Genomic DNA, 57,671 nt, shown 5'->3' with positions numbered 1-57,671 from the left:
AGCACAACCATCCCACGCAGGCCCTGCTCGACCTGTACACCATCTGGGAGCACAAGGGTGACTTCCACGGTCTGAAGGTCGCTGTCGTCGGCGATATCGCGCACTCCCGTGTCTGCGGCTCGCTGATTCCCGCCCTTAAGATCATGGGCTGCGAGACCTACGCCGTCGCCCCCGGCACGCTGTTGCCGCCGGCGCCCGAGGTCCTGGGCTGCGACCACGTGACGAGCGACCTCGATTCCGTCCTGCCCGAGCTGGACGTCGTCTACATGCTGCGCGTGCAGCAGGAGCGCCTCGAGGGTGCCCCGTTCCCGACCATTCGTGAGTACCACAAGCTCTTCGGTCTGACCAAGGACCGCGAGAAGCTCATGAAGCCCGATGCGATCATCTGCCACCCGGGCCCCATCAACCGCGGCGTCGAGTTCGACTCCTATATGGCCGACCACCCGCAACGCTCCGTCATCCTGGAGCAGGTCTACGCCGGTATCTGCGTGCGTATGGCTATCCTGTATCTGTTGCTTGGAGGTGCCGATAATGGCCTTGCTTCTTAAGAATGCCCACGTCGTCGACCCGTCCGTCGAGCTTGACGGTGTCGTTGACGTCCTGATTGACGGCGACAAGATCGCCGAGGTCGGCGAGAATCTCGCCGTCGAGGGAGCCGAGGTCCGCGACCTTTCCGGCAAGTACCTCGTCCCTGGCCTGGTGGATATGCACGTTCACCTTCGCGAGCCCGGCTACGAGGTCAAAGAGGACATCGAGAGCGGCACCCGCGCAGCTGCCAAGGGCGGCTTTACCGGCGTGTGCGCCATGCCCAACACCGATCCCGTCACCGATAACGGCACCGTCGTGGAGTTCGTCAAGTCCCGCGCTGCCGAGGTCGGTCACTGCCGCGTCTATCCGTCGGGCGCCATGACCCGCGGTCTTAAGGGCGAGGCCATGTCCGAGATGGGCGATATGGTCGCCCACGGCGCCGTCGCCTTCACCGACGACGGTCGCGGCGTGCAGGGCGCGGGTATGCTCCGTCGCTGCATGGACTACAGCAAGATGTTCGGCAAGGTCTTTATGAGCCATTGCCAGGACGAGGACCTGGTCGGCCACGGCCAGATCAACGAGGGCAAGGTCTCGACCCGTCTGGCTCTCGAGGGCTGGCCGGCTGCCGGCGAGGAGCTCCAGATCGCCCGCGACATCGAGATCGCCAAGCTGACCGGTGCCAAGCTGCACATCCAGCACATCTCCACCGCTCACGGTCTCGAGCTCGTGCGTGCCGGTAAGGCCGCTGGCGTCCAGGTGACCTGCGAGGCCACCCCGCACCACATGTTTCTGACCGAGAACGACTTGGACGAGACCTACAACACCTCGCTCAAGGTCAATCCGCCGCTGCGCACCGAGGAGGATGCCGAGGCCATCCGTCAGGGCGTCATCGACGGCACCGTCGACGTTATCGTCACCGATCACGCTCCTCACACCCCGTGGGAGAAGGCCCGTGAGTTCGAGCTTGCGCCCTTTGGTATGATCGGCCTCGAGACCTCGCTGTCGCTCGTACTCACCGAGCTGGTCAACACGGGCAAGATGAGCATGGGCCGCATGGTCGAGCTCATGGCCATCAAGCCGCGTGAGATCCTGGGTCTCGACCAGGTTCAGGTCAAGGCGGGCTCCGTTGCCGACCTGACCGTGTTCGACGCGTCCGCCACCTGGACGGTTGGCGAGGACGGTTACGAGTCGCGCGCCGAGAACTCCGGTTTTGCCGGCCGCACGCTCACCGGTCGTGCCACCGATGTGTTTGTCGGCGGTAAGCAGACGCTTGCCGACGGCTGCATCTGCTAGCATAGCCTTATCGCTTTTGTGCGCGGCGCCCTTGCGGTGCCGCGCTTTCTGTTCGTTTGGACCATGCAACCGCATGGGGGATTGGAGCGTCTATGCCCACACCTTCCACTGCACGCATGCACGACTTCGAGGTCGTCTCGAACCGGGAGATTGCCGACGGCATCTTCTCGCTCGTCATCTCGGCCCCCAAGCTTGCAAGTGCGCTCAAGCCCGGTCAGTTTGTGAACATCGCCGTACCCGGCGATGCGTCCTCGCTGCTTCGCGTGCCCCTGAGCTACTACCGCGCCGACGCCGAGGCTGGCACCGTCGAGCTGTGGTACGCCGTCGTGGGCGACGATACCCGTCGTTTGTCCCAGATGGGCCCTGGCTCCACCTCTAACCTGCTGGGCCCCGGTGGCCGTGGCTGGATGGTACCCGAGGGCACCAGGAAGGCCCTGCTCGTCGCCGGTGGCATCGGTGTTCCGCCCGTGCTGTGCCTTGCCGACAAGCTTGCCGAGCAGGGTGTAGCCGTCGACGTGTGCCTGGGCTTTGGCACCGCGTCCAAGGCCGTGGGCGTCGATGAGTTCCGCGCGCTGTGCGATACGGTTAACGTGTGCACCGATGATGGCACGCTGGGCACGCACGGTTTTTGCACCGACCCGGCATCCGAGCTGCTCGGCGAGGGCGGCTACGACTATGTGGCCAGCTGCGGCCCCGCCGTCATGATGAAGAAGGTCGCCGCCGCTGCCGCCGAGGCCGGCGCGTACTGCGAGGTGTCGCTCGAGCGCATGATGAGCTGCGGCTTTGGCGCCTGCAACACCTGCAATGTCGAGACGGTCGACGGTATGAAGGGCGCCTGCATGTGCGGCCCCGTGTTCGATGCTTCCAAGGTGGTGGTCTTCTAGTGGGTACCGTGAACATGGCCGTCGATTTCGGCGGCGTCAAGATGCAAAACCCCATCAACACCGCAGCCGGTACCTTTGGCTACGGCTGGCAGTTCCAGAACTTCTTTGATGTCTCCCAGCTGGGTGCCATCACCACCAAGGGTTGCGCTGCCGAGCCCTGGCCCGGCAATCCCGCGCCCCGCATGGCCGAGATTCCCGGCGGTATGATCAACTCCGTGGGCCTTCAGAACCCCGGCGTGGCCGCCTTTGCCCGCGAGTCCGGTCCGTGGCTCGAACAGCTGTCCAAGGACGGCTGCCAGGTCATCTGTCAGGTTGCCGGCCACTCCGTTGACGAGTTTGTCCGCGCACTCGAGATGTATGTCGAGCTGTGCCCCTGGGCTGCCGGCTACGAGATCAACGTGAGCTGCCCTAATATCGCCGCCGGCGGTGCCGCCATGGGCTCCACGCCCGAGGGCGCCTCTTCCGTTATGGCTGCCTGCCGCAAGGTGACCGATAAGCCGCTGTTCGTGAAGATGGCTCCGGTCAACGTCGCCGAGATCGCCAAGGCCCTCGAGGCTGCCGGCGCCGACGGCCTTTCAGTCATCAACTCCATCCAGGGCATGGCCATCGACGTCCATACCCGCAAGTCCCGCGTGGCCAAGCCCAAGGGCGGCCTTTCGGGCCCGCTGTGCCACCACATCGCCGTGCGCATGGTCTGGGAGGTTGCCCAGGCCGTCGATATCCCCATCAACGGTGTCGGCGGTGTCATGACCGGCGAGGATGCGGCTGAGTTTATCCTGGCCGGCGCCACCTGCGTGTCGGTCGGCATGGCCAACTTCGTCGATCCGTGCGCTTCGCTCAAGATCGCGCACGAGCTCGAGGCCTGGGCTGAGTCCCAAGGCGTGAAGGACATCAACGAACTGGTAGGTGCTTTCGAATGCTAGAGACCGATGCCCGCGACCGCGTAATCGTCGCTCTCGACTGCGACCGCGAGCGTGCGCTCGAGCTTGCCCACGAGCTTTCGGGCCATGCCGCCTGGCTTAAGGTTGGTATGACGCTCTATTACGCTGAGGGCCCCGAGATCGTCAAGACCTTTAAGGACCTGGGCTTTAAGGTCTTCCTTGACCTTAAGTTCCATGATATTCCGCATCAGGTTCGCGGTGCCGCCCGTTCGGCCTCGCTTGCCGGTGCCGACCTGCTCTCGGTTCACGGCTTGGGTTCGGGCGCCATGCTCGCTGCCTGCCGCGAGGGTGCCGAGGAGGCGCGCGAGGACCGCGCCAAGCTCGTCGCCATCACCGTGCTCACGAGCATGAATCAGGATGCCTTGAGCGAGATTGGCGTCGAGTCGCCGGTGGCCGAGGAGGCCGCCCGCCTGGCAAAGCTCGCTCAGGCCAACGGCATCGATGGCATCGTGTGCTCGCCGATGGAGGCTCACGACATGCGTGAGCTGCTGGGTCCTGATGCCCTGATCGTGACTCCGGGTGTGCGTCCGGTGGGTGCCGCCTTAGGCGACCAGTCCCGCGTGGCGACGCCTTCCCAGGCTATCGAGCGTGGCGCAAGCCACATTGTGGTGGGCCGTCCCATCACCGGCGCCGACGATCCGGTTGCCGCCTTTGACGCCATTGTCGCCGAGCTGGTCGAAAACATCGCGTAAAAGATTCCCCTAAGTCACCACTTTTGGGTCTCATTAGCACAAAATAGCCCCTGTGCCTGCGTAAACTTTCCCATCCTTTGTGTGGAATCGCAGGTCAGGGGCTTAACTTTGGGCGCAGTATATTGCACTTTTTGCGGGTATCGTCTAACCTATGGAGCCGCGATTGGGCATTTTGTACGTTCTACGTGCTAAAATGCCAATTATTGAATCAGATATAACCCAACTATTTGGAGGTACGAATGGCACTCCCTCAGCTTACCGATGAGCAGCGTAAGCAGGCTCTTGAGAAGGCTGCTGCCGCACGTCACGCCCGCGCTGAGCTTCGCGAGCAGATCAAGAAGGGCGAGAAGTCCCTCGAGTCCGTGCTCAACTCCGATGACCCCATCGCTTCCCGCATGAAGGTTTCCACCCTCATCGAGTCTCTTCCTGGTTATGGCAAGGCCAAGGCCGCCAAGATCATGGAGGAGCTTGGTATCTCCGCTACCCGTCGCGTCCAGGGCCTCGGCGTCCGTCAGCGCGAGCAGCTCCTCGAGCAGCTGACCAAATAAGTGAGCGCTCAGGATTCCAAGCTCTTTGTGATTTCTGGACCGTCAGGCGCAGGGAAGGGTACGCTCGTCACTCGTGTGCGCGAGCGCCGCTCGAACCTGGGCCTGACGGTTTCGGCTACCACGCGAGCACCACGCAAAGGTGAGGTCGACGGCGTCAACTACTTTTTTCTGACGCGCGAGGAGTTCGACCGCCGCGTGGCAAACGGTGAGTTTGTTGAGTGGGCCGAGGTCCACGGTAACTGCTACGGCACGTTGGTGAGCGAGGTCACATCCAAGCTCGCCTCTGGCGCATCTCTGATTTTGGAGATCGATGTCCAGGGCGCCCTGCAGGTGAAGGAGCGTTTCCCCGAGGCCGTGTTGATCTTTATCAAGCCGCCTTCGCTTGAGGTACTCCGCGAGCGCCTGGTCGGTCGCGGTACCGAGACGCCCGAGACGATTGAGCTGCGTATGGCAAACGCCGCCGATGAGCTTGCCCTTGCCGACCGCTACGACGACGTCGTGGTTAATGACGATCTCGACCGCGCGACCGATGAGCTCGTTCGCGTTCTCGATATGCATGAAAGGATCTGAGGTCCGTGTCCGTTGTAAAGCCTTGCATTGACGATCTTCTGGAGAAGACCGATCACAACCGCTTCCTGCTCGCTTCGCTTGCCTCCAAGCGCGCCTGCGACATTAACAGCATGCTGCGTGGCCAGCACAACCGCGTGCTTGCCGTCCAGGATGTCGATGACATCACCATCGGGCTTTCCGGTGCCGATACCATTTCGATGGCTATGGACGAGATTGTCGACGGCGACATCTCTTACGACGAGGCCCGTTACGAGAAGGCGCTCGGCCACAAGGTTGCTGAAGCCTAAATGGCGGCTCGCGTCTGCCTGGTCCACTATCACGAGGTTGGACTGAAGGGTAAGAACCGCGCACATTTTGAGCATATCCTCATGGATAACATCAAGGCGGCCTTGGCCGCCTTTTCCGTGAATGCCGTGTCTCGAATTTCCGGTTATATTCTCGTGACCTTTAACGAGCATCAGGCCGATGAGGCGGCGCGTGTCATTCGCACCGTTCCCGGCGTTGCTCGTGTGTCTTTGGCGTATCACACCAACCGCGACCCGCAAGAGTACTGCGCCGCCGCCGTGAAGGCACTGCGCGAGTTTGGTCCTTTCGATTCGTTTAAGGTGCACGCCAAGCGCTCCAATACTGACTATGAGCTCACCTCGATTGATATCAATCGTCAGGTGGGCGAGGTACTGTGCGAGGCCTTCCCCGATAAAAAGGTTCAAATGCGCGACCCCGATGCGATGGTGCACGTACTGGTGGTCCAGGGTAGCGTCTACGTGTATGCGCGCTCCGAGCGTGGCGTGGGCGGTCTGCCGGTGGGTTCTGCCGGCAAGGTCGTGACGCTGTTGTCGTCGGGTATCGATTCTCCGGTGGCGACCTGGATGCTCGCGCGTCGCGGCGCGGTGTGCGTGCCGGTACATTTCTCCGGTCGTCCGCAGACGTCCGATACGAGCGAGTATTTGGTGCAGGACATCATCCGTGCGCTTGAGCCAGGTGTCCAGATCGGCCGCCTGTACGTGGTGCCGTTTGGCGACTGCCAGCGTGAGATTTCGGTCACCTGTCCCAGCAACCTGCGCGTGATTATGTATCGCCGCATTATGTATTCGGTTGCCGAGCGCATTGCACACATCGAGGGTGCCAAGGCCATCGTTACGGGTGAATCGCTTGGGCAGGTTGCCTCCCAAACGCTTGAGAACATCATGGCCGTCAACGAGGCCGTGAAGATCCCCGTGTTCCGCCCTCTCATCGGTTCGGACAAGCAGGAGATCATCGCGCGTGCCGAGGAGATCGGTACGTTCGATATTTCGACTGAGGCCGCTCCCGACTGCTGCACGCTGTTTATGCCGCGTCGTCCCGAGACGCACGCTAAACTCGATGCCGTGCATGAGGCCTGGGAGTTGTTCGATCATGAGGAGATGATCGAGCACCTGCTCAAGCAGACCGAGTACATTGACTTCGAGAGCAACACGTATAAGGCCCCTAAGACCTTAAAACGCAAACATTCGGAGCTTGCTACGCGTGAGATTTACCAAGATCACGAGTAATTTTGTGCATAGACCGACGATGCGTCTGCATCGTCGGTCTTTTGCTATCTGGGCATTTTGCGGCTAAGTGTTCATTTGCTGACGTGTGCCTGAATAAATGGACAGTATTTCGCAAGGTTTTGGTCGGCTTTTGGTTTGACCGCGAAAACCGGTTTTGGAGAATGGCTGTTGCAGGACTCTTTTCCTGACACGATGTTGTTGGGAGGTTTTGCTATGGCGCAGCGCGAACAACACGAACGGGTCAAACGGATGGACCGCTTGGCGGACAAGCTGCTCGGTCATAAGGCAGTGGTGATGGCGATACTGGTCGTCATTGCGATGGCGAGCGGCTTGGCGATGGCGAACCTTGGCGGCGGTACTGGCGGCGTGTCGTTTGAGCGCACTGATGGTTCGGGCTCGTTAGTGGAGCCGGGATCCGGCGATGCCTCGAGCGGAAAGACATCCGAAGGCTCTTCGTCTAAGGCGTCTGCCGCGGCAGAGGTTTATGTCGATGTTGATGGTGCCGTTGTGTCGCCCGGTGTATATCGCGTCAAGGACGGCGCGCGGGTGGCTCAGGCGATAGATGCCGCCGGCGGGCTGGCGCCCGAGGCAGACGTTACGGGGCTCAATCGGGCATCCAAGGTCGTCGATGGGCAGAAGATTCACGTTCCAACGGTGGGGGAGCAGCAGGCGTCCATTGCGGAAGCCGGTGTTGATGGTGGGGCTTCCGCATCATTGGGCGTGAGTGGCGCAACGGGCCTAGTCAACATCAATACGGCAAGCGCGGCAGAGCTGCAGACGCTCTCGGGCATCGGTCCCTCCGTGGCACAGTCGATTATCGATGAGCGTACAAAGAACGGTGCTTTTGCCTCGGTTGACGATCTGATGCGTGTGTCGGGAATCGGCGAGAAGAAGCTTGCCAAAATCAAAGATTGCATCTGCGTATGAGTGCGACCGAGCGCGAACATGTGATGCCTCCGCGGCCCCTGATGCCGTGGACGATGGCCCTGTGTGCCGGCATGTGCATGAGCTGCGCCTTGGTGCTCAACGTGGCCGCTGATGCGCTGCTGAGGGAGCAGGCGCCGGCGGTCGGGCTGCTATGGGCCATTCCCGTTGCGGCGACGGTATTCGTTGTGCTGGCTCAATCTTGTGCGCGGCTTGCCCCTTGGAAGCGGTGGCTGTATGCCGCGTCCGTCGGTCTCGTGGCGGGAGCGGTCGTCTCGGCGTGGTGGGCTGCGGGCGCGCTCAACGCCTCGAAGGCGCTCGACGGTCGAGCGGCAAGCAGTCTCGAGTTTGTCGTGCAGGGTGACCCATCCATAAATGACGACGTGTATTCCTATACCTGCGAGGCGCGCTCGGACGGTAAGAACTTGGCAACGGTTCGCCTATCGTGTGACCGTGAGTTCAAGGTCGGGGCGCACGTGCGTGTTATCGGTCGCGTGTCACGTTTTGAGAACGATGCGTATGGACGATCGCGCGTGCTTCGAGGCGAGGTACGCAAGGTTAAAGCCGTTCGGATTGTGTCGGTCGATGAGGGTTCTCCGAGGCCGCTGCTTCGGCTGCGAAATGGGCTGCTTGCGTCCATCGCGCCTGCGACCGACCCGGCGCGTGCGCTCATAGCCGGTGTCGTCTGTGGTCGTTCGGCCGAGCTGCGCGCCCAGCCGGCGGGCGACTGGTTTTCGGTGACGGGAACGGCGCATCTTATCGCCGTCTCGGGCAGCCATTTGGCTATCGTGGGGTTTGTAATCGAGGGTGTATTGCAAAAGACTCGGTGCTCACGTGGTCTTCAGCGGGCGATATTGGCGATAACGCTTGTGGGCTACGCTGCCTTTACGGGCGCGTCTCCCTCGGCCGTGCGCGCGTGCTGCATGGTGTTCGTGACGCTTGTCGTAAACGGCGCGGGGCGTCGTCGGCACGGCCTTTCGGCACTCTTCGTAACCATGTCCATCTTTGTGCTACTGCGGCCGACGGTGCTGTTCGAGATGGGCTTTCAGCTTTCATGCGCCAGCGTCTTAGCCATTCTGTGCTTTTGTCCCTATGCGACCTACGCTTTGGGTGAGCTAGGTGTGCCATCGGGCGTTGCCAGCGTGCTTTCCGTCACGCTGTGCTCGCAACTGGCGACACTTCCCATTACCATTCCTGCCTTCGGTACATTCTCGCTCATTGCTCCGTTGGCAAATGCGGTCATCGGTCCGGTGGTGAGCGTTCTGCTCGCTGTGTCGATCGTGCTGGCTCCCTTTTCGCTCGTGGGACCGTTGCGGACTTGGGCGCTCGTTGTGCCCATGATTGCCGCCCGTTGCGCGCTGTTTTTCGAGCAGCTGTTTGCCGCCGTGCCGGGTGCATCCGTGAGCGTGCCGCCCGATAGCATGTGGATTTACCTAGTGCCATGTTTTCTGACGGTTCTGCTGGTCTGGTGGCCGCGTCCCCGTGCACGTCCTATGGCGGTGGGGCTTGCATGCCTGATGCTCTTGGCTGCGATTCCGTACGTCTATTGGGATCGATTCGCTCCGCCTTCGGTGACGGTGCTCGATGTGGGCCAGGCCGATGCGATTCTTATCCGCCAAGGCGGCGCAGTAGCTCTCGTCGACTGCGGGCTCGACGAGCGTGTGGTTGCGGCGTTGGTTCGCAACAACGTGCACCATATCGATGCCGTCTTTGTGACGCATTGGGATGAGGACCACTGGGGTGGTTTGCCTGCCGTGCTCGAACAGTTTTCGGTTGGAACCATTGCGGTCGCGGCCGATGCGCTGGACAGCGCGCCTGCCGAGGTCCTGAATCGCCCGGGTGCAACGTATCGGCAGGTGGCTTGCGGGGACACAGTCGATATCGGCGCATTTCGGGCTCGCGTGATGTGGCCATTTGACACCGTGGATGGCGAGGGCAATGAGGATTCGCTTGTCTTGCTGCTCTCCTATGCCCAAGAAGGCAAGAGATTGCGCATGCTGCTCACGGGGGACGCCGAGCTCGATCAGGAGCGCGAGTTTGTACAGGAGGTGGGCGATATCGATGTGCTCAAGCTGGGGCATCACGGCTCAAAAGTTTCCGTCGATACAGAGCTGCTGGAAACGCTTAAACCCGAGCTCTCAATTGCGAGTGCGGGTGAGGGCAACCGCTACGGTCATCCATCCGATACCTGTATCGATGCCGTTCGCGATGCGGGCGGCGCGTTCGCATGTACCATCGAACAAGGAGACATTACCGTTTCGCCGACTGCAGCCGGTTTTGCCATGCGATGCCAGCGACCGTGATGCTGTCGTTGGCGCGGGACCAACCCCTGGGCTAGAATGGCACGGTACAAACACGAGAGCCTGCGGGAGGGGAGCGCGATGTCCGAAACCGGTCTGTTGCCGGCATATCTGATCGTCGGTACCGACGGAGTCAAACGCGACCATGCCGTCTCGCGTATGAAGGCGCGTCTGGAAAAGACGGGCATGGTCGAGTTCAACCTCGACGAGCGCGATATGACCAAAGACCCCGATATCGAGTCGATTATCGGATCGCTCAACACCTTTCCCATGGGCAGTGAGTTTCGCCTGGTAATCCTTGACGGCTGCTCAAAACTCGCCAAAGCGATCTCCGAGCCGCTTGTCGAGTATCTGGCGAGTCCCAGCCCGACGACGGTTTGCCTTGTCATAGCCGATTCACTCGCCAAGAACACGCGCCTCTACAAGGCGATCGCCAAGATTGACAAGAAGGCCGTGATCGACTGTTCGGGCACCAAGCGCTGGGAGCTCCCGCGCCGCGTGCAGCAGATGGCGACGCAGCATGGAAAGTCCATCTCGACGGCCGCCGCCGAGGAGCTCGTTTCGCGCTCGGGCGAGAACACCCGCATGATCGATAACGACTTGGCCAAGCTTGCCCAGATGGTCGAGGCTCCCCAAATTGAGCTTGCCGATGTGGAGCGCTGGATCGTGCGCACGGCCGAAGTCCAGCCCTGGGACTTTCTCAATGCGGTCTCGGCCCGTGACATGCGACGCTCGCTCGAGCTCTTCAATCTACTGCCCGCCAAGAGCTACGTGTGGACTTACACATTGCTGTGCGGCCGCATCCGCGAGCTTATCGTTGCCAAGGCGCTCGATGCGCGCGGACAGGGTCGTGAGCTGGCTGCAACACTTAAGCTCCAGTCCTGGCAGGTCAAGAATCACCTGACCTGGGCACGTCGCTTTTCGATGGCAGAGCTCGTTGCCGCGCTCGAGGGCGCGGTCGATGTGGAGCTCGCCCTCAAGGGTTCGGCCGATTCTCAGACCGCGCTTTTGCTCTGGATTACGAACATCTTGAGAAAATCGTGATGATACCTGCCTATTTGACAAATTCGTTCTATCCCTTTGAGGGGGAGCGTGCTATAGTAGGCGCTTGCATGACCTCACCGTGTCTCAGAGGTGTCATACATTTTTTGCAAGGAACTCGAAAGGAACTCCAGAAGTGGCAAACATCAAGTCTCAGAAGAAGCGTATCCGCACCAATGAGGCAGCTCGCATGCGTAACAAGGCTGTCAAGTCCGAGCTCAAGACGCTGACCAAGCACGTCCAGTCCGCCGTCGCCGAGGGCGACGCCGAGAAGGCCCAGGCTGCCCTCAAGACCGTCACCAAGCGTCTCGACATGGCTGCCGCTAAGCATGTTATCCACAAGAACCAGGCTTCCAACCGCAAGTCCGGTCTTGCTAAGCTCGTGAACAGCATCAACGCCTAAGTTGTAAATTTCACACCACACAGATTACGCGCATAAATGGAGCCTGTTTTATGGAACAGGCTCCATTTTTTGTACCGCTCGGGTAAGATAGTCCGCATGAATACTTCAATTGACATTTCCCACATCCGCAACTTCTCGATTGTTGCGCACATCGACCATGGCAAGTCCACGATCAGTGACCGCATTCTCGAGCTCACCCATACCGTCGACGAGCGCGACATGGAGTCGCAGCTGCTTGACACCATGGATATCGAGCGCGAGCGCGGCATCACGATCAAGTCCAATGCCGTCCGCGTTTCCTATGACGCCGACGATGGCGAGACGTATCAGTTCAACCTGATCGATACGCCGGGCCATGTTGACTTTACCTACGAGGTCTCGCGTTCGCTGGCCGCCTGCGAGGGTGCGGTGCTCGTCGTCGACGCCACGCAGGGCGTCGAGGCACAGACCGTCTCCAACGCGACGCTCGCCATGAATGCCAACCTGGATATCGTGCCCGCTATCAACAAGATCGACCTGCCGTCGGCACACCCCGACGAGGTCAAGACCGAGATCGAGGACGACCTGGCGATTCCTGCTGACGATGCCGTATGCGTATCGGGCAAGACTGGCGAGGGCATTCACGATCTGCTGGAGTCCATCGTATTTTTGATCTCTCCGCCCAAGGGCGATGCGAACGCGCCGCTCAAGGCGCTCATCCTGGACTCGTATTTCGATGAATACCGCGGCGTCGTTGCCACGGTCCGCGTCTTTGACGGCTCCATCAAAAAGGGCGATACCCTGCGCATGATGCAGGCCGAGGGCGACTTTTTGGTCGATGGCGTGGGCGTCAAGCGTCCCGCCGAGACGCCGGTCGACGCACTGACGGTCGGCGAGGTGGGCTATGTGGTCACGGGTCTGAAGGATCCCGAGGCCGTGCACGTGGGCGATACCCTCACGTGGGCGTCGAATCCCTGCCCCGAGCCGCTTCCCGGTTACCGCGAGGCCAAGCCTATGGTCTACACGGGCCTGTTCCCGATCGACAACAAGGATTACGAGAATCTGCGCGACGCTCTCGATAAGCTGCATGTCAACGACCCGTCGTTGGTGTGGGAACCCGAGACCTCGGTGGCGCTCGGCTTTGGTTTCCGCGTGGGCTTCTTGGGCCTGCTGCATATGGAGGTCGTCAAGGAGCGTCTGGAGCGCGAGTTCAATCTGGACCTCATCGCCACGAGCCCTTCGGTGGACTATCACGTCTACAAGACCGACGGCGAGATGATTGATGTCCGCAGCCCGCAGGATCTGCCCGAGGCTACGCGCATCGAGCGCATCGAGGAGCCTTACCTCAAGGCCAAAATTATCTGCCCGCCCGAGTATACGGGTGCCGTCATGCAACTCGCTATCGAGCACCGCGGCATTACGACCGATATGATCCATCTCACGAGCAAATCGGTCGAGATGCGCTTTGACATGCCGCTCGCCGAGCTCATCCTGGACTTCTTTGACCAGCTCAAGAGCCGCACCAAGGGCTATGCCTCGCTCGATTATGAGTTCAACGAGTATCGTCCCTCCGAGCTCGTCAAGCTCGATATCCTGCTTTCGGGCGACGAGGTGGATGCGCTTTCGTTTATCGTGCACAAGGACAAGGCCTATGGCCTGGCCCGCGGTCTGTGCGACAAGCTCAAGGAAATCATTCCGCGCCAGCTGTTCGAGGTGCCTATTCAGGGTGCCATCGGCAACAAGATTATCGCCCGCTCCACCGTCAAGGCGCGCCGCAAGGACGTTTTGGCCAAGTGCTATGGCGGCGATATTTCGCGTAAGCGCAAGCTGCTCGAGAAGCAGAAAGAGGGCAAGAAGCGCATGAAGGCCATCGGTTCGGTCGAGGTCCCGCAGGAGGCCTTTATGGCGATCCTCAAGGTGGACGAGTAGGTTCATGGCGCTCTCTGAATACAGTACGCGGCTGCTGGCTGCCTATGCCGAGCAGCCGTTCCTTATGGCTCCCATGGCCGGCGTGACCGATCCCGCCTATCGCATCATGTGCCGCCGCCGCGGTGCCAACCTTGCCTACAGCGAGATGGTAAGCGTCGCAGGTCTTGCCTATGCCAGCAATAAGACCTGGCGCCTGGTGCTGCCTGCCGATGAGGAGCAGCAGATCTGCGTGCAGCTCTTTGGCTCCAAGCCCGATCAGTTTGCGAGCGCCGTCGCTGCCGTCGAGGAACGTGTGGGCGATCGCCTGTCGCTGATCGACATCAACATGGCCTGCCCGGCTCGCAAGGTCGTCACCAAGGGCGAGGGCTCGGCGCTTATGCGTACGCCCGAGCTGGCCGAGAAAATCGTCGAGGCGACGGTTGGCGTGGCGCATGTGCCCGTGACCGTAAAGATCCGTAAGGGCTTTTACGCCGAAGACCGCAATGCCGCGACGTTTGCCCAGATGCTCGAGGGTGCAGGGGCAGCTGCGGTGGCGGTACATGGTCGCTGTGCCACGCAGCTCTATACGGGTCAGGCCGATTGGTCGGTCGTCGATGAGGTCGCAGATGCCGTCGAGATTCCCGTGATCGGTTCGGGCGACGTTTTCTCGGCCGAGGATGCGGCGGAGCGTCTGCGCAGCTCCGGCGCCAGCGCCGTGTTCATCGCGCGTGGTATCTATGGCAACCCCTGGGTGTTCGGCGATGCTCGCGCCCTTGCGCTCGATGGCACGCCGGTACCGGTGCGTAGCTCGGTCGAGTGCCTGGATGCCCTGCGCGAGCACCTGACGCTCACGCACGAGCTGCTGCCGCTTATGTCGCGTGCCCGCACGTACGCGAGCTGGTATCTAAAGGGCATGCCCCATGCTGCCGCCTGGCGCGCCCAAGTGGTGCGCTGCTCCACATACGAGGAGTTCATGGCATTGGTCGATGATATCGAGCGCGATGTGGTGGCCTGCGAGGCCGCACTTGCCGCTGGCGGGTCGGTGCCCGCTCATCCGCTGGAGGCCTAACGGTGGCCGTTACCGCGCTGTACGTGCACGTGCCGTTTTGCGCCCAAAAGTGTAGGTACTGCGACTTTGACTCGCGCCGTTTTGCTCCGTGCGACCTGAGCGCTGCGCTCGATGCCTATTTTGAGCAGCTGTATGCGCGCCTCGATGCCTTTGGCGACGCCGGAGCGCTCGAGGGCATCCGCACCGTCTATGTTGGTGGCGGCACGCCGTCGCTGGCAGGGGAGCGTCTGGTAGAACTTGCCCGGCGTATCTCTGCGTGGTGCAAGCCTGTTGAGTTTACCTGCGAGGCCAATCCAGAGTCGTTGACCGCCGAGTTTGCCGCTGCGCTCGCCAAGGTTGGTGTCACACGCGTCTCTCTGGGCGTGCAAACGCTCGATAACGCCGAACTTACCGCCATTGGCCGCATTCACGATGCCAATCGGGCGCTCGCTGCCATCACGATGGTCAGGGATGCCGGGCTCGATGTGTCCTGCGACCTGATGTGCGGTCTTCCCGGGCAGACCGCCGTAAGCTGGCAGCGCACGCTCGATGGCGTCTTGGCGGCGGCGCCGCATCATGTGTCGGTGTACCCGCTCACGCTCGAGGAGGGCACGCCGCTCTACCGCATGGCGTGTCGCGACGAGTCGCTCGAGCCCGACGAGGATTTTCAGGCTGCGTGCATGGACACAGCGCGTGAGCGTCTGGGTGCGGCCGGTTATCACCCGTATGAGGTGGCAAGCTACGCGCTCGACGGACATGAGTGCGCCCACAACATTGCCTATTGGACTGGACGGGGCTATCTGGGTTTGGGTCGCTCTGCCGCCGGTATGCTCGACGCCGAGGATTTCGATCGCTTGGCCGGGCTGTTTCCCGACGTGCCCGCTCGCGGCGATGCGTATCGCGTGCGCTTGGTGCAACGTGACGATGATGCGACGGCGTTTGATGCCGAGTATCTGTCGCAGCGCGAGGCTGCGGCCGAGGATCTGATGCTCGCCTGCCGCATGACGCGTGGCATTGGGCCCGACCTGTTGGTTCGCTTGGCAAGCGTGATCGCTGCAGATGAGTTGGCGGCGGCCTGTGACCGTGCGCTCGAGTTGGGCCTTGCCACTTGGGTGCCCGATTATATTGAAGGACATGCGGGGCGCGTCATCTCGAAAGACGTTATCGCAGGTCGCGTCCGTGCTCGTTTAGCGCCCACCCACTTGGGCTGGCTCGATGGAAATGTGCTGTTCGAGCTGTTTTGGGGTCTAGCCTAGGTCGCTCGGGTAGAATTACCGCAATATATACGCTGCTGTGAGCAGGAGGTTGCCGCGCATGGCGACGATGAACGAAAAAGATTACTACGAGATTTTGGGTATCTCCAAGGACGCCACCTCGCGTGATATACAGAAGGCCTTCCAGCAAAAGGCCCGCAAGCTCCATCCGGACGTCAATAAAGAACCGGATGCCGAGGAAAAGTTCAAAGAGGTTTCCGAGGCCTATGCCGTGCTTTCGGACGAGCAGAAGCGTGCGCGCTACGACGCCATGCGCTCGGGCAACCCCTTCGCCGGCGCTCCTACGGCTTCGCCCTATGGCAGCGGCTACGCCGGCAGCGCAGGCTATGGTAATCCCTTTGAGGGCGGCTTTCCCTTTGGTGGCGCCTGGGGCCAGCCGCGTCGCGGGCAGGCTGCCTATAATCCCGAGAACGGCGCCAACGTGGTCGTCGATATTAAGCTCGACGCCAAGGAGGCCAAGGGCGGTGCCCGCAAGACCGTCCGCTATACGCGCTTCGATACCTGTGGTCACTGCGGAGGCTCGGGTTCCGTCTCGTCCGAGCATGCACATACCTGTCCGAGCTGCGGCGGTCGTGGCCACATCGACGTCGACCTGTCCTTTCTGTTCGGTGCCGGCACGTTTCAGTCGGTCTGCCCCGAGTGCGGAGGTTCCGGTAAGGTCGTCGCCGACCCCTGCCCCGATTGCGGCGGCAGCGGGCGGACCCGTGTGACCTCCGAGCAGACAATTGAGTTTCCTGCCGGCACGCACGATGGCGACGAGGTCCGTATTGGCGGTATGGGTCACGCCGGCACCAACGGTGCCTCGGGTGGCGATTTGGTCGGTCGCGCCCATGTTGAGGCCGAGCGCCTGGAAGGCAAGGCCCGTACCGGTTTTTACCTGATGGGCATCGTGGCGCCTTTTTTGGTGTTGTCGGCCATCTCGGGTGTGTTCTCGGCCTTTGCCGTGATGTGTTTTATTCCGTTTGCCATGGGCCTGTTCATGGTGCTCTCGGACGGCGTACTGCATCGCAGCCTGCTGTGGTGGAAGCGCGGCGCGATGCAGTTTGCCAACGGTTTTGCCAACGGATTTATGTTTGCGCTCGTGTCGGTTTGGTTTGCGAGCTGCTCGCAACGTGCCATGCTTTCGCCCTACGCAATGCAATAACATCTAGCCCTCTGTTTGCGGCCGGCCCAGCTTGGGTATAGGACGCACTGTGACAATAATGAAAGTCGGAAGGATTCGGTCGTGTCGGAAAATAGGGATTACTACGAGGTACTTGGCGTCGACAAGGATGCCGATGCGCGGACGATTAAGCGCGCGTTTCTAAAGAAGGCCCGTACCGTACACCCGGACGTTTCGGACGACCCCGAGGCCGAGGCCAAGTTCAAAGAGCTCAACGAGGCTTATTCCGTTCTTTCCGACGAGCAGAAGCGTGCTAACTACGACCGTTACGGCACCGCGGACGGCCCTGGTGGTTCGGGCTACGTCGATATCAACGATATCTTTGGCGGCATGGGCATGGACGACCTCTTCTCGTCGTTCTTTGGCGGCGGTGCCGGCGGTGGCGCCCGAAATCGCCGTGAGCGTCGTCGCGGCCGCGATATGGCGATCTCCCTTTCGGTGACCCTTGAGGAGGCGGCGCTCGGTTGCAAAAAGACGATCAGCTATGACCGCCTTGCCCCCTGCGAGGATTGTAACGGCACTGGTAGGGCCGAGGGCGCACAGGAAAAGCAGTGCAGCCTCTGCCACGGCACAGGCTATGTCACGACGGTCCAGCGCTCGTTCCTGGGCCAGGTTCAGTCCTCTTCGCCTTGCCCCGACTGCCACGGTGAGGGCACGGTCATCGACCATCCCTGCGAGACCTGCGACGGTCAGGGCCGCACACCTTCGCACGAAAAGATCGACATCGATATCCCCGCCGGCGTTTCGACCGGTCGCCAGCTGCGCGTGAGCGGCTTTGGCGAGGCAGGCCTTCGCGGTGAGCCCTCGGGCGACCTGATCGTCAACGTTCGTGTTGCCGACCACGAGCGTTTTAAGCGCAACGGTGACGACCTGTACCTCCTGAGCGATATCTCGATTGCGCAGGCTGCGCTTGGCTGCGAGATCGAGGTCGAGGGCATTATGCCCGACGAGGTCGTCAAGGTGACGGTTCCCGCCGGCGCCCAGTACGGTGACACCGTGAGCGTCAATAATTACGGCATGCCGCGCATTGGCGGTGGCGGTTCGCGTGGCCGCTTGATCGTGCAACTGCGCGTGGTCGTTCCCACCAATCTTTCCAATAAGCAACGCGAGCTGCTCCGCGCTTTTGCCGATGAGATGGGCGATGACGTCGCTTCCGGTAAGAAGTCGGTGACCGACCGTATCAAGAGTGCCCTCGACGATATCCTCGATTAAGGAGCCCGCGTGCTCGCACCTCATATCTCTGTCGTCAACCTCGGCTGCCGCGTCAACCGGGTTGAGTCCGACCGTATCACTGCCGATCTTATGCGCCTGGGATTTGCTATTGTGGAGCCGCAGGATGCCGATCTGATCGTCATTAACACCTGTGCCGTTACGGGCGAGGCCGAGGCCAAGACCCGTAAGGCCGTCCGTCATGCGCTGGCCTATCCGGGCGAGCCTTACGTGGTCGTAACCGGCTGCGTCGTCAACCTGCATCCCGAGGAGTTGCTGGAGCTCTCCGATCGCGTGATCGCCGAGCCGTCCAAGATTGACGTCGCCGAGCGCGTCTGCGAGGTGCTGGGTGTCGAATCCGATAGCGTTCCCGCCTGCAGCGATGGCGAGGTGGTCGATGCGCTCGGTCGCTCTCGCCTGGGCGTGAAGATTCAGGACGGCTGCAACCATCGCTGCACCTATTGCATTGTGTGGAAGGCACGCGGCCCCGAGCGCTCCGTGCCCGTCGAGTCCGTGCTCGAGCAAGTTCGCGAGGCCCAGGAGGCCGGCGTGCCCGAGGTGGTGCTGACCGGTGTGAACCTGGGTGCCTACGATGGCAAGAGCGCGACCGACGAGCACGTCGAAATCGATGAGCTGCTCGAGGCCATCATGGAGCGCACGTCTATTCCGCATGTGCGCATTTCCTCGGTCGAGCCCATGGATATCTCCGAGCGCCTGCTTAAGGTTATGGCGCGCTATCCGCAGCGTATCGCCCCGTTTTTGCACCTGCCCGTGCAGTCCGGTTGCACGGCGACCCTGCATCGCATGGGCCGTCCCTATAGCGCCGAGGCCTTTGAGGACACGGTGCGTATGATTCGTGCCATCTTGCCCCAGGCGTTCCTTTCGTGCGATGTCATCGTCGGTTTTCCTGGTGAGACGGACGAGGAGTTCGAGGAATCGCTGGCGCTGTGCCGCCGTGTGGGTTTCTCGCGTATGCACGTGTTCCGCTACAGCAAGCGTCCCGGTACCCTTGCTGCCGACATGCCCGACCAGGTGCCACCCGAGGTTATGGCCGAGCGCAGCCGCCGTATGCGGGCCGCCGCACAGGAGCTCGCTATTGCCGACGCTCGTCGTCGCGTGGGCACGGTCGAGCGTGCCGTGCTCGAGTATGGTGACAACCTGACGCTCGGCTCGTTCCATCATGCCCGTCTTGACGATACCTGTGGACTTACAGCCCCGTGCCTGCTCGATGTTGCTATCATCGGAGTCGATGATTCCGGCTTGGTCCATGCACGCAGGGAGGTTCATGGAAGCCTCGAAGATTAGACTTACCGTTCCCGAGGGTATTGACCCCTCGCGCGTTTTGGGCGCCGGCGACGGCGTCCTTCGTGCGCTCGAGAGCTTGGTTCGCGCTCACGTGGTCGCCCGTGGCGACAGTATCGCCGTGAGCGGTGATCCGGACGAGGTGGAGCTCGTGGCGCGCTTTTTCGAGCATGCTTTTCGCGAGGCGGCTGCCGGACGCACGCTGTCTGCCGACGATGTCTCTCGCTGTCTGGCCGTCTTGCGCGACGGTGAGCACGAGGCTACGTCGCTTCGCGATGATGTGCTGCTTTCATATCGCGGCCGTGCCATTCGCCCCAAAACGCTCGGCCAAAAGCGCTATGTGGATGCCATCCGCTCGCATACCATCACTTTTGGCCTGGGTCCTGCCGGTACCGGCAAGACCTATCTGGCCATGGCGCTCGCCGTTGCCGCGCTCAAGCGTCACGAGGTGGGCCGTCTGATCTTGACGCGTCCGGTTGTCGAGGCGGGGGAGAACCTGGGCTTTTTGCCCGGTACCCTTGAGGAAAAGATCGATCCTTACATGCGTCCGCTCTACGACGCCCTTTTTGACATGATGGATCGCGAGCGCACCGATGAGCTCATGGAGCGCGGCGTGATCGAGATCGCCCCGCTTGCCTACATGCGCGGCCGCACGCTGAGCGACGCCTTCGTGGTGCTCGATGAGGCGCAAAATACCACGCCCGAGCAGATGAAGATGTTCCTGACGCGCCTGGGCTTTAACTCCAAGTTTGTGATTACTGGCGACCTGAGTCAGCGCGACCTGGTGGGTCGTCGCGGCGGTCTTGCCGACGTCGAGCAGATTTTGGGCCGTGTCGACGATGTCGCATTTTCTCACCTCGAGCGTGCCGACGTGGTGCGCCATGCTTTGGTGGGGCGTATCGTCGAGGCGTACGATGCTTATGATGATGTGCGCGAGAAACGCGTGCACGACCGAAAGGAGTCCCGTTGAGTGTATTGATCAGCAATGATGCCGAGCTCGATACGCTGCTCGACGCGCAAGAGGTAGAGCACATCTGCGAGGTCGTGCTTGCCGCCGAGGGCGTTGAGCGTGAAGTCGAGATTTCCCTTTCGTATGTCGATGAGGACGAGATGCACGAGCTCAACCACGAGTGGCGCGGTATCGACCGTTCCACCGATGTCCTCTCGTTTGAATGCGACTCGGCCTTTGACGAGGATATTCCCGCCGACGAGACGCTCGAGCTCGGAGATATCATCTTGGCCCCGCAGGTCATTGCCCGTCAGGCCCCCGGCTTTGGCAATAGCCCTGCCGATGAGTGCCGCCTGATGCTCGTTCATGGCATGCTGCACCTGCTGGGGTATGACCATATCGAGGACGACGAGGCCGAGGTCATGGAGGCGCGCGAGGACGCCATCCTGCGCGATCTGGCGCTCGAGCGCGGCGAGGACCCCAAACTGGTCCACGTCGGCCCCATCACCAACCACGCCCACGACTAGGAGCCGTCTATGATTCCCGGATCGAACAAGGACCATCCGTCCTTCTTAAAGTCGTTTTCCTACGCTTTGGAGGGCTTCGTCACCGCCGTCAAGACCGAGCGCAACATTAAGGTCATGCTCGTGGCGGGCGTGTGCACCGTCATTGCCGGCTGCATCGTGGGGCTCGACATTGCCGAGTGGGGCATGGTTATCATCTGTTGTGGCTTGGTGATTCACGGCGAGCTTTGCAACACCGCCATGGAGGCGATTGTCGATCTGGCGACCCAGGAGCTCCATCCGCTGGCAAAGCGTGCGAAGGATATCGCCGCCGCCTCCGTATACGTTCTTTCCATCACCGCCGCGATTGTGGGCTTGCTGGTATTTGCCCACGCGCTCGGCTTTATTTAGAAAGGGATTCCCATGTCCGACACTATGCAGCCTAACGACGAGATCCTGGACGACGAGTCCAGGGACGCGGTGGATGCCGACGAGTTCGAGGAGGTTGAGGAGTTTGACCCGTTTGAGGGCATGAGCGACGAGGAGCTTGACGCCCTGTGCGACGAGGACGATGGCTCCATGGGCTTTGGCGACGTTGAGCCCGGTTTCCGCAGCGGCTTCGTTGCCCTGGTCGGTCGTCCCAACGCCGGCAAGTCCACGCTGCTCAACGCCTGTTATGGTAAAAAGGTCGCCATCACCTCGCCGGTCGCCCAGACGACCCGCCGCCGCATGCGCGCCGTGGTTAACCGCCCCGGCTACCAGCTGGTCTTTGTCGATACCCCGGGTATCCACAAGCCCAAGGACGGCCTGGGCTCCGAGCTCAATAAGAGCGCGCTGTTCGAGCTGAATGATGTCGACGTCGTCGCTTTTTTGATTGACGCCACCAAGCCTATCGGCAGGGGAGATGCCTGGGTTGCCGAGCGCGTCAAGAGCGCCCGTTGCAAGAAGGTCCTGGTGCTTACCAAGGCCGATGAGGCCGATCCCGCACAGGTTATGGAGCAGCTTAAGGCGGCCCATGAGCTGATGGACTATGACGACGAGATCGTGACGTCGTCGGTCAAGAACTTCAACGTCGACGCCTTCATCGAGACCGTTGCGCACTTTTTGCCCGAGGGTCCGCGTTGGTTCCCCGAGGACATGGGTACCGACGCTTCCGATGAGACGCTCGTTGCCGAGTTTGTGCGCGAGAAGGTCTTGCGCCGCACCCGTGATGAGATTCCGCACTCCGTCGGCGTGATCTGCGATGCGCTCGAGCAGACCAAGAAGGTGCTGCGCGTGCATGCCACCATTTACGTCGAGCGCGAGGGCCAAAAGGGCATCATCATCGGCAAGGGCGGCGAGATGATCAAGCATATCGGTATCGACGCCCGTCGCGATCTTGAGCGCATCTTTGGCACGCAGGTCTTTTTGGAGCTGGATGTGAAGGTCAAGGCTGGCTGGCGCGACGATGAGGCCCAGATTCGCCGCTTTGGTTACAACGCCGAGGACTAAGGGCGCGCGGCGCGCATGGCAGGTTCCCGGACATATCGCACGAAGGTGCTCGTCCTCGACAAGACGAAGCTCAAAGAGACGGACCTGATCCTGACGATGCTTGACGAGCGGGGTCGGCAGGTTCGTGCCGTGGCAAAGGGCGCCCGCAAACCCGGTGGGCGCCTGGCTGCGCGCTGCGAGCTGTTCTGTACTGTTGATATGCTGCTCGCGCATGGACGGTCGCTCGACGTGGTTTCCCAGGCCGAGCTTATGGAGGCGCCGCTCGGCGCTGCGCCCGATTACGAGACGACCTGCGCCGCAAGCGCGATCGCCGAGGTCGCGCGCGTGTGCTCGTTCGAGGACGCCGAGGACCCGTTTACCTTTGCCATTACACAGCGCGCGCTTGCCCTGGTGGGCGACGGCCTCGATGCGGCGCATATGGACCTGCTCGTGGCTGCATATGTCTTTAAGCTGCTGTCGCACGTTGGCTATCGACCCGATTTTTCGGCCTGCGTGCTGTGCGGAGACCCCATGCTGTCGTATTTTTCGCCCCGGGCGGGCGGTCTCATGTGCGGGTCGTGCGCGTCGAGCGTTCCGGGTGCCGAGCTGGTGTCGACCGGTGAGGTCGCGTGGCTGCGCGCCCTTATGTCCATGACCTTCGATGCACTTATGGCCGAGAGGGTCGACCCTCATACCGCTGCCTTTTTGTTGGGGCTTTCACATGTTTGGGCTGCGACGCACGCCGATCAGCGCCTCCGTGCGATGGAATTCATGTTGGGTCGGTGATGATGCACAGGCGCGGGCTGCTTGTGGTAACATACCGACCTGTTGGTACCTCGACCTTGGATGCTCGCTCCACCGGCGGCTTCCCAGTCCGAGGCGAATCGCGTCGCCCGCGGGCGACAAGAAACGAAAGGTGAAACAATGACTGTTTCCAAAGAGCGCAAGGCGGAGCTGACTGCCCAGTTCGGTAACACCCCGGTTGACACCGGCAACCCCAAGGTTCAGGTCGCCATCCTGTCCGAGCGCATCAAGGAGCTGACCGAGCACATGAAGTCCCACCAGAAGGACTTCCACACTCGTCGTGGCCTGCTCATGCTCGTCGGCCGTCGTCGTCGTCTTCTCTCCTACATCAAGAAGAACGACATCGTCGAGTACCGTGAGCTCATCAAGGCTCTGGGCATCCGCGACAACATCCAGTAAGGATTTGTACATGCTAAGAGCGTCCTGCGCAGCGGGGCGCTCTTTTTGTGTAAGGGCGCGAACAATCACGCTCTGAAGCGTGGCGGGGGCAGGGGGCCCGCGTCACATGAGAAGCCCGCAGGCAAGGGGCCTGTGGGGTAAAGGAGAACAATGACACTCGTATCCAAGACCTTTGAGCTGTACGGCAAGACCTACACCTTTGAGTCGGGCGAGCTTGCCAAGCAGGCCACCGGCGCCTGCCTGGTCAAGCAGGGCGACACCACGATGCTCGATACCGTGGTCGTCTCCAAGGAGCGCAAGAACTACGACTTCTTCCCGCTGACCGTCGACTTCAACGAGAAAATGTACGCAGCCGGCCGCATCCCGGGTGGTTACCTCAAGCGTGAGGGCCGTCCCAGCGAGAAGGCCACGCTCACCGCGCGCATGATTGACCGCCCGATTCGCCCGAGCTTCCCGGACGGCTTCCGCAACGAGGTCCACATCGTCGCCACCTCGCTCGTCGCCGACCAGGTCAACCCCTTCGACGTCATCAACGTCATGGGCGCTTCCCTGGCCATGACGCTCGGCGGCGTGCCCTTCGAGGGCCCGCTTGCCTGCGTGCGTATCGGCCGTAACGTGGAGACCGGCGAGTTTATCGTCAACCCCACCTATGAGGAGCGCGAGAACTCCGATCTGGACCTGGAGCTGGGCGGCTCTGCCGACTTCATCTCGATGGTCGAGGCCGGCGCCGAGGAGATCTCCGAGGACGACATGCTCGCCGCCATGAAGTTTGGCCAGGAGGCCCTTGCCGCCTTCTGCCAGGCCCAGGACGAGTTCGTCGCCGAGTGGGAGCAGGTCAACGGCCCCATCGTCAAGAAGGAGTACCCGCTTGACCAGCCCGTCGAGGAGGTCCAGGAGCGCATCTTCGCCCACTACGACGAGATGGCTGCCGCCCTTCGCGACGCCGACAAGCTCTCCCGTATCGGTAAGGTCGAGGCTCTGAAGGAGTCCATCCGCGCCGAGTTCACCGATGAGGAGCAGGCCGCTTGGGAGCGCGAGATCCCCGTGGCGCTCAAGAAGCTCGAGAAGAAGGCCATGCGTACCATGGTCGTCGAGACCGGCGAGCGCGTCGACGGTCGTGCCGCCGATGAGATTCGCCCCATCATGGTGAAGGACAACTATCTCCCGCTCGTTCACGGCTCCGGCCTGTTCCAGCGTGGCCAGACCCAGGTGCTTTCCGTCCTGTCGCTCGGCATGCTCAACGAGGGTCAGCGTCTGGATACCATCGAGCCCACCGAGGGCAAGCGCTACATGCACCACTACAACTTCCCGCCGTTCTGCACCGGCGAGACCGGCCGTATGGGCAGCCCCAAGCGTCGCGAGATCGGCCATGGCAACCTGGCCGAGCGCGCCCTGCTTCCGGTGCTCCCCGACGAGAACGAGTTCCCCTACGCCATCCGTGTCGTCTCCGAGGTCATGGAGTCCAACGGCTCCTCTTCGATGGCCTCGACCTGCGGCTCCACGCTCGCCCTTATGGACGGCGGCGTGCCCATTAAGCGCCCGGTCTCCGGTATCGCCATGGGCCTGATCCAGGAGGAGGGCAAGACCGTGGTCCTGTCCGACATCCAGGGTCTCGAGGACTTCCTGGGCGATATGGACTTTAAGGTCACCGGCACCACCGAGGGTATCACCGCCCTGCAGATGGACAACAAGGCCACCGGTCTTACCTTCGACATCTTGGCCCGCGCCCTGCAGCAGGCCAAGGAGGGTCGCGCCTTCATCCTGCAGAAGATGCTCGACGTGATTCCCGAGCCGCGCCACGCCACGCGCAGCACCGCCCCGCGCATCGTTTCCATCCAGGTCCCGACCGACAAGATCCGCGACGTTATCGGTTCCGGCGGCAAGGTCATCCGTGGTATCCAGGACGAGACCGGCGCTTCGGTCGACATCCAGGAGGATGGCACCGTCTTTGTCGGCGGCACCGGCGAGTCCGTCGACCAGGCTGTCGAGCGCATCAAGCTCATCATCAAGGTTCCCGAGCCGGGCGAGGAGTACACCGGTCGCGTGGTCTCCATCCAGCCCTTCGGCGCCTTCGTGAACCTGCTGCCCGGTAAGGACGGCCTGCTGCACATCTCTCGCGTCGCCAAGGGTCGTGTGGAGAAGGTCGAGGACGTCCTCAACGTGGGCGACGAGGTCAAGGTCGTCGTCATCGAGGTCGACGATCGCGGCAAGATCTCGCTCGATCGTCTTGACAAGCCCGAGGCCCCGGCTCGCGCCGAGGGTTCCTCCGAGGGCGACGGCGAGCACTTCCAGCGCCGTGAGCGTCCGCGTCGCGAGCGTTCCGAGCGCAGCGACCGTCCGCGCCGTCCCGGTGACAACGGAGGTCGCAAGCCCCGCCGTCACCACGACGCCGAGTAACAGCCGTACATAACCAGCACCGCAAGGGCGACTCCGGACAGGGGTCGCCCTTTTGCTTGCGCCCGGGAGGGCCGCATATGAAGTTTCCTGCTCTACAGTCCTGCGCAAGACGGAAAGCACATTAAGTGCTTTCCTTTGCGTGCGGAACTCGCGATAAACTTCATATGCGTCCCTCCCGGGCGCAAGCAAAAGGACTGGTTAGTGCCGCTCGCTATTTAGTTAGACAGTCTATTCAGTAGTCAGATTTCAGATCTGTAGATAGCCGCAGCAGCATCTTCCCAGATAAAACCGACCAAAATAAACCTGTCCCTTTTTGGCAGGTTTCCCGTGGGGCGGGCACTGATGAAGTTTATCGCGAGTTCCGCACGAACAGGAGGCCACTTAATGTGGCCTCCGTCGTGAGCAGGACTGTAGAGCAGGAAACTTCATCAGTGCCCGCCCCACGGGAAACCGGCGGGATAGACCGGTTTGGATGGGGCTTTGATGCATGGGTGGTCTGTTGGTGGGCAAATGGGTATCATACTGTGGTTATTGCATCGACTCTGCGATGCATATTTGTACGTTCCCGGCGGTCGGTTTGCCAGAAGCGCCCCGTCGGTTGTTCCAGACCCGTTTCGAAGAAAGGAAACCACACTTACCTATGGCAGCTAAAAAATCATCTCCTTTGAAGATCATTCCGCTCGGCGGCCTTGACGGCATCGGCAAGAACATGACGGTCTTCGAGTACGGCGACGACATGGTGCTCGTCGACGCCGGTCTTATGTTCCCGGATGACTCCCAGCCCGGTATCGACCTGGTGCTTCCCGACTACACCTATGTTCTGGAGAACGAGGAGAAGCTCCGCGGTATCATCGTCACTCACGGCCACGAGGACCACACCGGTTCGCTTCCGTACCTGCTGCAGGACCTCAACAACAAGGTGCCCATCTTCTCGAGCAAGCTGACGCTCGGTTTTATCGAGGGCAAGCTCTCCGAGTTCCGCATCCGCGCGCCTAAGTTCCGCGAGGTCAAGGGCGGCAGCCATGTCAACCTCGGCGGCATCTCGCTCGACTTCTTCTCGATGACGCACTCCATCCCCGGCGCTCTGGGCGTGTTCATCCGCACCAATCAGGGCACCGTTATGCACACCGGCGACTTTAAGCTCGACCAGACGCCCATCGATGGCGTCACGCCCGACTATGCCGCTATCAGCCGCTTTGCCAAGCAGGGCATCGACCTGCTGCTTTCCGACTCCACCAATGCCACGGTTCCCGGCTTTACCAAGTCCGAGGCCGAGGTTGGTCCCAACCTGCTGCACGCCATCAAGAACGCCCCGGGTCGCGTGTTCGTCGCATCGTTCTCGAGCCACATCCATCGTTTGCAGCAGATCTGCGATGCCGCCCGCAAGTGCGGCCGTAAGGTCGTTGTGACCGGTCGCTCCATGCTCACGAACACCCGCGTGGCGCGCGAGCTCGGTTATCTCAACATCGATGATGCCGATATCATCGATGCCTTCGATATCGATAACCTGCCTGACGACAAGATCGTCGTCATGTGCACTGGTTCGCAGGGCGAGCCGCTGTCGGCCCTGTCCCGCATGGCCAATGGCGAGCACAAGACGCTCTCCATCCACGAGGGCGATACCGTTATCCTCTCGGCAACTCCCGTTCCTGGCAACGAGAAGGCCGTCCAGCAGGTCGTCAACAGCCTGGCCAAGCTCGGCTGCGACGTGTGGGATAAGAACCGCGCTCTCGTCCACGTCTCGGGTCACGGTAGCCAGGAGGAGCTCAAGCTCCTGATGGCCATGGCCAAGCCCACGTATTTTATGCCGGTTCACGGTGAGGCCGTGCATCTGCGCGCCCATGCCCAGCTGGCCCGCAAGATGGGCATCAAGGACGATCATATCTTTATCCTCGATAACGGCGACACGCTCGAGATGCGCGGTGGTATCGTCAAGCGCGGTACGCCCGTCGAGTCCGGTGTCGTTTACGTCGACGGCCTGCGTATCGGCGATACCGACCCCATCGTCCTGCGCGATCGCCAGAAGCTCGCCAACGACGGTATGGTCACGGCCGTTGCCATCGTCTCCCTCAAACATAAGAAGATCGAGGCCATCGAGTTCTCGGGCCGCGGCGTCTCGTTTGCCATCGACGACCAGTTCTCCGAGGATGCCTCCGCGTCCATTATGAAGACGATCGAGAAGGGTAAGTTCAGCTTTACCAGCAGCGGTTCCGATGCCATTCGCAAGGCCGTGCGCGACTCGCTCTCTAACTTTATCTGGAGTCGTACGCGCACTCGTCCGATGATCATCCCGGTCGTCATGGAGGTTTAGTTTGGCGCGCGGATCTGCACAAAACGCCAAAGGCAATAAGGCCAATAACCAACCGGCATCTGCTAAGGGTGCCGGTTCCCATCTGCGTGCCAATAAGGGCCACGAGTCCGAGTTCGATGAGTTTGAGCCCTTGGTCGAGCCTTCGGCCAATCGCGATATCGCCGGTGTGGTCATCGCCGTTTTGGCGATCGCGTCCTTCATTGCCGTGATCTCTCCGGCAACAGCGCCCGTGACGGCTGCGGTTGCCGGTTTCTACCACCTGGGCTTTGGTCTGGGCGCCTACGTGCTGCCGATCGTTATTTTGCTGTTTGCCGCCACGCTCTTTTTAGGCGAGGACTCGCCGCTCAACGTGCGCTCTGTTGCGGGCGGAGCCGTGGTCTTTATCGCCGTCGTCTCCATTCTTTCGCTGATGGTGCCGGGTACGAGTGTCTCGTGTGACCTTATGTTCACGCCGCAAAATTTGTCCGCCTCGGGTGGCTACATCGGTGCGTTTATTGCGAGTGCGCTGCAGAATGCCCTGGGTAAGCCTATCGCGATGGTAGTCCTGTTGGGCCTTGTCGTCGTGGGCTTGGTCATCATCGGCTTTTCGGTGGGTGGCGTGCTGCGCTCTGCTCGCGACCGTGCGGCCGATTTTGCCGAGCGCCGTCGTGCCGATGTCAACGCCAGCCCGTGGGGTGACGACGAAGCCCTGTCGGTGCCCGGCGTTGCCCGTCCGCACCTGAGCATTCTTCGTCAAAAGGGCTCCGATGCTGCCGTGACCACGGTCATGGACAACGATGTGGACCCGGTTTTGGACGATGACGACGAGGACGAGAATCCGTTTGTCGACGTGTCCGAGTCGGTTGAGGTTGAGCGCGCTAAGACGACGCTGCTGCCGCGCCGCCATGCCAAGAAGGGCAAGGCTGCGCCTAAGCTCAATACAAGCGAGCCCGACCCGTCTTGGTCCGATAGCGAGATTGAGCTCACCGAGGGCGATGACGAGGACGACGAGGCTCCGATTGAGACCGCAAAGACAACTTTGCTGCCGCGTCGCCATGCAAAGCGCGACCAGGTAACCGGCCAGCTTTCGATGGAAGACGACCCCGATAAGATCGACGAGTTCGAGCCGCCGTTTGCCGTGAATCCTGTCTCGGCAGCACCTCAGATTCCCGACTTCTTGAAGCATCCCAAGGTTGCCGATGCGCCTGCCTCGAGTGCCGTCGAATCGGCTGCGGCTAGCGATGGGGGAGCGGACGGTGGCGCCGCAGATAACGAGGGCGAAGAAGAGGACGGCCTCAAGCTTCCGCCGCTCGAAATCCTACATGCCAACCCGCAGTCGGCTTCTGCCGCGTCTTCGGATAAGGAGCTGGAGCAGACCGCTGAGTCACTGCAATCCACCTTGCTTGAGTTTGGCCGCAGTGCCCGCGTGGTCGGCTGGATCGCCGGCCCCACGGTGACGACCTTTAAGCTGCAACCTGGCGAGGGCGAGCGCGTGAGCAAGATTTCGAGCCTCGAGGACGATATTGCGCTTTCGCTCGCCGCCCAGTCGGTTCGTATCTTTGCCCCGATCCCCGGCACCTCGCTCGTGGGCATCGAGATTCCCAACCGCAAGCGCCAGAACGTCAACCTGGGCGACGTGCTGCCCTATGTGAAGGGCGGTCCGCTCGAGCTTGCCATCGGCCGCGACGCCGAGGGCACGCCGGTCGTCGCCGACCTCGCCAAGATGCCTCACCTGTTGATCGCCGGTACGACCGGTTCTGGTAAGTCGGTGATGATCAATTCCATCATCACGACCTTGCTCATGCGCGCCCTTCCCGAGGACGTTCGCCTGATCATGGTCGACCCCAAGCGCGTCGAGCTTGCGGGCTATAACGGTCTGCCGCATCTCTATGTGCCCGTGGTGACCGAGCCCAAGCAGGCCGCGAGCGCCCTGCAGTGGGCCGTGTCCGAAATGGAGCGCCGCCTGAAGGTATTCGAACGCCTCAACGTCCGTAAGATTTCGACCTATAACGAAAAGCAGGCCGCCGGCGAGTTTGAGCATTACGACAACCCGCCGCAAAAGATGCCCTACCTGGTCATTATCATTGACGAGCTCTCTGACCTGATGATGGTCGCCGGTAAGGATGTCGAGGCCTCGATCGTGCGTATTGCACAGCTGGGCCGCGCCGCCGGTATTCACCTTATCGTTGCCACGCAGCGCCCCAGCTCCAACGTGGTGACGGGCCTTATCAAGGCCAACATCACCAACCGCATCGCCTTTAACGTCGCCACGGGCATCGACTCGCGCGTCATCATCGACCAGATGGGTGCCGAGAAGCTCACCGGTTTGGGCGACATGCTGTTCTCCAAGGTCGACTGGGGCAAGCCCCGCCGTATCCAGGGCTGCTTTGTCTCGGATGATGAGATCAACGAGATTGTCGAGTTCGTCAAGTCGCAGAGCGAGCCCGACTACCACGAGGAGATTCTGTCCGCCGTGGCGCCCGCTTCCATGTCCATGGCTGGTGGCGGCGGCATTGTCCGCACCGGAGTCGCCGAGCCGCAAGACGATGATCCGCTCATTTGGGAAGCCGCCCATATTGTGGTGGAATCGCAGCTTGGCTCCACATCTGGCCTGCAACGTCGTCTGAAGGTTGGCTATGCGCGTGCCGGGCGTATTATGGACATGCTGGAAGAAAAGGGTGTCGTCGGCCCGCCCGACGGTTCCAAGCCGCGCGAGGTCCTGTTGGACGAGGAGGGGCTTGCCGCGCTGGAATCTGTCGACGCCGAGATGGCACGTGAAGATCGTGAGTTTGGAGGATTCTGATGGCTGCACGCTTTGGTGACATGCTGCTCGAGCAGCGTCGCCGAATGGGCCTTTCCATTCAGCAGGTCGCCAACACCATCAAAATCAGGCCGCAGATCATCGAGTTTTTCGAGACCGGTAACTTTGCTTCGATGCCGCCGCGCGGCTATGCGCAGGGCATGATTTCGAGCTATGCTCGTTTTTTGGGCCTCAATCCGCGCGAGGTCGTCAATGCCTACTTTGACGACCTGATGGCATACGAACGCGAGACGTCGCAGCAGGGCGGTCGTTTTCAGGACGCCGCCGGCTACGTCAATTCGCGTTCCTCTGTCGATAACGGGCGCTTCCTGATGGTTCAGGGTGGTCGCTCAACGCGTTATGGTCAGCGTCCGCAGCAGGCTGGCTATATTACCGAGACGGGGTCCAGTGAGGAAATCCGTTCTCAGCGCGATCGTTTCCGCAGCACGCCTATGCCCGACGATCGTGCGCTTCCCGCTGCCCGCGGTGTGGTGCGCGATCCCCGTGTCGGCTACGGAGATGGCGGCTATTCCGATCGCGGTTACCGTTGTGCCTCTACGGGACGCTCTCGCGGTGGCTATGCGGATGCCGATACCACGCAGGTGACGCCGCGTCTTCGCTCTCAATCTCAGCCGTGTGGCCAGCGCCCTTCGGCTCCGCGTTCGGGCCAGCGTGGCTATCAAGGCCGCGGTGAACTTGCGCCCCGCTCGGGTCAGCGCGGCCTTCAGGGCCAGGGTGGCTATCGTGGCCGTTCCGATAGCAATCGTGGTCGTATGCCCCAGGGAGGTGGCCGCAGCAGTTCCAGTCGTGGACGCGGCGGATCTCGTACTCCTCAAAACAACGGGCTCGATCCGCGTATCGTCTACGCTGGCATCGGTGCCGTGGCGCTGTTGTTGATTGTGCTCATCGTGGTACTTCTGCGCGGCTGCGCATCTTCGACGCCCGAAACCACGCCCGAGACGCCTGCTGCTACCAAGACGACGACCAAGAAGTCTTCTAAGAAGACCGAAACGGTCGACGAGGACGAAGACACCGATGAGGCGACGGATGAGTCGACCGGTTCGGACGCCACCAAGACGACGGCTAAAAAGGAAGAGAACGAGGCGACGAAGGTCAAGGTCTCCGTTGCCAAGGGAAAGACCGCGTGGATTGAGGTCAAGGTCGACGGAAAGTCGGTCTATGGCGCCCAGGCGACTGGCCCCTTTGAGCAGGAGTACACGCCCGAGTCCTCGATCGAGATCACCACGTCCAAGCCTTCCGATGTCACCGTTACCAAGAATGGCGAAAAGGTCCGTTACGATACCAAGACTTCGGGCGTGGCGCGTGTGACGATCACCGTTCCCAAGAAGGAGACGACCGATTCCGAGAATGGTGAAAGTTCTGATGGTGCCGACACCACCGACGGTACCGATACCACCGACGGCACCGATGCCCAGTCCACGGATGGCGCCGATGCCGCAACTGACGGTCAGACGCCCACCGATTCTACCGACTATTCGTACGATAGCTATTAAGCCGCTCGTACGCGAAAGGAAACATCATGGCTAAAGATTCCAGCTTCGACGTCGTGTCCGAGGTCAATATGCAAGAGGTCGACAACGCCTTCCAGCAGACCACGCGCGAGATTTCCCAGCGCTATGACCTGAAGGATTCCGGCGCCACGATTGAGCTTTCGAAGGGCGACAAGCTCTTTACGATCAACGCCCCGGCCGACTTTGTCTCCAAGCAGATCATCGATGTCCTGAGCTCCAAGCTCATCAAGCGCGGCATCGACCTCAAGGCTGTTTCGTGGGATGCTCCGCAGGCGGCATCGGGCGGCACCGTGCGCGTGCTCGGCCATATCGTCGAGGGTATCGACCAGGCGACCGCCAAGAAGATCAACAAGGACATCAAGGACCAAAAGCTCAAGGTCAAGGTGACTATCGAGGCCGATAAGCTGCGTGTTTCCTCTGCTTCGAAGGACGCGTTGCAGACCGTGATCCAGTTCCTGCGCGACCAGGACTACGGCCAGCCGCTGCAGTTCACCAACTACCGCTAATATCATTCGAAAGGACTGCTCTCCAACATGGATACACCGTTGGGCTCCGTGCTCTACATCACCCTCGGGTGCGCTAAGAACGAGGTTGACACCGACCGCATGCGTTCTCTTTTGACCGCCGCGGGCTACGAGGAGGCATTCGACCCACAGGATGCCGATATCGCCATCGTCAATACATGCTCGTTCCTCGCCTCCGCAACGTCCGAGAGCATCGAGACCACGCTCGAGCTCGCCAACGAGGTTCAGGACGGCGTTCGTTCTTGTCCCATCGTCATGTGCGGCTGTGTGCCGTCGCGCTATGGCGACGACCTGCCTGACGAGCTGCCCGAGGTCGCTGCCTTTGTGAAGGCCGACGAGGAGGACGGCGTCGTGGCGGTCATCGATGGCGTGCTGGGTGTCGAGCGTGAGATTGCAGCCTATATCCCGCAGGTCAAACGTACCGTCGAGGGTGCTGTCGCCTACGTCAAGATTTCCGATGGCTGCAACCGCTTCTGCAGCTTCTGCATGATTCCCTACATCCGCGGCCGCTATCATTCGCGCAATGCCGAGAGCATCATCTCCGAGGTGCGCGACCTGGTTGCCGGCGGTGTGCGCGAGATCGTGCTGATCGGCCAGGACACGGGCATCTGGGGTACCGACTTTGCCGACGAGGACGTCGCCGATGGCTCGCCGCGCAATCTGGCGCAGCTGCTGCATGCCGTCGCCGAGGCCGTGCGCCCGCACAACGTCTGGGTCCGCGTGCTCTATCTGCAGCCCGAGGGCATGACCGACGAGCTTATCGATACGATTCGCGATATGCCCGAGGTGCTGCCCTATATCGATATCCCCGTGCAGCACTGCGACGCGCGCATCCTCAAGGCTATGCGCCGTTCTGGTTCGCGCCAGGAGCTCGAGGACCTGTTCCGCGATCTGCGTGAGCGTATCCCCGGCATCGTGATCCGTTCCACGGCCATGGTCGGCTTCCCGACCGAGACCGACGACGAGTTCCGCGACCTTATCGACTTTATGGACACCGTCGGCTTTGACTACACGAGTGTCTTTGCCTACTCGCAGGAGGAGGGCAGCCTGGCCGCTAAGATGGAGGGTCAGGTCGATGAGGAGGTCAAGCTCGAGCGCGCCCAGGAGGCCATGGACCTGGCCGAGTCGCTCGGTTTTGCCGCCACCGCCGCACATGTGGGCGAGCGCGCCCAGGTGATTGTCGACGGCATCGAGGAGACCGAGGACGGCGCCGAGCTGATCGGCCATGCTTGGTTCCAGGCGCCCGATTCCGATGGCGCGGTGCACTTGGACGCCAGTGAGGCGTCCGTGGGCGATATTCTGACGGTCGAGTTTACCGATAGCTTCTGCTATGAGCTTATCGGTCATGTTGTGGAGTAGGAGAGCGTCGTGGCTAACGAGAGCAATAAGGAACTGACGAGTGTCTGGACGCCCGCCAACATCGTGACGTGCGTTCGCATCGTCTTTATCCCGGTGTTCATGATCGTGTCGGCGCTTTCTCACACGAGTGTTGCCGGTACAGATTGGAGCACCTTCGACGGCCCGCTCGCCGCCGCTGCCTTCATTCTGTATGTGATCCTGTCGTGCACCGATAAGGTCGACGGTTATCTGGCGCGTTCGCGCAATGAGATTACCGACTTCGGTAAATTCTTGGACCCCATTGCCGATAAGCTGCTGGTGTTCTCGGCTCTGCTGCTGTTCTTGGATTTTGGCGCTGTGACCGTGTGGTCCGTGTTCATTATCCTGTTCCGTGAGCTTCTGGTGAGCGCCCTTCGCATGGTCGCGAGTGCCGCCGGCGTGGTCGTTGCCGCCGATAAGCTTGGCAAGTACAAGACGGCGACCACGATGGTCTCCATCTGCGGTTACCTGTGCGTCTTTGCTATGGCCGGCTTGCACCTTGGCCCGCTGGCGCTGACGCTCGGCATCTACTCGGTGTCGCGCTTCCTGTACGCCGTTGCCGTTGTCCTGACCGTTATCTCGGGCGCCCAGTACTTCTGGAACTGCCGCAAGATCGTCTTTTCGGTCTAGGTTCTGGTGGGTATGACGGGCTCTTTTGAGCAGATTTCCGCACATAACGAGGAGCTGGCGCGTCATATTGTCGAGCGCGCGAGCGCTCGGGGCGTGACGGTTTCGACGGCTGAGTCGCTGACAGCGGGTATGATCGCCTCGACGATTGCCGATATCCCGGGCGCCTCGGCGGTGCTGCGTGGCGGTGCGGTGACCTACTGCGATGAGATCAAGCATCGCGTTTTGGGTGTTGATCAGGAGACGCTCGACCGCTATACCGCGGTGTCGCATCAGACCGCGCGCGAGATGGCGGCGGGTTCGCTGGAGCTGTACCAGAGCGATATTGCAGTGAGCGCAACGGGTTATGCCGGCCCCGGCGGCGGCACTGAGGACGATCCGGCTGGCACTTTCTATATTGGCTGGGCGTATCGCGCGGCTGATGGGGAAGTGCCGGTCGTGGACTCTGTGCGCTGCCACTATGAGGGCGACCGTTCGTGTGTTCGTGCCCATGCGGTCGCGGAGGCATTGGGACGCATTGCCCTTGTGCTCAACTCTATGGAATAGACGTGTTTTAAGGGGCCTTCGGGCCCCTTAATTGTGGAGATAGGGACCCCTGACGAATTTAGCGTTTGCGCTGGTCATAGGTGTATTTTTGCCTTTCTTGTTCTTATTTGCCCCTTTGTGGTCAAGCATTTGGTCAGTGTTTGGTCGGCGTTTGGTTGGGTTTTGGAAAGACTGCCTGCATATGATTGGCCTGAACGGTTGACCACGAACAGCCGTTCGTTTATTATCGATGCAGGTTGTTAAGAGGAGGGCTATTCATGGCCAAGAATTCAGGTCCCGTACGTACCGTTCATGCTCGCACGACGGGTAAAGAGCGCGATGAGATGATCGCCACCACCAAGGCCGAGATCGAGAAGAAGTTCGGTCAAGGCTCCATCATGAGGTATGGTGACGGCGGCCCCGAGCTTGAGGTTGAGGCCATCCCCACGGGCGCTCTGGCACTCGATGCCGCTCTGGGTATCGGCGGTGTGCCGCGCGGCCGTATCGTCGAGATTTACGGTCCTGAGTCCTCCGGTAAGACGACGCTTTCGCTCGAGATCCTGGCCGAAGCCCAGGCAATGGGTGGCGTGGTGGCATTTATCGATGCCGAGCACGCGCTCGATCCCACGTATGCCGCGCGCATTGGCGTGGATATCGACGAGGTACTGATTTCCCAGCCTGATACGGGTGAGCAGGCGCTCGAGATTGTTGACATGCTCGTGCGTTCCGGCGCCATCGATGCCATCGTCGTCGACTCCGTCGCCGCGCTGACCCCGCGTGCCGAGATCGAGGGAGAGATCGGCGATACCACGGTCGGATTGCAAGCTCGTCTGATGAGTCAGGCGCTCCGCAAGCTCGCCGGCTCGCTGTCCAAGTCCAACACGACATGCATCTTCATTAACCAGCTGCGAGAGAAGATCGGCGTCATGTTCGGCAACCCCGAGACCACGACGGGCGGCCGCGCCCTTAAGTTCTTCTCTTCGGTGCGTATCGACATTCGCCGCATCGACAGCATTAAGCTTAAGGATGAGGTTATCGGTAACCGCGTGCGCGCCAAGGTCGTTAAGAACAAGGTGGCAGCTCCGTTCCGTTCTGCTGAGTTCGACATCATGTACGGTACGGGCATCTCTAAGGAGGGCTCGATTCTGGACATGGCTGTCGAGTGCGGCATCTGCAAGAAGATGGGCTCCTGGTTTGCCTATGGCGAGGACAAGCTCGGCAACGGTCGCGAGGCCGCCAAGGCGTTCCTGCGCGAACACCCTGATTGCGCCGACGAGATTGAGCATAAGGTCCGCCTTGCCTGCGGGCTTGAGTTTGACGACGATGCTCCATCCGAGGTCGAGCTGACCGATCAGCCTGCGCCTGAGGAGTTTGACGAGCTTTACGCCATCGATGGTTCCGCCATGCTCGATGATGACGACGAGTAGCGGTTACGCTCATGTCGTATACGGTGACCGAGGCCACGGTCGTCTTTCCCGATAAGAAGGCGGCCTCCTCGTTCTCGAACGGGTATGCGTCCAAAAAGCCTTGCGCACATATCGATTGTGAGCTTGAGGGCGGTTTTGAGCGGTCCATTTGGATTCCCGTGCGGGTCGCGCGCCTGTATGTCAAAAACCGCCCCGATCTTCCCTGTGATTGGGACAACTTTCGTGAGGCGGTGCAGCTCGTCGAGCGTAAATGTGCACTTACCATGGTGACCGAGATGTTATCGCGCCGCGACCATGCGACGGGCGAGGTCCGTGACAAGCTGGCTCGCTACGGCTTTCACCAGACCGCGATCGATTTCGCCGTCGAGCGCGCCACCGAGTATCGCTTTTTAGACGAGAACCGCTTTTGCTCGTACTTTATCGAGGAGCGCAAGCGGCGCGGTTGGGGACAGCGCAAAATCGAGACCGAGCTCAAGCGCCGTCATGTCGTGCTCGATGACATTCCCGGTTATCCCGAGGATTATTTTGCCGTCGAAGACGATTTGGCGCGTGCGTCAGCCCTGCTCGCCAAGCGGCGTGTCCCAGAGACGCGCGGATTCGAAAAACTGGTTCGGTTTTTGATGGGCAAGGGCTTCTCGTATCATATCGCCGCCGATGCCGTTAAGGCACGTCTCGATGCCGAACGTGAGGAATGTGCGGTTTAGGCGTATGCGTTTTGTGGCCCTGCCGTTCACCGCGTTTTAGCCGCCGTGCTGGGGCCATTTATTTGACAGTTGTTGTGGTTCAACGTACGATAAACAATGTCATTTGCTTTGTGATATGTGCTCATCTGTAATGAGTTTGTTTATATGTTTATCTGTATCCGACCCGCATAAGCTGCGCCCATATTACTCAAATGTCGCGAGCCGTTCGTAAGGACGGTTCGCTTTGTTGTGTAACGAATCCATAAAAAGGAGTGAGCATGCCTATCATCGCAGCGCTCGTTGGCATCATTTTGGGTGCCATCGCCGCCATTGCCTACATGCGCACCGCCAAGCAGGGTAGTCTTCACGAGGCCGACGAAAAAATCCAGTCGGCACACGCACAGGCTGAGTCCCTGATCGGTGATGCTAAGCGTCAGGCCGAGACCCTCAAAAAAGAGGCTCTGCTCGAGGCTAAAGAGGAGATCATCAAGAACAAGCAGGCCGCTGAGGCCGAGGACAAGCAGCGTAAGAACGAGATTCGTACGCTCGAGAACCGCGTGATGCAGCGCGAGGAATCCCTCGATCGCCGCAACGACGCTCTCGACAAGCGCGAGCATCAGCTGTCCAGCCAGGCCGGTCAGGTCGAGAAGCGCTCCCGTGAGCTCGAGGAGCTCTGCGCAAAGCAGACCTCCGAGCTCGAGCGTATCGCCGACCTTACCCGCGAGGACGCCCACAAGGAGCTCCTCGATAAGGTTCGCGGCGAGGTCACCCACGAGGCCGCCACGATCATTCGCGAGTCCGAGCAGCAGGTTCGCGCCGAGTGCCACAAGACCGCCCAGGAGATTCTGTCTCTGGCGATTCAGCGCTGCGCTGCCGATCACACTGCCGAGGTCACCGTTACCTCCGTGCACATTCCCTCTGATGACCTCAAGGGCCGTATCATCGGTCGCGAGGGTCGCAACATCCGGACCTTCGAGCAGGTTTCCGGCGTCAACCTCGTGATCGACGACACTCCCGAGACCGTCGTTCTTTCGAGCTTCGACCCGGTCCGTCGTGAGACCGCCCGTGTCGCCCTCGAGAACCTCATCGCCGACGGCCGCATTCACCCTGCCCGTATCGAGGAGATGTATCACAAGGCTGCCGACCTGGTTCAGCAGCGCGTGCGCGAGGCTGGCGAGCAGGCTGCCTTCGATACCGGCATCCACGATCTGCACCCCGAGATCGTCAAGACCCTTGGTGCCCTGCGCTACCGTACCTCGTTTGGTCAGAACGTGCTTCAGCATTCCCTCGAGGTCTCTGATCTGTGCGGCGTGATGGCTTCCGAGCTTGGCCTGGACGTTGTGACCGCCAAGCGCGCCGGCCTGCTGCACGACCTGGGCAAGGCAATCGACCATGACGTCGAGGGCCCGCATGCCGTCATCGGCGCCGAGCTTGCCCGCCGTTATGGCGAGAAGCCCGTTATCGTTCACGCTATCGAGGCTCACCATGCCGACGTCGATCCCAACACGGTGCTCGATGTCCTGGTACAGGCCGCCGATGCTGTCTCTGCCTCTCGCCCCGGTGCCCGTCGCGAGTCTGCCGAGAACTACATCAAGCGTCTTGAGAAGCTCGAGGAGATCGCCAACTCCCATGAAGGCGTCGAGCGTACCTATGCCATGCAGGCTGGTCGTGAGGTCCACGTCATGGTTCAGCCGGACAAGATCTCCGATGCCCAGTCCACGGTCCTGGCTCACGACATCGCCCATCAGATCGAGGAAGAGATGGAGTATCCCGGTCAGGTGCGCGTCGTCGTGATTCGCGAGAGCCGCGCTGTCGATATCGCTAAATAACATGAGCGACGCGAACGAGCTCATCTCATTTATCGCGTCGATGTCGGGGGAGGGCAACCTTCGCGTCGAGGAGAACCTTGGCGAGGGGTATGTCCGCCTCCGCGTTTCGGAGGCCGAGCGTCGCCAGGCAAAGCACGACATTCAGCATGTCGAGGATATCGTCATCGAAATGCTCCGTAATGCTCGCGATGCTGGCGCCGACAAAGTCTATCTCGCTACGACCAAGGAAGATGGCGTCCGCACGCTTGTCTTTCTGGATAACGGTTCGGGCGTTCCGCAGGATATGCAAGAGCGAATCTTCGATGCTCGCGTTACCTCCAAGCTCGAGAGCATGAAGATGGACCGTTGGGGCGTTCACGGTCGTGGCATGGCATTGTTTTCGATCAAGCAGAACACCGACGAGGCCCGTGTGGTCACGTCCGGTGTCGATCTTGGTTCAGCCTTTAAGGTGAGCGTTGCGGCCGACCGCCTCAGTGAGCGTGCCGATCAGTCCAGCTGGCCCCAGGCCGTCAAGGATGAGGACGGACGTTATGTCTGTGCTCGCGGCCCGCATAATATTATTCGCGCTGCCTGTGAGTTTGCGCTCGAGGAGCTGCGTGGTTGCGATGTCTATCTTGGTTCTCCGTCTGAGATTGCCGCGACCCTTTATGCTCAGGCGTCAAGTCGGCTCGATACGTCTCGTCTCCTGTTTATTGATGACGAGAGCGAGCTTCCGGTTGTCGATCGTTTAGGCCTTGCCTCTGATGCCGAGGACTTTATCCGTATCTGCTCGGGTTTGGGTCTTGAGATGTCCGAGCGCACGGCACATCGCATTTTGGCAGGGCAGATTAAGCCCGTTCGCGGTGTGACTGCGCGTCTGCTGCGCGAGCGTGATTCGTCCTCGCATGCGCCGGCTCCTGTCGATCTCGCGAAGGATCGTCGCGGGCTACGTATTGCCAAGGATGACATGGCACAGTTTTCGCGTGCTGTGGAGCGCGACTTTAATGACCTTGCCGCCCGGTACTATCTCAACCTTTGCGGCGACCCAAAGATTCGCGTTTCGCGTGATCGAATCACCGTGACCTTCGATCTTGCCAAAGAGGAATAGTGCCTTTACCGAGTCCACTCGGTACGATAAAGTTATTGCAGTTAAAACGTACTTTTAAACGCAGGAGTTTCTTCATGGATTGCCTGAAGGTATCAAGCAAATCATCGCCCGCGTCCGTTGCCGGCGCCATCGCCGGCATGGTCAAGGATGGTGTACCCGTCAACATCCAGTGTGTCGGCGCCGGTGCGGTTAACCAGGCCATTAAGGCCGTGGCTATCGCGCGCGGTTTTTTGATTCCAACCGGTTTTGATATTTCCTGCGCGCCCGTGTTCTCCGACATCCTCATTAATGGGGAGTCGCGCACGGCCATCCGCCTTTCTATCTACGTTCACCAGATCAATCGAGCTGCAATGGATAACGTCGTCATGGATGATGTTAAGCCTGTGGCATAGCTTCTGCTTGCCTCGATTCGCCTCCCTTCCATCGTTAGGACTTATGCACATGGACCAGCGTTCCGTACGCGATATTCTTGCCGGTAAAACCTACTTTATCCGCACCTTTGGCTGCCAGATGAATCAGCACGACTCTGAGCGCGTGAGCGGTCTGCTCGATTCGTATGGTTGCCTTATGGCACTCGATCCCGAGCATGCCGATATTGTTGTCTTCATGACATGCTGCGTGCGCGAGGCCGCTGATACTCGCCTGTACGGTCAGTGCAATTCCTGCAAAAGCCTACCGCCTTCGCCTTCGGGCAAGCGCGTGGTTGCCGTTGGTGGTTGCATCGCGCAGCGCGATGGCGAGGGGCTGCTCACCAACGTCGATAACGTCAATGTCATCTTTGGTACGCATTCCATCGCACATGTGGCCGAGCTCATTGCCGAGGCGTTCCTTGACGGCAAGCGTCATATCCGCACCAATGAGCATGAGGATAGGGATGCCATGAGCATGCCGTGGCATCGCGAGACCCAGTATCACGCCTGGGTGCCCATCATGACGGGCTGCAATAATTTCTGCACCTATTGCATCGTGCCGTACGTGCGCGGTCGCGAAAAGAGCCGCCCCTTCGAGGAAATTGTCGACGAGGTGACCGGTTTGGTGCGCCAGGGCGTGCGTGAGATTACGCTGCTGGGCCAAAACGTTAACTCATATGGTCGCGATCTGTTTGGCAAGCCGCGTTTTGCCGATCTGCTGCGTGCCGTGGGCGATACGGGTGTGGAACGCATCTTCTTTACGTCTTCGCATCCCAAGGACCTGTTGCCCGAGACCATCGACGCCATGGCCGAGACGCCTGCCGTTATGCCGCAGCTGCACTTGGCCGTCCAGTCAGGTTCGACGCGGATCCTCAAAGAGATGAATCGCCGTTATACACGCGAGGACTATTTGGGCCTGGTCGATCGCATTCGCAACCGTATGCCCGATATCGCGCTCTCGACCGACATTATCGTCGGCTTCCCAGGCGAGACTGAAGAAGACTTTGAGCAGACGCTCTCGCTTGCCGAGACGGTCCGCTATGCCCAGGCCTATACCTTCATCTATTCCAAGCGCGCCGGTACCCCGGCCGCCGAGATTGACGATCCTACGTCGCATGAGGTTATTCTCGAGCGTTTCAACCGCCTGGTTAAGGTTATCGAGACCACGGCACATGAGTATAACCAGGGTGAGCTTCATACTGTGGTGCCGGCGCTCATTGAGGGAACGAGTAAAAAGAACGACGCGGTCCTGCTTGGCAAGAGTCCCAAGAATCAGACCGTGCATGCGCCTATCCCCGAGGGTTACAGCATCGATCAGCTTGTTGGCAAGATCGTTGATGTTGACGTTGACGTTGCCAAGACCTGGTATTTGTCCGGTTCCGTTGTGGGCGAGCCGCGCTAATGGTTTCTTCCGAGGCAGGTCTTTCCGCCGTTGCGATCGTCGGTCCGACGGCGGTTGGTAAGAGTGATGTTGCCGACCGTTTGGCCGCTCGTCTTTCGTCCGAAGTGCTGTCGTGCGATGCGATGCAAATCTATCGCGGCATGGACATCGGTACCGCAAAGATGGCGCCCGATGAGTGTACGGCGCCGCTGCGTCTCGTCGACATTGTAGAGCCGGGTGTGGCATATTCTGCTGCGCTTTATCAGGCTGACGCTCGCGCGCATGTTGAACGTCTCCTTGGTTCGGGTTGCCTGCCGGTTTTTTGCGGAGGTACGGGGCTGTATCTCAAGGCCGCCCTAGATGAGATGGATTTTCCCTCGGGCGAGCTTGAGGACGATCGCCGCGCGGAGTATCAGGAGCTTGCCGAGCGCATTGGCGAGGAAGCGCTGCACGCGCTGCTTGCCGAGCGTGACCCCGAGTCCGCTGCGGTCATCCACCCCCATAATGTTCGTCGCGTGATTCGCGCGCTCGAGATGCATGATGATGGTATCTCCTATGCACAGCAAAAAAGTCAGTTTAGTGTTCCGCGCGAGCATTATCATGCCCTATGGTTTGGTCTGACGCGTAATCGCGAGGTGCTCTACGAGCGCATTAACTTGCGTGTCGATATGATGTTTGAGCAGGGTCTTGTCGATGAGGTCCGCGGTCTTATGGGGCAGGGGCTGGGAGATGCCCTGACGTCGATGCAGGCAATTGGCTATAAAGAGATTATCGATGCCTTTAACGGCGTGATTTCTATGGATGAGGCTCGCGAACTCATCAAGATGCGTTCGCGTCGCTATGCCAAGCGTCAGCTTTCGTGGTTTAAGCGCGATGACCGCATCGTGTGGTTTGATATGGATGAATGTACGATCGATGAGGTCGTTGAGGATATCCTGCATCGTATTGAGGCTGCCTAATGGCCCGTTTCCCCCTTGTTCCCACGTCGCCCGAGCCCGAGCGTGCCATTTTAGTTGGTGTTGAGTGGCGCGACAATGCATGGCCACTCGGTCGATCGCTCGATGAGCTGGAGCGCCTTGTCCATACGGCTGGTGCCCAGTGCGTGTCTCGCTTGTCTCAGCGTTTGGTAAAGCCGTATCCTAAATCGTTTATCGGTTCCGGTAAGGTTGAAGAGCTGTGCGGCCTGGTACATCGTATGGATGCCGATGTCGTTATTTTTGACGACGACCTGACGCCCTCGCAGCAATCCTATTTGGAGAAAGCCGTGGGCGAGCCGGTAAAGATTATCGATCGTACGGCATTGATCTTGGATATCTTTGGCCTGCATGCTCAGACGCGTGAGGGGCGCCTACAGGTACAGCTGGCACAGCTTCAATATCTGTTGCCCCGTCTGCGTGGCATGTGGAGTCATCTCGCCAAGGAACAGACGCGCGGCGGCATCGGCTCACGCTTTGGTCAGGGCGAAAGTCAGCTCGAGGTCGACCGTCGCCTCATTCGCAATAAGATTGCCGCGCTTCGTCGTGAGCTTAAGCAGGTTGAACAGCGTCGCGATGTTCAATCCAAGAGCCGCATTGAGTCACCGGCGTTTCGCGTCGCGTTGGCCGGTTATACTAATGCGGGTAAATCGACGTTGCTCAATCGTCTGACCGGATCTACGGTACTTTCGCAGGACAAGCTGTTTGCTACGCTCGACCCGACGACGCGTTCGTATCGCCTGCCCGGCGGTCGCGGCATGACGATTACCGATACCGTCGGCTTTATTCAAAAGCTGCCGCATGGTCTGGTCGATGCCTTTAAATCGACGCTTTCCGAGGTGTTAGGTGCCGATCTTATTCTCAAAGTCGTAGATGCGTCTGATGAGGACTATGAGCGGCAGCTCGAGGCGGTCGATCGCGTGCTTGATGAGATCGGCGCTGGAGAGCGTTTAACGCTGACCGTATTCAATAAAATCGATCTTCTCGATAGCGTTGATCGATTGAGCTTCCGTCGTCGCTATCCCGAGGCCGTGCTGTTCTCGGCCCAGACGGGCGAGGGACTCGACGATCTCGTCGACCGCATTGCTCGTGAGGCGGCTGCCACCGATGTGTTGCTCTCTGCTGATATCCCGTATCGTGAGGGCGCCCTCATCACGCTGGTGCATGAGCAGGGAACCCTTCTGCATGAGGAATATCTAGAGGACGGAGTTCGCATTGTGGCGAAGTTGCCGGCCCGAATCGCGCCGCGTCTAGAGCGTTACCGCACCGAGTAGGCGAGCTCCAAAATGCCCAGAATGATGGGCTGATGCAGCAGATAAAAGGGGAGTGCATGACGTCCAAGGCTGGCGAGCGCCGGCAGGGGGTTGGCGTAGGCCCAGCTTGGGGCGGTCTTACCGATTCCCTGCGCTATGTGTGCGGCGAAGTATCCTGCAAGATACATAAAGATAAACGGGATGATGGGGTAGTAATCACCTGAGATAAATCCAGGGCTCGGAAATCCTAGCCACGCCAGGTATGGGACAGGGTAGGTCGTCTTGGGGATGCTCCAGGTGAGGGCGAACAACACAAGGCATAGGGACATGCCCCATCTCGCCGAAATCTTTTTAAGGACGGGATCGGTCAACGCGACGATGCCGGTACATGCGGCCATACAGTAGATGATGCCAAAATTAACCGAATCGTCTACTGAGACAAGTGTTGTTGCCAACCAGACGACGAGTGCTGCTAAGGCGTATTTGGCGGCACGTTTGATATTGTTGCGCGAAAGAGTGCACATCCAACCCGCGATAAACAAGAATACCCAGCTGATGCTGGCGCGCCAGATGTCTTGAAAGACAGTCTGGGTAAACCAGGGCATATCCCAACCGTACAGGTAGGCGAGATCGTAGCAAGCGTGAAAACCTGCCATTGAAATCATCGTAAACCCGCGGACGGTATCAAAGATGGTGATGCGTTTTTGCATTACGAGAACCGGCGCATCAAGCCGACGACTTTGCCCAAAATAACGGGATTTGTTGTATAGATAGGCTCCATGGTGTCATTCTCGGGCTGCAGGCGTACGCGTCCCTGCTCCTTGTAGAACGTCTTGACGGTCGCTGAACCATCAATCATGGCCACGATAATTTCGCCGTTCATGGCACTCTTTTGTTCACGGACGATGATGTAATCGCCATTGAAGATGCCGACATTGATCATTGAGCTCCCATGCACCTCAAGGATAAAGGAACCCTGATCAGTGGCGATTTCGGTCGGGATAGTAAACGTGTCTTCGATATTCTGCTCGGCCAGAATGGGAATCCCAGCCGCGACGCGACCAACGAGCGGTAGCGAGACCGTTCCGCGAGGTGCGGTGGGCTCGTCAGATTTAGAAATTGAGACAGAGGAACCGTCCTCGTTAAAGAGTTCCAGGGCGCGCGGTTTGGTGGCATCGCGCTTGAGTAGCCCGCGCGCCTCCAGGGCAGATAGATGGGCGTGCACGGTGCTGGGGGAGGAAAGGCCCACGGCAGAAGCCATCTCGCGCACGCTGGGCGGATAACCCTTCTCCTGCTGATATTCCTTGATGAAGTCGTAAATTTGCTGCTGACGCTTGGTAATTTTGCGAGCCATCAGGGCATCCTCTCTACCCATGTCAAACAAATGTTCGAATTTTGCTTGACAGGAACAACTGTTCGAAGATAATAATAACCGAACATTCGTTCTCGCGCTAGACATTTTTGTCCGCGCGGCTTGATAAAACTGTTCTCAGCAAAACACGCGAGAGGAGAACATGATGAACGCAACGAATATGGTCCAGGGAAACCTCGCCCTTAAGCTCGAGACGCCTGCAGAACCCACTTTTACGGTTGTTCAGGGTGGCCGCTCCGGCTTTCAGCCTTTGACCGTAAAGCCTGCCCGCAATCAGCAGGCTGTACTCGCGCCAGCTCGCGTTGCCCTGAAGGTTCCGACGATTGTCGCCGTTGCCGTTGCGCTTACGCTCTTCTTTGTCCTCGCTACGTCGGTCTTTAGCGCTCGTCACGCCGCGTATGCCGAGTCCGTTTCCAACGTTACCTACGAGACCATTCGCGTTCAGCCTGGCGATTCTCTTTGGTCTCTTGCCGAGGAATATCCAATCGAAGGCCTTTCCACGCAAGAGACTTCCGACATGATCCGTAACGTCAATCATCTGGAGCATGGTTCGCTCGCCGCCGGTGCGCATCTTAAGGTTCCTGCTCGTTCGTAATCATTATCGCGCTGCGCATGGTACCCTTGTTATCGTTTAAGAGGAGGTACCATGCGCTGTCCCAAATGCGGCAAGGCACATACCCGCGTCGTTGATTCCCGTATGCAGGAGTCAAATAACACCATTAAGCGCCGTCGCGAATGTTGCTCGTGTAACTACCGCTTTACAACGTTCGAGCGATGCGAAGACCCAATCGAGGTCATTAAGTCGGACGGAACCAAGCAGCGGTTCGATCGCAATAAGCTGCTCGTCGGCTTGATGCGCGCCACCATCAAGCGTGATATCGACACTAAGAAGCTCAATGAGATTATCGACGATATCGAGGTCGAGCTGCGTTCTCGTACGCTGACGGCCGTCACGTCCCATGAGTTGGGTGACATGGTGCTCAAGCGCTTGGCCAAGATCGACAAGGTGGCGTACATCCGCTTTGCCTCGGTCTACCGCGATTTCAAAGACGTCGATGAGTTTCTGCAAGAGCTCGACAAGCTAAGGTGATTCCATGTCCAACATTACCGTCAACATAAAGCGTCTCGACCCCACCGTTGAGCTTCCCAAATACGCCCATCCCACCGATGCCGGCTTGGATCTGCGCTCCAACGAGGACTGTGTTCTGAAGCCCTTCGAACGCCGTCTGGTCTCTACTGGGTTGGCCATCGCCCTGCCCGACGGCTACGCCGGCTTTGTCCAGCCCCGCAGCGGCTTGGCCATCAAGCAGGGCCTGTCTATAGTCAATACGCCGGGCCTCATCGACGCCCACTACCGAGGAGAACTCAAGGTTATCCTCATCAACCTGGATCCCTCCAACAACATCCAAATCAACAAAGGCGACCGCATAGCCCAACTCGTCATCCAAGAAGTCCCCACGGTCAACCTCGTAGAAGTAGAAGAACTAGACGAAACCGACCGAGGCAAAGGAGGCTTCGGCTCCAGCGGCGTCGCCTAGGGGCGCTCGTATCCCGCCCGCCCGGGGCTTACCTATATCATTCCATGCTCAAACATTCTCGCGTCGCTTCGCTCGCTGCGAAACTGCGCGTGGAACGATATAGGTAAGCCCCGGGCGGGCGGCTACTCGCTTGAAACAATATTTACTTTTCTAGTAAGCCGATGCGATAAAGGGGCGCCTCCTTTGTCGCATCGGCTTACTGTATTTATATTTTCCTGTTTTGCCTTTGCAGGTTCTAATGGAGGGGAAACCGAAGTAGCTGCTAGTAAGTAAACGCAGCCGTTCTGCCGGAGCCGCCCTTATATCGTTCCACGCGCAGTTTCGCAGCGAAGCGAGAATGTTTGAGCATGGAATGATATAAGGGCGGCTCCGGCAGAGCGGCGGACATTCGACTAGCGGATATGCGCGGGCTTTCCTCCCCAGTAGAAGCGGCAGAAGGCTCGTTTGCGCTTTTGGGGTTTGCCTACGAGCTCCATGGTTGCGATGGCTATATCTTCGGCTGCGTGGGGGCGGCGTAGTACTTCGCCGTTGATGAGTAGGGCTTTGAGTGATTCGGGATGATCGTGCAGATGGCGCAGGGTTACGATGAGTTCTCGTGCGGTGGTGACATGCATGCTGGCGCCCATTCCGGTGAGCATCGTGGTGTTGGCCTTTTCCTGGCCATAGGACTTGCCCAGCAGGATCATCGGCAGATGCGCGCACAGACACTCGGTGACGGTGAGTCCGCCCGATTTGAGGATTGCCAGGTCGCAGCCGTGCATGAGGGCCGCCATGTCGTCCACGTAGTCCAGAACCGTGACGTTGTCGAGCTTCATGGCGTCGAAGAGCGTTTTGAGTCGGGTGGCGTATTCCTTATCCTTGCCCGGTAAAAAGACAAAGTGCATGTCCTCAAAGCTGCGTAAGAAGGGGAGCGTGTGGTCCATCGCGGCACGGAAACGCACGTATGGTTGGGGCAAACTGGCGCCGGCCATCACCAATACGACGGTTTTGTCTATGGGGAGATTGAACTTGCTCAGCTCATCCTCGCGTTTGTAATCTGAATCGAAACCGGCTCGGATGGGGATGCCCGTTATGCGGATCTTTGACTCGGGAACCTTGCGCGGGCGCAGCGTTTCGGCCATAAACTCGTTGGCTACGCAGAATAGGTCGGTGTCCTTGTGGGGCCAAAAGCCTTCGACTTCATAGTCTGTTGGTACGCAGATGACCGGGTAATCGATACCCGTGATGACGCGGGCGCCCACAGCAACATTGGCTGCCGTAATGTGTGTTGCAACCACGGCCATGGGCCTGCGGGTGCGGACGTATTCGTTGAAGGCGGGGAACATAATACGTGACCATGCCGTGCCGCCACCCCAGAGCAGATGTCCCGTAAACGTATATCGCCAGGTTAGGTCATATATGGGGCGCGTGGCGCCGGTAAACGAAGCCGCTGTTTTATTACCATCGAACCTAATGCGTCCAAAATCGAGGATATCCAGGACTTCGATCTCAACATCCTCAGGGATTCCCTTGGTGCCGCGGATAAGATCAAATGCTTGTGCAATCGCGTTGGCGGCGGCTTTGTGGCCCGATCCAACCGATGCGTGCACAATGGTTACTAGGGGTTTTTGTGCAGGTGAAACGGTCATTAGCTCCGGTTGGGGAGTGGCTTGCATGGGCAGGGGAGCGCTATTGCTCGTCTGCGTTTGATCCATCGATAACTCCCCTTCAGCTTTGTTACGCGATTTATCATTGTAGTGCATGAGTGTCATGTTCACGTAAATTTGGGTATGAGCGCAAAGAACGCCAATCTTTCGACAGGAGGTCTCTTCATGACTACCCATCAGCCGATCGATGTTGCTATTATCGGCGGCGGCCCTGCGGGCTATGCTGCAGCCATTTACGCGGCGCGCGCCAACCTAACGACGACTGTGATTGAGCAGGGCATGTCGGGAGGACAGATCGCCACAACCAATGAGGTCGAGAACTATCCGGGCATTCCGCTCTTGAGTGGCGCCGAACTCGGCGAGCGTTTTCAGCAGCATGCAGAAGGCCTGGGAGCACAGGTTACATGGAGCATGGTTACGGGTATCGATTACGATGCCGATACAGCGCTGTTTACGGTGCATCACGATTTGGGCGATACGTCGGCCTCGAGCGTTATCGCTTGCATGGGTGCCACGCCGCGATCTGCTGGTTTTGTTGGCGAGGATGCGTATCGCGGTCGCGGCGTTTCGTATTGCGCGACGTGCGACGGCATGTTCTTTCGCGGCAAGCAGGTTTTTGTCATCGGCGGCGGCAATGCTGCCTGCGAGGAAGCTCTGTTCTTGTCAGAAATCGCCAGCAGCGTGACCATCGTTTTGCGCCGCGATCAGTTCCGTGCCTCCGATGGTGTGGTTCAAAAAGTTCTTGCAAAAGATAATATTTCAGTTAGGTACCAAACTAGTATTGTGGAGCTCTCGGGCGAAGCCATGCCAACGACGATCACCTTTAAGGACAATGCATCCGGCGAGACTCATGCCGAGTCATTTGAGCCCGGCTTTTTCGGCATCTTTGTCTATACCGGGACGCAACCCCATACCGAACTTGTCGAGCATCTAGTCGATCTGGCGCCTGATGGCGGCATTCTGACTGATGAATCCATGGCGACCCGCACGCCAGGTCTATTTGCCGCTGGCGATATCCGTTCCAAGCGTTTGCGCCAGGTTGTGACCGCGGTTTCTGACGGAGCCATAGCGGCAACCAGCGCATACGCATTTCTCCGTAGATAAGTACGATAATATATCTTATGTAAGGTTGTTATCAATTAACTAAATGGTGGGACGATGCATCAGTGCGTTGTCCCACCAATTTTCTTGTCTGCTATGTGGTATGCAAAACTAGATAACGTAGAATACAATATAGAAAATGAACGGAGGAACCTTATGAACCACGTTAAACACGTTATTCCGATGTCCGATTCGTCGGTCAGCATTAAGCCTGAGGATATTCAGCCCACTGTGCTGCCCGATGCATTTATTCAGTCCGATATCGTGCGCAAACTTAATACGTTGAGCCTGCCGCGCTATGACCAGTTGCCCAATGTGACGCTCTACCGCGACCAGGTCATTGAGTATGTTGCGCTGTGGATGGAGCCGCTGTCCCTTTGCGTTGAGCAGCCTATCATTACGCCATCGATGATCAATAACTACGTAAAGGTTGGCCTGGTGCCTGCTCCGGTCAAAAAGCAATATGGCCGCGAGCAGATTGCCCGCCTGATCGCTATCTGCATCTTTAAGCAGGTGCTACCTATTGCTGCGGTGCAGGCACTCTTTAACATTCAGCGATTGAGCTACGATGCCCCGACGGCCTTTGATTATGTGGTCGATCAGCTCGAGGCATCGATTCGTGCGGCGTTTTCCGTCGAGCAGACTCCCGTGCCCGATACGGCGCATCAGGTAACGCGTGAGTCGCTGCTTGTGCGCAGCGCGGTATCGTCCTTCGTTTCGAAGGCGTACCTGATGAGCTATCTCAAGTTCAACGGGTTTAGTAGTTAATTGATTTGAAAGGTGGTGGGACAAAGAATTACTGACTAATTTGTCCCACCTGACTCTATTTGCCCGAAGCTACGCCCATGCCGTAGCCGATGATGAGGCCGTGCATCTCGGCGTAATAGGAATCCAGGCCGTTGCAGGGCATGATGATGGTCTTGGAGCCGGGCCAATGCTCGACTATGCGGTCAGTAAGCGCCTGGGCTCCAGCTTCGTTCTCAACGTGATCGATGACGACCTCACCGCCCGTAAAGCCCTCGGCTTCCATAGTGTCGATGATCTTGTTGAGCATCTTCTTTTCGCCACGCGTGTGCCCGACGAGTTCGATTTTACCGGCCTCACTCGCTGTGCCCAAAATGCGGATAGTGAGCTTGTTGGCAATGACGCCGGCTGCCTTAGGGATACGTCCGGCTTTGGCGAGGTTTTCGTAATTGCACAAACTGAAGAGGATTTTGCTGTTCTGTTCAAGGCTATCGAAGTATGCGCAAGCATCCTCGAATGAGACATTCGGATTGCTTGCAAGATAGCGGTCGAACAGCAAGAAAATGAGGTCCATTTTGCCGCCAGCTGCGCGTGAATTGACTAGATGAATCTGTCGGTCGGGCTCCTCGGCAAGAACCATATCGCGAGCCGTGGCTGCCGCGTTGTAGCTGCCCGACACGCCCTCAGAGATCGGCATGCAGATGGTCTTGTCTGCCAATTTGAAGAGCTCGGCCCACTCCCCTACGCTGGGACAAGCGCTCGAAGAAGCGTTCGTCTCCGCCTGAACAGCGCAGTTGAGCTCATGAACATCGAGCGAAAGGTCATCGACGAATTCATGCTCCCCCACTCGAATTTTGAGGGGCGCAAATGCAAAGGTGGTATGGGGCGCGGTCGGTTGCCAATCGCGGAGGTTGCAGCTTGAATCGGAGATAAGTGCCCAGCTCATAGAGGGTCCTTTCTAATCGTTCCCATTCAATTATAGCCATCTTGCAGACCGATTGGGCCGCTATCTAGTATTCAAAACTAGATAGCGGACTGCACTAAAGGCAAAAGAATGGACCCCATGACTCAAAGCCACGAGGTCCATATCCGTTTGCTTTATCTGAATACTTAGTAGCGCACGAAAATGTAGTTGTTGTTCATGCCGGCGGCAACGGAGCTGATGATAACACCCGTGTTGTAGTCAGAAGCATGAATCATCTGACCACCACCGATGTAAATGCCGGTGTGGTACGAGTTGACTACAACGTCACCGGGCTGCGGATCGGACACACGCGTCCAGCCCATAAAGGTGCCCGTGGTGCCCAGGCGGCAATAGCGACCAGTAAGGCAATAGCTTACAAAACCAGAGCAGTCGAAGCTGTTCGGGCCAATTCCGCCCCAGGAATAGGCGCAACCAAGCTTGCTGTATGCACGCGAGACAACAGAACCGCCGTCGACGGACTGGCTCGGAGCAGAAGGCGTCGGAGCCGGAGCAGGCGTGGAGGGCTGCGGCGTCGGAGCAGGTGCCGGCGTAGGAGCCGGAGTGTTGCCGCCCTGGTTGTTGTTATTGCTGGTCTGGCCACCGTTGTTGGTGTTCTCGGTCGTACCGGCAGTCTCGTTGCTCACCGTGGCCTTCTCGGCGGTGCTGGCGTTGATGCCGGCCTGCAGCGCGGCGTTGGCCTCGGCCTCGGCGGCAAGCTCGGCCTGCAGCTGCGAATCCAGGGAGTTTACGACGTTCTGGGCTTCAGCCTGCTGGGCGTTAAGCTCGTCGACCTTCTTTTGCGTGGCGGCGACGTTCTTCTCCTGCTCGGCCTGCTTATCGGTGAGCTGCTGCTTAAGCTCCTTGACCTCTTGAATGGTCTGAGCTTGCTTATCGGAAACTTTGCCGTAGTAGAACAGACGGTTGAGCATATCGCTCAGGTCATCGACACCCGTCAGAACCTGAAGCAGGCTCAGACCGCCGGTTTTGTACTCGCCGGCGACATAGGTTGAGAGCTTAGCCTGACCATCGGCGATCTCCTGCTGCTTTTGCGTGATCTCGCCGGCAGTCTGATCGAGCGCCTGCGTCTGCGTGGCGAGCTCATCGTAAATCTGCTGAGTTTGGGTACCGATCTGCTCGAGCTTCGTACGAGCAGCGGCAAGGTCGGATGCGGTATCGGCGTAGGCAGGAGCCGCGAGGCCCAAGCCCAAAACACAAGCGAGGGTTGCCGTAGCAGCGCAGCGTGCCATGTTTTTGTGCGTGTTTGCTGTGCGCATGTAGCTTCCTTTCCAGTAACTAAGGGTAACGGCTAGTCCACCGTCACCAGGCTAAAGAGCTCCACATCGTCATCAGACGGCGTGAGCTTCTCGCGCGGGTTGAGAAACGCAAGCTCAAGGATACAACCGTAACCGATAAGCTTTGCGCCCATATCTCGCACCAGTTTACCTGTTGCCTCGACGGTTCCGCCCGTCGCGACCAAGTCGTCCAGAATCAACACGGTATCTTTAGAGCTGATAGCGTCGGCATGGATCTCAATGGAATCCGTTCCGTACTCGAGCTCGTAGCTCTGGCTCACAGTCTTGCGCGGTAGCTTGCCCGGTTTACGTGCGGGAACAAAGCCGGCGCCAAGGGCTACAGCTACCGGTACGCCAACCATAAAGCCGCGAGCCTCGGGACCCACGACCTTGGTGATTCCCATGCCGGCAAAGTGCTCGGCGAGGGCATCGGTCATGGCTTTGAGCGCCTCGGGATTGCCAAAGAGCGGCGTGATGTCTTTAAAGATGACTCCGGGCTCGGGATAGTCGGGGATGTCGACGATTTGAGATTCGAAGTCGTACATTGCATGACCTTTCAATGGGTTCCCGAAATTTCAGCAGCGGTTATTTGCCCGCGGTGGCGGTGCCGGATTGCGAAGGGGGGACGACCTTGAGCGGCTTGACGAGAGAATCCTTGTGCGAAGCCGGCGCGGCTATCTCTTCGTTTTTGGCCTTGGTGGACTCGGAGCGAGTGATTTCCTCATCGAGTGCATCGATGTCGGCGTCCTCGACCACGGCGTTGAGCGACTCAAAAACGCGGTTCTTGAGCAGCGCGGTGTGCACGCCCTCCGTCAGGTCGTGAAGCTTCTTAAACGCACGCTCGAGCTTGGCGTCGCGCTCGTCATCGGAGGTATCCATGCCGAGCATGCTCACAAGCACCTGCTCAAACATCGAGGACTCGCGGTTGGCGGAAGACACGTACTGACGCAGGTTGCGCGGCTCGATATGGAAGCGCGACAGCTCGGAGCAGTAGCGGATGATCGGAAAATCGCGACCATCGACAAGCTCGCGATTCTGCGGACTCTTGATGATGCGAATGAGGTCGTTCTCGGCGAGCGAGCGGATAAACGAAATTTCGACGCCCAACATATCGGGAATGGTCTCGATGGGATGCAGCTTTTGCTTAGTCTCCTTGGGCTCCGTCTTGAGCGGAACATCGGATAGCAAGCCCACCTCGTAGGCGAGCGTTGACAGGTCCGTGGCGTTTTCCAAGCGCTGCTTAATCACGTTGAGCGGCATGTAGCGGGTCTTCTGCAAGTGCAGGATGACCTCCAGACGATCAACGTCCTCCTTAGAGTACTGACGGTATCCCTTAGGCGTACGATGAGGGGTAATGAGCCCCTCATCCTCTAGAAATCTAATTTTTGAGTTCGAAAGATCGGGGTATGCGCCTCGAAGTAGGTTGACGACTTGGCCGATACTCAGATAGTTGCGTTCGGCCATGCCCTACTCACCGGTTTCGATGCGCTCCGGCGTGCTCTCGTGGTAGATGAGCGTAAACGTACCGATCTGAACGGAAGAACCGTCGTGCAGCGGGGCTGCATTGACAATGGCACCGTCGACCCAGGTACCATTGAGCGAGCCCAGGTCCTCGATGCGAGCGCCGAGGCCCTCGCGAATAATGCGCGCGTGGCTGCGCGAAACGGTCATGTCATTAAGGAAGATGCCGTTCGCGGGATCGCGGCCGATGGTGGTCACGTCGTCCTCGAGCTCAAAGGCGGCACCAGTCTGCGGACCCTTGACGATGGACAGGACGGGGGCGGTGATGCGCACGTTGGCCATGAGGTCGGGAACGGTGACGTCGCTTGAAGGCACGCGGAATACGCAGGTAGCGTCAGCAGTCTTATCATTCTGAGGCATATTGTTAACCATGTTGTCCATGACAACCCCTAACTTATCGCGGACGTGCCGCAAATAATGAACCGTACGTAATCATACCCCAACGAATCAGTCTTCGATTTCAGGGTTCAGAAAGTCGATGTCCTCGTCCTCGGGATGCGCGAGAGCCTGTTTAATGGCCACTCCGCCCTTAATGGAGTAGATGACAGCCGTGAGCATGGAGAAGATCACGCCGCCGTACACAAAGAAGATGCCGAGGGGCACCGAGCTTCCGTTGAGGCCCGGGAAGGCCGTAAGGGTTGAAGATAAAAGGTGCAGGCCGTCAATAACGGGGAAACCGAGCAGCATGAGTGAGAAGCCGGTCATGAGCAGCGCCGTGGCAATCTTTCCGGGAAAGACCACATCGATGGGGCGACGGTGATAATGACGCACGATAAGCGTGCCGATGCCCAGATAGATGTCGCGGCCAATAATGAGTACGCAGACCCAGATGGGCAGCTCTCCGCGGACCACCAGTCCAAGTACGCCGGTGAACAGCAGCGCACGGTCGCAAATGGGATCCATGACCTTGCCGAGCCACGAGACCGTCTTAGTCATGCGGGCGATCTGACCGTCCATCCAGTCGGTGGAGGCGGCAACGGCGTAGATAACGATGGCGATGACACGGTTGTTATCCGTCACAAACAGGTACAGAAATACCAGGGTGAGGATCAGGCGCGTAAAGGTGATGAAATTGGAGATCGTAAAGATCTTATTCGACGGGTAATCGGAAGTGCCGATAAGCTCCTTTTTGATCTTCTTTTTGATGCCCACAGGACTCCCCCGCTGGTTAACGACAAAACTTTCGATACTATACCCGTTCCAGCGATGTCTATCCAGCGCAGCCATAGAGAGTCCAGACATGTGGAGGGCGCCTCTGGGCTGCGCTGGATTCTGCATTTGTGTACATCAGCCTCCAAAAGCGACATTTTTCGGCATCTTTGGTGGCTGGTGTACACGTTTTGATTCGGTGATTACATCGATCGGGAAAGTTGTTGCTTTAAGCAAATGCGTACGGGTCGAGAAGGGCTGGCACCAAAAGAGCCCAACGGCCGTTACGGCTTCGTTAGAAACGCGCCCCATCATGGATGGTGAACCCGAAAGGTAAGGCGCGCGGGCACGGCGACTCGGCCCGCGCGCCCGGAAGAGAAAGGATAAGCCCATGGATTACATGCTCGAGACGCGCGGGCTCACCAAGCGCTTCGGCCGCGGCGACCAGGCGCAGGACGCCGTGGCCGACGTGAGCCTTCATATCCGCGAGGGCGAGGTGTACGGGCTGCTCGGCCCCAACGGCGCCGGCAAGTCGACAACGCTCAAGATGATCTGCGGGATGCTGCGGCCGACGGCCGGGGAGATCCTCTTTGCCGGGCACGCCTGGCGCCGCGAGGACCTCTACGCAATCGGCAGCCTCATCGAGGAGGCGCCGCTCTACCCCAACCTCACCGCGCGCGAGAACCTGCGCGTGCGCACCACGCTGCTGGGCCTTCCCGAGAGCCGCATAGATGAGGTGCTCGCCGCCGTGGACCTCGCAGACACCGGGAAGAAGCGCGCCGGGCGCTTCTCGATGGGCATGCGGCAGCGCCTGGGGCTCGCGCTGGCGCTGATCGCCCGGCCACGCCTGCTTGTGCTCGACGAGCCCACCAACGGCCTCGACCCCATCGGCATCGAGGAGCTGCGCGACCAGATCCGCGGCTTCGCGGCGGCGGGTACGACGGTGATCGTCTCGAGCCACATCCTCTCCGAGGTGCAGCAGATGGCGGACACCATCGGCATCATCTACGGGGGGCGCCTCGCCTACGAGGATGCGCTTCGGCCCGGGCAGGACCTCGAGGAACTCTTCATGAGTTTCTGCCGGGAAGGGCGACGAGCACGCGGGGAGGTGGCGGCATGACGGGCGAGAAAGGCGGCCTGCTCGCGGGCCTGCGCGCCGAGGCCCTGAAGTCGCGCCACGCGGCACCGGTTCGCCTGGCCGTGCTCATGGCGCTGCCGATGCCGCTGCTCGGCGCGATGCCCTACCGGGGCGTGCAGATCTTTAGCGCGTGGAACTACTGGTACGCGCTCTTCCTGCCCGTGTCTCTCTCGCTCGTGGTGGCGTGCGTCGCGCGGGCGGACGCTCGCACGCGGATGCGGGGGCTTCTGGGCCTGGGCTTCCCGCTCGGGCGCGCCTGGTGGGCCAAGGCGCTCTGGTGCCTCGCTCTCTGCACGCTCTCGAACCTCGTGGTCTTCGGCATCTACCTCGCGGGATCGGCGTTCTCCTCGCAGGGCCTCACGGCCGCGGGCACCCTCACGATGCTCCTCTGCGCGCTCGCCAACACGGTGACCGCGGCGTGGATGAT

The 57,671-nt window shown here is 59.7% G+C and carries 56 protein-coding genes and 1 pseudogene (1 of these 57 running past the window's edge); 48 read left to right on the top strand and 9 right to left on the bottom strand.

The features are described 5' to 3' along the window. The 41 genes from DWZ01_RS08275 to hflX form a co-directional block, all read left to right on the top strand. Positions 1-548 carry the 3' portion of an aspartate carbamoyltransferase catalytic subunit gene (locus DWZ01_RS08275; RefSeq protein WP_035138537.1) on the top strand. It extends 397 nt beyond the left edge of the window, so 548 of the gene's 945 nt are visible here — the last part of the coding sequence; its start codon lies off the left edge, out of view; its stop codon occupies positions 546-548. Further along, positions 532-1,821, top strand: coding sequence for a dihydroorotase (locus tag DWZ01_RS08270; protein WP_117848635.1), 1,290 nt, complete (start codon positions 532-534; stop codon positions 1,819-1,821). Before DWZ01_RS08275 ends, DWZ01_RS08270 begins: the two co-directional genes overlap by 17 nt. 116 nt (positions 1,822-1,937) lie before the next feature. Next, positions 1,938-2,705 carry a dihydroorotate dehydrogenase electron transfer subunit gene (locus tag DWZ01_RS08265; protein WP_117770351.1) on the top strand — a complete coding sequence of 256 codons (768 nt, stop codon included), beginning with the start codon at positions 1,938-1,940 and terminating at the stop codon, positions 2,703-2,705. A 14-nt stretch (positions 2,706-2,719) separates the two neighbouring features. Next, complete coding sequence (locus DWZ01_RS08260) at positions 2,720-3,628, top strand: dihydroorotate dehydrogenase (RefSeq protein ID WP_006236128.1); 909 nt, start codon at positions 2,720-2,722, stop codon at positions 3,626-3,628. Continuing rightward, complete coding sequence (pyrF, locus tag DWZ01_RS08255; protein WP_117770322.1) at positions 3,622-4,338, top strand: orotidine-5'-phosphate decarboxylase; 717 nt, start codon at positions 3,622-3,624, stop codon at positions 4,336-4,338. Before DWZ01_RS08260 ends, pyrF begins: the two co-directional genes overlap by 7 nt. Positions 4,339-4,577: 239 nt before the next feature. Next, positions 4,578-4,886, top strand: coding sequence for an integration host factor, actinobacterial type (gene mihF, locus DWZ01_RS08250; protein WP_006236130.1), 309 nt, complete (start codon positions 4,578-4,580; stop codon positions 4,884-4,886). Next, positions 4,887-5,456, top strand: a complete 570-nt coding sequence (gmk, locus tag DWZ01_RS08245) for a guanylate kinase (protein WP_006236131.1) — start codon at positions 4,887-4,889, stop codon at positions 5,454-5,456. It abuts the gene before it with no gap. Between the two features lie 5 nt (positions 5,457-5,461). After that, positions 5,462-5,743: a DNA-directed RNA polymerase subunit omega gene (locus tag DWZ01_RS08240; protein ID WP_035138532.1), complete on the top strand. Its 282-nt coding sequence runs from the start codon at positions 5,462-5,464 to the stop codon at positions 5,741-5,743. Continuing rightward, a complete protein-coding gene (thiI, locus tag DWZ01_RS08235) occupies positions 5,744-6,988 on the top strand; it encodes a tRNA uracil 4-sulfurtransferase ThiI (RefSeq protein WP_117770323.1) in 1,245 nt (414 codons plus the stop codon). It begins immediately after the preceding gene. A gap of 213 nt (positions 6,989-7,201) precedes the next feature. Beyond that, a complete protein-coding gene (locus DWZ01_RS08230; protein ID WP_117770352.1) occupies positions 7,202-7,915 on the top strand; it encodes a helix-hairpin-helix domain-containing protein in 714 nt (237 codons plus the stop codon). Continuing rightward, a complete protein-coding gene (locus DWZ01_RS08225; RefSeq protein ID WP_117848633.1) occupies positions 7,912-10,215 on the top strand; it encodes a DNA internalization-related competence protein ComEC/Rec2 in 2,304 nt (767 codons plus the stop codon). The genes DWZ01_RS08230 and DWZ01_RS08225 overlap by 4 nt, the downstream gene beginning before the upstream one ends. Before the next feature lie 78 nt (positions 10,216-10,293). Beyond that, entirely contained in the window at positions 10,294-11,256 is a 963-nt protein-coding gene (gene holA, locus DWZ01_RS08220; protein WP_117848631.1) for a DNA polymerase III subunit delta, read from the top strand. 133 nt (positions 11,257-11,389) lie between these two features. After that, a complete protein-coding gene (gene rpsT / locus DWZ01_RS08215) occupies positions 11,390-11,656 on the top strand; it encodes a 30S ribosomal protein S20 (protein WP_022094714.1) in 267 nt (88 codons plus the stop codon). Positions 11,657-11,752: 96 nt separating this feature from the next. After that, positions 11,753-13,564, top strand: coding sequence for a translation elongation factor 4 (gene lepA / locus DWZ01_RS08210; protein ID WP_117848629.1), 1,812 nt, complete (start codon positions 11,753-11,755; stop codon positions 13,562-13,564). Between the two features lie 4 nt (positions 13,565-13,568). Beyond that, on the top strand, positions 13,569-14,612 hold the full coding sequence (dusB, locus tag DWZ01_RS08205; protein ID WP_117848627.1) for a tRNA dihydrouridine synthase DusB: 1,044 nt from the start codon (positions 13,569-13,571) through the stop codon (positions 14,610-14,612). A 2-nt stretch (positions 14,613-14,614) separates the two neighbouring features. Beyond that, positions 14,615-15,847, top strand: a complete 1,233-nt coding sequence (gene hemW / locus DWZ01_RS08200) for a radical SAM family heme chaperone HemW (RefSeq protein WP_117848625.1) — start codon at positions 14,615-14,617, stop codon at positions 15,845-15,847. A 58-nt stretch (positions 15,848-15,905) separates the two neighbouring features. Further along, on the top strand, positions 15,906-17,009 hold the full coding sequence (locus tag DWZ01_RS08195) for a DnaJ domain-containing protein (RefSeq protein WP_199412422.1): 1,104 nt from the start codon (positions 15,906-15,908) through the stop codon (positions 17,007-17,009). An 81-nt stretch (positions 17,010-17,090) separates the two neighbouring features. Beyond that, entirely contained in the window at positions 17,091-18,239 is a 1,149-nt protein-coding gene (dnaJ, locus tag DWZ01_RS08190) for a molecular chaperone DnaJ (RefSeq protein WP_117848623.1), read from the top strand. Positions 18,240-18,248: 9 nt separating this feature from the next. Then, the gene (locus tag DWZ01_RS08185) at positions 18,249-19,541 is read left to right on the top strand and encodes a MiaB/RimO family radical SAM methylthiotransferase (protein ID WP_117848621.1); all 1,293 of its coding nucleotides are present in this window, start codon (positions 18,249-18,251) and stop codon (positions 19,539-19,541) included. Next, complete coding sequence (locus tag DWZ01_RS08180; RefSeq protein ID WP_117745978.1) at positions 19,522-20,508, top strand: PhoH family protein; 987 nt, start codon at positions 19,522-19,524, stop codon at positions 20,506-20,508. Before DWZ01_RS08185 ends, DWZ01_RS08180 begins: the two co-directional genes overlap by 20 nt. Further along, on the top strand, positions 20,505-21,014 hold the full coding sequence (ybeY, locus tag DWZ01_RS08175) for an rRNA maturation RNase YbeY (protein WP_117848619.1): 510 nt from the start codon (positions 20,505-20,507) through the stop codon (positions 21,012-21,014). The genes DWZ01_RS08180 and ybeY overlap by 4 nt, the downstream gene beginning before the upstream one ends. Positions 21,015-21,023: 9 nt before the next feature. Next, entirely contained in the window at positions 21,024-21,401 is a 378-nt protein-coding gene (locus DWZ01_RS08170; RefSeq protein ID WP_117848617.1) for a diacylglycerol kinase family protein, read from the top strand. Positions 21,402-21,413: 12 nt separating this feature from the next. Further along, entirely contained in the window at positions 21,414-22,481 is a 1,068-nt protein-coding gene (gene era, locus DWZ01_RS08165) for a GTPase Era (RefSeq protein ID WP_199412421.1), read from the top strand. 15 nt (positions 22,482-22,496) lie between these two features. Next, the gene (gene recO / locus DWZ01_RS08160; RefSeq protein WP_117848615.1) at positions 22,497-23,246 is read left to right on the top strand and encodes a DNA repair protein RecO; all 750 of its coding nucleotides are present in this window, start codon (positions 22,497-22,499) and stop codon (positions 23,244-23,246) included. Positions 23,247-23,384: 138 nt separating this feature from the next. Beyond that, positions 23,385-23,663, top strand: coding sequence for a 30S ribosomal protein S15 (gene rpsO / locus DWZ01_RS08155; RefSeq protein ID WP_035138510.1), 279 nt, complete (start codon positions 23,385-23,387; stop codon positions 23,661-23,663). 150 nt (positions 23,664-23,813) lie between these two features. Next, on the top strand, positions 23,814-26,060 hold the full coding sequence (locus DWZ01_RS08150; RefSeq protein ID WP_117848613.1) for a polyribonucleotide nucleotidyltransferase: 2,247 nt from the start codon (positions 23,814-23,816) through the stop codon (positions 26,058-26,060). A 640-nt stretch (positions 26,061-26,700) separates the two neighbouring features. After that, positions 26,701-28,371 (top strand): ribonuclease J, encoded by a 1,671-nt coding sequence (locus DWZ01_RS08145; protein ID WP_117848611.1) that lies wholly within the window; start codon positions 26,701-26,703, stop codon positions 28,369-28,371. Position 28,372: 1 nt separating this feature from the next. Then, on the top strand, positions 28,373-31,153 hold the full coding sequence (locus DWZ01_RS08140) for a DNA translocase FtsK (RefSeq protein ID WP_233506198.1): 2,781 nt from the start codon (positions 28,373-28,375) through the stop codon (positions 31,151-31,153). Continuing rightward, positions 31,153-32,664, top strand: coding sequence for a RodZ family helix-turn-helix domain-containing protein (locus DWZ01_RS08135; protein WP_117848609.1), 1,512 nt, complete (start codon positions 31,153-31,155; stop codon positions 32,662-32,664). The genes DWZ01_RS08140 and DWZ01_RS08135 overlap by 1 nt, the downstream gene beginning before the upstream one ends. A 26-nt stretch (positions 32,665-32,690) precedes the next feature. Continuing rightward, positions 32,691-33,188 carry a YajQ family cyclic di-GMP-binding protein gene (locus DWZ01_RS08130; RefSeq protein WP_022094699.1) on the top strand — a complete coding sequence of 166 codons (498 nt, stop codon included), beginning with the start codon at positions 32,691-32,693 and terminating at the stop codon, positions 33,186-33,188. A 27-nt stretch (positions 33,189-33,215) separates the two neighbouring features. Continuing rightward, complete coding sequence (rimO, locus tag DWZ01_RS08125) at positions 33,216-34,565, top strand: 30S ribosomal protein S12 methylthiotransferase RimO (RefSeq protein ID WP_117848607.1); 1,350 nt, start codon at positions 33,216-33,218, stop codon at positions 34,563-34,565. 99 nt (positions 34,566-34,664) lie between these two features. Then, on the top strand, positions 34,665-35,213 hold the full coding sequence (gene pgsA, locus DWZ01_RS08120) for a CDP-diacylglycerol--glycerol-3-phosphate 3-phosphatidyltransferase (RefSeq protein ID WP_231500751.1): 549 nt from the start codon (positions 34,665-34,667) through the stop codon (positions 35,211-35,213). A 12-nt stretch (positions 35,214-35,225) separates the two neighbouring features. Continuing rightward, positions 35,226-35,756: a CinA family protein gene (locus DWZ01_RS08115; protein ID WP_117848603.1), complete on the top strand. Its 531-nt coding sequence runs from the start codon at positions 35,226-35,228 to the stop codon at positions 35,754-35,756. A 257-nt stretch (positions 35,757-36,013) separates the two neighbouring features. Next, positions 36,014-37,162: a recombinase RecA gene (gene recA / locus DWZ01_RS08110; RefSeq protein WP_022094695.1), complete on the top strand. Its 1,149-nt coding sequence runs from the start codon at positions 36,014-36,016 to the stop codon at positions 37,160-37,162. An 11-nt stretch (positions 37,163-37,173) separates the two neighbouring features. After that, positions 37,174-37,866 carry a regulatory protein RecX gene (locus DWZ01_RS08105; RefSeq protein WP_117583193.1) on the top strand — a complete coding sequence of 231 codons (693 nt, stop codon included), beginning with the start codon at positions 37,174-37,176 and terminating at the stop codon, positions 37,864-37,866. 257 nt (positions 37,867-38,123) lie between these two features. After that, positions 38,124-39,674: a ribonuclease Y gene (rny, locus tag DWZ01_RS08100; RefSeq protein ID WP_117848601.1), complete on the top strand. Its 1,551-nt coding sequence runs from the start codon at positions 38,124-38,126 to the stop codon at positions 39,672-39,674. A gap of 1 nt (position 39,675) precedes the next feature. Further along, on the top strand, positions 39,676-40,761 hold the full coding sequence (locus DWZ01_RS08095) for an ATP-binding protein (RefSeq protein ID WP_006235981.1): 1,086 nt from the start codon (positions 39,676-39,678) through the stop codon (positions 40,759-40,761). A 74-nt stretch (positions 40,762-40,835) separates the two neighbouring features. Then, positions 40,836-41,153: a stage V sporulation protein S gene (locus DWZ01_RS08090; protein WP_006235982.1), complete on the top strand. Its 318-nt coding sequence runs from the start codon at positions 40,836-40,838 to the stop codon at positions 41,151-41,153. A gap of 49 nt (positions 41,154-41,202) precedes the next feature. Further along, entirely contained in the window at positions 41,203-42,573 is a 1,371-nt protein-coding gene (gene miaB, locus DWZ01_RS08085) for a tRNA (N6-isopentenyl adenosine(37)-C2)-methylthiotransferase MiaB (protein ID WP_117848599.1), read from the top strand. Beyond that, a complete protein-coding gene (gene miaA, locus DWZ01_RS08080; RefSeq protein ID WP_117770341.1) occupies positions 42,573-43,511 on the top strand; it encodes a tRNA (adenosine(37)-N6)-dimethylallyltransferase MiaA in 939 nt (312 codons plus the stop codon). The genes miaB and miaA overlap by 1 nt, the downstream gene beginning before the upstream one ends. Further along, positions 43,511-44,800 carry a GTPase HflX gene (gene hflX / locus DWZ01_RS08075; protein ID WP_117770342.1) on the top strand — a complete coding sequence of 430 codons (1,290 nt, stop codon included), beginning with the start codon at positions 43,511-43,513 and terminating at the stop codon, positions 44,798-44,800. The genes miaA and hflX overlap by 1 nt, the downstream gene beginning before the upstream one ends. On the opposite strand, the gene DWZ01_RS08070 is transcribed toward hflX, so the two are convergent. Both DWZ01_RS08070 and lexA read right to left on the bottom strand, forming a co-directional pair. Next, positions 44,785-45,489, bottom strand: a complete 705-nt coding sequence (locus DWZ01_RS08070; RefSeq protein ID WP_117770343.1) for a heparan-alpha-glucosaminide N-acetyltransferase — start codon at positions 45,487-45,489, stop codon at positions 44,785-44,787. The genes hflX and DWZ01_RS08070 overlap by 16 nt on opposite strands. Next, positions 45,489-46,133: a transcriptional repressor LexA gene (gene lexA, locus DWZ01_RS08065; protein WP_147332642.1), complete on the bottom strand. Its 645-nt coding sequence runs from the start codon at positions 46,131-46,133 to the stop codon at positions 45,489-45,491. The genes DWZ01_RS08070 and lexA overlap by 1 nt, the downstream gene beginning before the upstream one ends. Positions 46,134-46,293: 160 nt before the next feature. On the opposite strand from lexA, the gene DWZ01_RS08060 reads away from it, so the two are divergent. The 3 genes from DWZ01_RS08060 to dut are packed head-to-tail and all read left to right on the top strand — an operon-like array spanning position 46,294 to position 47,689. After that, a complete protein-coding gene (locus DWZ01_RS08060; RefSeq protein ID WP_117770344.1) occupies positions 46,294-46,746 on the top strand; it encodes a LysM peptidoglycan-binding domain-containing protein in 453 nt (150 codons plus the stop codon). Between the two features lie 51 nt (positions 46,747-46,797). Further along, a complete protein-coding gene (gene nrdR / locus DWZ01_RS08055; RefSeq protein ID WP_022093781.1) occupies positions 46,798-47,241 on the top strand; it encodes a transcriptional regulator NrdR in 444 nt (147 codons plus the stop codon). A gap of 4 nt (positions 47,242-47,245) precedes the next feature. Next, entirely contained in the window at positions 47,246-47,689 is a 444-nt protein-coding gene (dut, locus tag DWZ01_RS08050; protein ID WP_117770345.1) for a dUTP diphosphatase, read from the top strand. Between the two features lie 392 nt (positions 47,690-48,081). Here dut and DWZ01_RS08045 read toward each other — a convergent pair whose 3' ends face one another. Further along, on the bottom strand, positions 48,082-49,431 hold the full coding sequence (locus DWZ01_RS08045) for a glycosyltransferase (RefSeq protein ID WP_233504654.1): 1,350 nt from the start codon (positions 49,429-49,431) through the stop codon (positions 48,082-48,084). A gap of 69 nt (positions 49,432-49,500) precedes the next feature. Between DWZ01_RS08045 and DWZ01_RS08040 the strand changes: the two genes are divergently transcribed. Both DWZ01_RS08040 and DWZ01_RS08035 read left to right on the top strand, forming a co-directional pair. Continuing rightward, complete coding sequence (locus DWZ01_RS08040) at positions 49,501-50,439, top strand: NAD(P)/FAD-dependent oxidoreductase (RefSeq protein ID WP_117770346.1); 939 nt, start codon at positions 49,501-49,503, stop codon at positions 50,437-50,439. 153 nt (positions 50,440-50,592) lie between these two features. Next, complete coding sequence (locus tag DWZ01_RS08035; RefSeq protein ID WP_199411392.1) at positions 50,593-51,204, top strand: DUF1836 domain-containing protein; 612 nt, start codon at positions 50,593-50,595, stop codon at positions 51,202-51,204. A gap of 55 nt (positions 51,205-51,259) precedes the next feature. On the opposite strand, the gene DWZ01_RS08030 is transcribed toward DWZ01_RS08035, so the two are convergent. The 6 genes from DWZ01_RS08030 to DWZ01_RS08005 form a co-directional block, all read right to left on the bottom strand. Next, positions 51,260-52,126: a DegV family protein gene (locus DWZ01_RS08030; protein ID WP_117848597.1), complete on the bottom strand. Its 867-nt coding sequence runs from the start codon at positions 52,124-52,126 to the stop codon at positions 51,260-51,262. Positions 52,127-52,290: 164 nt separating this feature from the next. Continuing rightward, positions 52,291-53,418 carry an NlpC/P60 family protein gene (locus tag DWZ01_RS08025; RefSeq protein ID WP_055285172.1) on the bottom strand — a complete coding sequence of 376 codons (1,128 nt, stop codon included), beginning with the start codon at positions 53,416-53,418 and terminating at the stop codon, positions 52,291-52,293. A 32-nt stretch (positions 53,419-53,450) separates the two neighbouring features. Further along, the gene (locus DWZ01_RS08020; protein ID WP_117770348.1) at positions 53,451-53,981 is read right to left on the bottom strand and encodes an adenine phosphoribosyltransferase; all 531 of its coding nucleotides are present in this window, start codon (positions 53,979-53,981) and stop codon (positions 53,451-53,453) included. A gap of 40 nt (positions 53,982-54,021) precedes the next feature. After that, a complete protein-coding gene (locus DWZ01_RS08015) occupies positions 54,022-54,900 on the bottom strand; it encodes a MerR family transcriptional regulator (RefSeq protein WP_117770349.1) in 879 nt (292 codons plus the stop codon). A 3-nt stretch (positions 54,901-54,903) separates the two neighbouring features. Beyond that, on the bottom strand, positions 54,904-55,338 hold the full coding sequence (locus DWZ01_RS08010; protein ID WP_006236002.1) for an FHA domain-containing protein: 435 nt from the start codon (positions 55,336-55,338) through the stop codon (positions 54,904-54,906). 66 nt (positions 55,339-55,404) lie between these two features. Then, on the bottom strand, positions 55,405-56,109 hold the full coding sequence (locus DWZ01_RS08005; RefSeq protein WP_040359866.1) for a CDP-alcohol phosphatidyltransferase family protein: 705 nt from the start codon (positions 56,107-56,109) through the stop codon (positions 55,405-55,407). A 388-nt stretch (positions 56,110-56,497) separates the two neighbouring features. Here DWZ01_RS08005 and DWZ01_RS08000 point away from each other — a divergent pair, with 388 nt between their 5' ends. Beyond that, entirely contained in the window at positions 56,498-57,226 is a 729-nt protein-coding gene (locus DWZ01_RS08000) for a lantibiotic protection ABC transporter ATP-binding protein (protein ID WP_117848595.1), read from the top strand. Beyond that, positions 57,223-57,671: pseudogene (locus DWZ01_RS07995) on the top strand (hypothetical protein); the annotation flags it as partial. The gene DWZ01_RS08000 and the pseudogene DWZ01_RS07995, both read left to right, overlap by 4 nt.

Origin of the sequence: Collinsella sp. AF28-5AC (assembly GCF_003457875.1) — a bacterium.
Lineage (GTDB): Bacteria > Actinomycetota > Coriobacteriia > Coriobacteriales > Coriobacteriaceae > Collinsella.
This window is presented reverse-complemented; position numbering and strand designations above follow the sequence as displayed.

Coding starts and splice junctions, on each gene's coding strand:
- pgsA (WP_231500751.1), top strand. CDS start 34,665: ATGATCGTGTCGGCGCTTTCTCACACGAGTGTTGCCGGTACAGATTGG.
- DWZ01_RS08260 (WP_006236128.1), top strand. CDS start 2,720: ATGGCCGTCGATTTCGGCGGCGTCAAGATGCAAAACCCCATCAACACC.
- dut (WP_117770345.1), top strand. CDS start 47,246: ATGTCCAACATTACCGTCAACATAAAGCGTCTCGACCCCACCGTTGAG.
- DWZ01_RS08130 (WP_022094699.1), top strand. CDS start 32,691: ATGGCTAAAGATTCCAGCTTCGACGTCGTGTCCGAGGTCAATATGCAA.
- recO (WP_117848615.1), top strand. CDS start 22,497: ATGGCAGGTTCCCGGACATATCGCACGAAGGTGCTCGTCCTCGACAAG.
- rimO (WP_117848607.1), top strand. CDS start 33,216: ATGGATACACCGTTGGGCTCCGTGCTCTACATCACCCTCGGGTGCGCT.
- DWZ01_RS08170 (WP_117848617.1), top strand. CDS start 21,024: ATGATTCCCGGATCGAACAAGGACCATCCGTCCTTCTTAAAGTCGTTT.
- recA (WP_022094695.1), top strand. CDS start 36,014: ATGGCCAAGAATTCAGGTCCCGTACGTACCGTTCATGCTCGCACGACG.
- DWZ01_RS08115 (WP_117848603.1), top strand. CDS start 35,226: ATGACGGGCTCTTTTGAGCAGATTTCCGCACATAACGAGGAGCTGGCG.
- nrdR (WP_022093781.1), top strand. CDS start 46,798: ATGCGCTGTCCCAAATGCGGCAAGGCACATACCCGCGTCGTTGATTCC.
- DWZ01_RS08265 (WP_117770351.1), top strand. CDS start 1,938: ATGCACGACTTCGAGGTCGTCTCGAACCGGGAGATTGCCGACGGCATC.
- DWZ01_RS08070 (WP_117770343.1), bottom strand. CDS start 45,489: ATGCAAAAACGCATCACCATCTTTGATACCGTCCGCGGGTTTACGATG.
- rpsO (WP_035138510.1), top strand. CDS start 23,385: ATGACTGTTTCCAAAGAGCGCAAGGCGGAGCTGACTGCCCAGTTCGGT.
- DWZ01_RS08095 (WP_006235981.1), top strand. CDS start 39,676: ATGAGCGACGCGAACGAGCTCATCTCATTTATCGCGTCGATGTCGGGG.
- lepA (WP_117848629.1), top strand. CDS start 11,753: ATGAATACTTCAATTGACATTTCCCACATCCGCAACTTCTCGATTGTT.
- DWZ01_RS08150 (WP_117848613.1), top strand. CDS start 23,814: ATGACACTCGTATCCAAGACCTTTGAGCTGTACGGCAAGACCTACACC.
- DWZ01_RS08000 (WP_117848595.1), top strand. CDS start 56,498: ATGGATTACATGCTCGAGACGCGCGGGCTCACCAAGCGCTTCGGCCGC.
- era (WP_199412421.1), top strand. CDS start 21,414: ATGTCCGACACTATGCAGCCTAACGACGAGATCCTGGACGACGAGTCC.
- DWZ01_RS08090 (WP_006235982.1), top strand. CDS start 40,836: ATGGATTGCCTGAAGGTATCAAGCAAATCATCGCCCGCGTCCGTTGCC.
- DWZ01_RS08035 (WP_199411392.1), top strand. CDS start 50,593: ATGAACCACGTTAAACACGTTATTCCGATGTCCGATTCGTCGGTCAGC.
- miaA (WP_117770341.1), top strand. CDS start 42,573: ATGGTTTCTTCCGAGGCAGGTCTTTCCGCCGTTGCGATCGTCGGTCCG.
- DWZ01_RS08225 (WP_117848633.1), top strand. CDS start 7,912: ATGAGTGCGACCGAGCGCGAACATGTGATGCCTCCGCGGCCCCTGATG.
- DWZ01_RS08025 (WP_055285172.1), bottom strand. CDS start 53,418: ATGCGCACAGCAAACACGCACAAAAACATGGCACGCTGCGCTGCTACG.
- DWZ01_RS08230 (WP_117770352.1), top strand. CDS start 7,202: ATGGCGCAGCGCGAACAACACGAACGGGTCAAACGGATGGACCGCTTG.
- mihF (WP_006236130.1), top strand. CDS start 4,578: ATGGCACTCCCTCAGCTTACCGATGAGCAGCGTAAGCAGGCTCTTGAG.
- rny (WP_117848601.1), top strand. CDS start 38,124: ATGCCTATCATCGCAGCGCTCGTTGGCATCATTTTGGGTGCCATCGCC.
- holA (WP_117848631.1), top strand. CDS start 10,294: ATGTCCGAAACCGGTCTGTTGCCGGCATATCTGATCGTCGGTACCGAC.
- DWZ01_RS08010 (WP_006236002.1), bottom strand. CDS start 55,338: ATGGACAACATGGTTAACAATATGCCTCAGAATGATAAGACTGCTGAC.
- DWZ01_RS08040 (WP_117770346.1), top strand. CDS start 49,501: ATGACTACCCATCAGCCGATCGATGTTGCTATTATCGGCGGCGGCCCT.
- dusB (WP_117848627.1), top strand. CDS start 13,569: ATGGCGCTCTCTGAATACAGTACGCGGCTGCTGGCTGCCTATGCCGAG.
- DWZ01_RS08020 (WP_117770348.1), bottom strand. CDS start 53,981: ATGTACGACTTCGAATCTCAAATCGTCGACATCCCCGACTATCCCGAG.
- lexA (WP_147332642.1), bottom strand. CDS start 46,133: ATGGCTCGCAAAATTACCAAGCGTCAGCAGCAAATTTACGACTTCATC.
- hflX (WP_117770342.1), top strand. CDS start 43,511: ATGGCCCGTTTCCCCCTTGTTCCCACGTCGCCCGAGCCCGAGCGTGCC.
- DWZ01_RS08270 (WP_117848635.1), top strand. CDS start 532: ATGGCCTTGCTTCTTAAGAATGCCCACGTCGTCGACCCGTCCGTCGAG.
- miaB (WP_117848599.1), top strand. CDS start 41,203: ATGGACCAGCGTTCCGTACGCGATATTCTTGCCGGTAAAACCTACTTT.
- DWZ01_RS08045 (WP_233504654.1), bottom strand. CDS start 49,431: ATGCACTACAATGATAAATCGCGTAACAAAGCTGAAGGGGAGTTATCG.
- DWZ01_RS08135 (WP_117848609.1), top strand. CDS start 31,153: ATGGCTGCACGCTTTGGTGACATGCTGCTCGAGCAGCGTCGCCGAATG.
- DWZ01_RS08060 (WP_117770344.1), top strand. CDS start 46,294: ATGATGAACGCAACGAATATGGTCCAGGGAAACCTCGCCCTTAAGCTC.
- DWZ01_RS08180 (WP_117745978.1), top strand. CDS start 19,522: ATGGAAGCCTCGAAGATTAGACTTACCGTTCCCGAGGGTATTGACCCC.
- DWZ01_RS08105 (WP_117583193.1), top strand. CDS start 37,174: ATGTCGTATACGGTGACCGAGGCCACGGTCGTCTTTCCCGATAAGAAG.
- DWZ01_RS08145 (WP_117848611.1), top strand. CDS start 26,701: ATGGCAGCTAAAAAATCATCTCCTTTGAAGATCATTCCGCTCGGCGGC.
- DWZ01_RS08015 (WP_117770349.1), bottom strand. CDS start 54,900: ATGGCCGAACGCAACTATCTGAGTATCGGCCAAGTCGTCAACCTACTT.
- pyrF (WP_117770322.1), top strand. CDS start 3,622: ATGCTAGAGACCGATGCCCGCGACCGCGTAATCGTCGCTCTCGACTGC.
- DWZ01_RS08195 (WP_199412422.1), top strand. CDS start 15,906: ATGGCGACGATGAACGAAAAAGATTACTACGAGATTTTGGGTATCTCC.
- DWZ01_RS08030 (WP_117848597.1), bottom strand. CDS start 52,126: ATGAGCTGGGCACTTATCTCCGATTCAAGCTGCAACCTCCGCGATTGG.
- thiI (WP_117770323.1), top strand. CDS start 5,744: ATGGCGGCTCGCGTCTGCCTGGTCCACTATCACGAGGTTGGACTGAAG.